The organism is Serratia sp. HNCC26DJ244 (assembly GCF_057180565.1).
On record NZ_JBXUGO010000007.1, the window covers coordinates 115,344 to 164,382 of the forward strand.

The window sequence follows — 49,039 nt, forward strand, 5'->3', positions numbered from 1 at the left end:
TGGGCCACCGGTGGCCAGGATCAGGTTGATGTCAGGGTGGTGCATTAATTGGTTGGACAAGTCAACGGTAGGTTGGTCAATCCAGCCAATAATATCCTTGGGGGCACCAGCAGCAATGGCGGCTTGTAGCACGATATCTGCCGCTTTGTTGGTGGCGTTCTTGGCACGTGGATGTGGCGAGAAGATGATACCGTTACGGGTTTTCAGGCTGATCAGCGCTTTAAAGATGGCCGTTGATGTCGGGTTGGTGGTGGGGACAATACCGCACAGTAGACCAATAGGTTCGGCGATGGTGATGGTACCGAAAGTATCATCTTCTGAAAGGATGCCGCAGGTCTTTTCATCTTTATAAGCGTTATAGATATATTCTGAAGCAAAATGGTTTTTGATCACCTTGTCTTCAATAATACCCATACCGGATTCTTCAACGGCCATTTTAGCCAGAGGAATACGGGCATCAGCAGCGGCGAGGGCCGCAGCGCGGAAAATATTGTCAACTTGCTCTTGTGAGTAGTTGGCATATTCACGCTGGGCTTTTTTGACACGCGCGACTAGCTCGTTTAGTTCAGCAACATTCGTTACAGCCATAATGCTCTCCTGATAAATGTTAAACTCTTTCAGTAAATAAGCCGTTTGAGTGTCGAGTCCCGATTCTGCATCGACCTGCCATCTTCAACGTTGCGGAAAGTGTGGGTTGAAAAACACCTTACCACCACGCATCCTGCTGATTTACTTAAAGAGCTTTACCAAGTACAAGATTTGGTAGCAGGCTACTTTAAGAAGAGAGAGACAACATAGGGTGGTTTATCAGCCCGGTTACTCCCTTATTACTATGGTTAAGAGCTTAACGATTCTTGAGTGGTGATTTTGTGACATACATCATAAAAATAGGATGCTGACACCTTTCAGCTATTGTTTGTTGAGAACCATTTTCAATAACAAGTAGATTGTTGAATTATTTATGACAAGACATAAAGAATAGCATATGTTTTTAACAAGGCATTATCATATGCAACATTCTAGCTCACCGACATTTCGCTAATTAAGCGCTTGTCACTGGCATTGATTTCTAATGGCAGAGGAAAAGTCGCTCGATATAGTGAAAAATGCTACGTGAGTGGATGGATTACCTAACTCAATTCTATTACATTAGCGCTCATTAGAGTGTCTCTCTTTATAGCTAGCAATGCGGAGTTTTTTGTGGGCCAATCTCTGTTCGATTTATCCGTCTACATCAAGTTTTTTGTTGGTCTGTTTGCGCTGGTAAACCCAGTTGGTATCTTGCCGGTATTTATCAGTATGACCAGCTATCAGGCGGAGGCGGGGCGCAATAAGACCAACCTGACCGCTAACCTGTCGGTGGCGATCATCTTGTGGACTTCACTGTTTTTAGGTGAAGCCATCTTACGTGCTTTCGGCATCTCTATTGATTCATTCCGTATTGCTGGTGGGATCCTGGTGGTGACCATTGCCATGTCGATGATCAGCGGTAAGCTGGGGGAAGACAAACAGAATAAACAGGAAAAATCAGAGAGTTCCATCCGCGAAAATGTCGGTGTGGTGCCTTTAGCATTACCTTTGATGGCCGGGCCAGGGGCGATCAGTTCCACAATCGTCTGGAGTTCTCGTTATCACAGTTGGCAGAATCTGTTAGGTTTTTCGCTGGCGGTTGCCTTGTTTGCTTTTTGCTGTTGGCTGTTGTTTCGCGCAGCCCCCCTGTTGGTACGTTTGTTGGGGCAAACCGGGATTAACGTGGTGACACGTATCATGGGGTTATTATTGATGGCTCTGGGTATTGAATTTATTGTGACCGGCATGAGAACTCTGTTCCCAGGGTTACTATAAATCTTAGAAAGTAGATTTATTTTTATTCAGATTGCGCGGATTTCGCCGTGGAGGAGGAGAGGGGATAGAGCGGGTTCTTATTCTATCCTCTTGTGAAGGCCAGTGTTTTTATTTGACTGGTTTCGCTATTTTTCCAATTTATCATTGCTATGCTGTTTGTTTGTTCAATTCTTGTCTGCCGACCTATCTGGTTATTTTCACCACCACAATGTCAACGCTGTTGCTAATTTATCCATACAATTCTGCAGGGGTTGTCTCGGTTTCATTCAGATGTTATTAGTGATTAATTATCTTAGATCAAGTGATCATTTGTTACTTGTTGATTAATTGAAAATATTTTGCAATTTATTTGTTATCTTGGCATGGCCTGACGAAAGGAGATTGATAGTTGACCGTGCTAATCACAATGTTAATTAATCTTTAAAATAAGCATAAGAATTAGACTGCTGATCGAGTCAGCAAGGGCGGCTAATAAAGAGAGCTATTTAACATTTCTGTAAAATATTTTGGCGCTGGCTTTATCTGTCTGTTAGCTTTCGAGCAATTATCCTGACGAAAACCGCGACTCACGTTCATTCGCGTTGAGGGCCAAACGGCGTCGTTTGGGCTATCTACAGCGTTGGCCTTGCTAGCTAAGCTAGATGAATCAATGGCCACTGGGCGGGTAACCGGCGGGAATACCAAGCCAGGCGACATCATTTTATTTTACTACGCCCCGGTTCACGGGTGACCCCAAACTGATGATAGTTTGGCGATAAATAAACAGGAGAGTATGCAATGAGCAATATCACGAAAAAATCACTGCTGGCAGCGGGTATTATTGCCGCGTTAGGTATCAGTACTAGCGGAATGGCATGGGCGGCGAATGTGCCTGCAGGGGTACAACTGGCTGATAAGCAGGAGATCGTGAGGAACAACGGATCTGAAGTGCAATCCCTTGATCCGCATAAGATTGAAGGCGTACCTGAAAAAAATGTCACTAATGACTTGTTGGAAGGGTTGGCCAGCAACAACCCAGATGGTTCAGTAACCCCTGGGGTGGCAGAAAGCTGGGATAACAAAGATTTTAAAGTATGGACTTTCCACCTGCGTAAAGATGCCAAATGGTCTAATGGTCAGCCGGTAACCGCTCAGGATTTCGTCTATAGTTGGCAACGCATCGTTGACCCGAAAACCGCTTCCCCTTATGCCAGTTATCTGCAATATGCCCACGTAGAAAATGTTGATGAGATCATTGCTGGTAAAAAAGACAAGTCAACATTAGGTGTCAAAGCCATTGACGATCATACCTTCCAGGTGACATTGACTGAGCCCGTGCCCTACTTGGCTGAGATGTCAGTGCACTACGCTATGAAACCGGTGAATAAAGAGGCAGTGGAAAAGTTTGGCGATAAGTGGACCCTGCCACAAAACTATGTCAGCAATGGTGCCTATAAACTGAAAGATTGGGTGGTTAACGAACGTATTGTTTTGGAACGCAACCCTGAGTACTGGGATAACGCGAAAACCATCATCAATAAAGTCACTTTCCTGCCGATTGCTTCTGAGGTTACTGATGTCAACCGCTATCGAACCGGCGAGATTGATATGACCTATAACCATTTGCCGATCGAACTGTTCCAAAAGTTGAAGAAAGAGATCCCGCAGGAAGTGCACGTCGATCCTTATCTGTGTACTTATTACTATGAAATCAATAACCAGAAAGCACCGTTTACCGATGCTCGGGTGCGTGAAGCGCTCAAGTTAGCGATGGACCGCGATATTATCGTTAATAAAGTGAAGAATCAGGGCGATCTGCCCGCTTACGGTTTTACACCACCTTATATCGATGGGGCAAAATTAACCCCACCAGAGTGGTTCGGCTGGACGCAGGAAAAACGTAATGAAGAAGCTAAAAAACTGTTAGCTGAAGCAGGCTATGGCCCAGATAAACCCCTGAGTTTCTCTCTGCTGTATAACACCTCCGATCTGCACAAAAAACTGGCCATTGCCGCTGCCTCAATTTGGAAGAAGAACCTAGGGGTGGAGGTGAAATTGGAGAATCAGGAGTGGAAAACCTTCCTGGATACCCGCCATCAGGGAACTTATGATGTTTCGCGGGCTGGTTGGTGTGCTGATTACAACGAGGCAAGTTCCTTCCTGAACATGATGTTGTCTGACAGCAGCAGTAATACCCCGCACTATAAAAGCCCGGCCTTCGATAAGCTGATGGCTGAGGCCATTACCACCAAGAGCAAAGAGCAGCGTGCTGGCATCTATCAACAGGCTGAAGTGCAATTGGACAAAGACTCTGCCATTGTGCCGGTTTTTTACTATGTTAATGCCCGCTTGGTGAAACCCTATGTTGGCGGTTACACCGGTAAAGACCCTCTTGATAATGTCTATCAAAAAGATCTGTACATTATCAAGCATTGATACGCAAATGGCGGGCGGCAGTGGTCGCCCGCACAGTTAATCAAGATAGCCCGCTTATTCATGTTGTGGTCAACACCGCAACAACTTGTCTGGCGGCGGGCTATAGCACAGGGTTAGGGGCATGCTTAAATTTATCTTACGCCGCTTATTAGAGGCGATCCCGACACTATTTATACTTATTACCATCTCTTTTTTTATGATGCGTCTTGCGCCGGGTAGCCCGTTTACCGGTGAACGAGCATTGCCCCCTGAAGTTATGGCGAACATTGAAGCCAAATACCATCTTAATGATCCGATTTGGAAGCAGTACGGACATTATTTGTTGCAATTATCGAAAGGCGATTTTGGTCCTTCGTTTAAGTATAAAGACTATTCAGTCAATGAGTTGGTGGCTGCTTCATTCCCGGTTTCCGCCAAGTTGGGGGCGGCGGCTTTTGTGCTGGCGGTGTTATTGGGGGTTAGTGCCGGTGTGATTGCCGCGTTAAATCAGAATACCAAGTGGGATTATACCGTGATGGGGTTTGCCATGACCGGGGTAGTGATACCCAGTTTTGTGGTTGCCCCCTTGTTGGTGCTGGTTTTCGCTATTGTTTTGAAATGGTTACCTGGCGGTGGCTGGAATGGTGGCGCGCTGAAATTTATGATTCTGCCGATGGTGGCGCTTTCTCTGGCTTATATTGCCAGTATTGCCCGTATTACGCGCGGCTCAATGATCGAGGTGTTGCATTCCAACTTTATCCGCACCGCACGAGCCAAAGGTTTACCAATGCGGCATATTATTTTCCGCCATGCGTTGAAGCCGGCATTGTTACCAGTGCTCTCTTATATGGGGCCGGCCTTTGTCGGGATTATCACCGGCTCAATGGTGATTGAAACCATCTTCGGATTACCGGGGATAGGGCAATTGTTCGTTAACGGGGCGTTGAACCGGGACTACTCATTGGTATTGAGCCTGACTATTCTGGTCGGTGCCCTGACCATTCTCTTTAATGCGATCGTTGACGTGTTGTATGCGGTGATCGATCCAAAAATCCGTTATTAAACTGGAGCACGCAAGATGTGGATGAAAACTAAGCGCAAAGCTCTGGAAAACTTCAGCGAACAGCTTGATGTTGAAGGGCGTAGCCTATGGCAGGATGCGCGCCGTCGTTTTATGCATAACCGTGCCGCGGTGAGTAGCCTATTTATTTTAATGCTGATTACCCTGTTTGTGGTTTGCGCACCTTGGTTGTCACCATTCGCTTATGATGACACTGACTGGGCCATGATGTCTGCGGCACCTAGCTTTGAATCTGGGCACTATTTTGGTACTGACTCTTCGGGTCGTGATTTGTTGGTACGTGTAGCGATTGGTGGACGTATTTCACTGATGGTGGGGGTTGCCGCCGCGTTGGTGGCGGTGGTGGTAGGGACGCTGTACGGTTCGTTATCGGGTTATGTGGGGGGCAAAACGGACTCGGTAATGATGCGTTTATTGGAGATCCTCAACTCTTTCCCATTTATGTTCTTTGTCATCTTGCTGGTGACTTTCTTTGGGCAAAACATCCTATTGATTTTTGTCGCCATCGGGATGGTGTCGTGGCTGGATATGGCGCGTATTGTGCGCGGGCAGACACTGAGCCTCAAGCGTAAAGAATTTATCGAGGCTGCCTTGGTGGGCGGTGTCTCAACCCGCAATATTGTCTTGCGCCATATCGTCCCCAATGTTTTGGGGGTGGTGGTGGTTTATGCCTCTCTCCTGGTGCCGAGCATGATTTTGTTTGAATCGTTCCTTAGTTTTCTCGGGTTGGGGACACAAGAGCCACTGAGTAGTTGGGGCGCACTGTTGAGCGATGGTGCTAACTCGATGGAGGTTTCACCGTGGTTGCTGCTGTTTCCAGCGGGTTTCCTGGTGATTACGCTATTTTGTTTCAACTTTATCGGCGATGGTTTGCGTGATGCCCTCGATCCGAAAGATCGTTAAGGAATGCAACCATGAGCATGACTGAAAATATTCAAACCGAATTGCCACTGTTGCTGGATGTTAACGATCTGCGTGTCGCCTTTGATACGCCAGATGGGGATGTCACCGCGGTTAATGACCTCAATTTTGATCTGCGTGCAGGTGAAACCCTGGGGATTGTTGGGGAGTCCGGTTCAGGTAAATCGCAAACGGCATTTGCGCTGATGGGGCTGCTGGCCAGCAATGGTCACATCAGTGGGTCGGCAAAATTTAATGGCCGTGAAATTCTTAATCTGCCAGAAAATCAGCTAAACAAGCTGCGGGCAGAAGAGATCTCGATGATTTTTCAAGACCCGATGACCTCTTTGAACCCTTATATGCGTGTTGGCGAACAATTGATGGAAGTGCTGATACTGCATAAAAAAATAAGTAAGAGTGAGGCATTTGAAGAGTCGGTACGGATGCTTGATGCGGTAAAAATGCCTGAAGCACGTAAGCGTATGCGCATGTATCCTCACGAATTTTCTGGTGGAATGCGCCAACGCGTGATGATCGCCATGGCATTGTTATGCCAGCCGAAATTGCTGATTGCTGATGAACCCACCACCGCACTGGATGTAACCGTACAGGCGCAAATCATGACACTGTTGAATGAGCTGAAACGTGAATTCAATACGGCAATTATTATGATCACCCATGACTTGGGGGTGGTTGCCGGTATCTGCGACAAAGTGCTGGTGATGTATGCCGGGCGCACCATGGAGTATGGTAGTGCGCGCGATGTATTCTATCGTCCGAGTCACCCTTACTCTATCGGTCTGTTAAATGCGGTGCCACGTCTCGATGCGGAGGGGGAATCATTGATGACTATTCCCGGGAACCCGCCAAACTTGTTACGCTTGCCACCAGGCTGCCCATTCCAACCTCGTTGCCCCTATGCGATGGATGAATGTGCCAATGCACCGTCACTGGCGCCGTTTGGTGAAGGGCGGCTACGTGCTTGCTTCAGGCCTGTGGAGGCATTGGTATGATGGACGCAGAGAAAAAAGTGCTGCTTGAAGTGGCAGATCTAAAAGTGTACTTCGATATTCATAATGACAAGCAATGGTTCTGGCAAGCGCCTAAAACTCTGAAAGCGGTTGATGGCGTCACTTTGCGCCTGTTTGAAGGGGAAACCTTGGGGGTGGTGGGTGAGTCTGGTTGCGGTAAATCTACCTTCGCGCGAGCGCTGATTGGTTTGGTGAAAGCCACCAGTGGACGTGTAGCCTGGTTAGGGCAGAATCTGCTGGGTATGAGCGATGCGCAGTGGCATAAAACGCGCAGTGATATTCAGATGATTTTCCAGGATCCGCTGGCTTCGCTCAATCCACGCATGACGATTGGGGAGATCATTGCTGAACCTCTGCGAACTTACCATCCAAAGATGTCACGCCAAGAGGTGAAGGATAAAGTACAAGCGATGATGCTAAAGGTGGGGTTATTGCCCAACTTAATCAACCGCTATCCGCATGAGTTTTCTGGAGGTCAATGTCAGCGCATTGGTATTGCCAGAGCATTGATTCTGGAACCTAAACTGGTGATTTGTGATGAACCGGTTTCCGCATTGGATGTCTCGATCCAGGCTCAAGTGGTTAATCTGTTACAACAGTTGCAGCGGGAAATGGGGTTATCGCTGATTTTCATCGCCCATGATCTGGCGGTGGTGAAGCATATTTCTGATCGAGTGCTGGTGATGTATCTGGGTCACGCTGTGGAGTTGGGTACCTATAGTGAGGTTTACCATAATCCGCAGCACCCATACACCAAAGCACTGATGTCAGCGGTGCCGCTCCCTGATCCCGACAAGGAGAAGAAGAAGCAGATTCAATTGTTGGAAGGGGAATTACCATCGCCGATTAACCCGCCATCGGGTTGTGTGTTCCGCACCCGTTGCCCAATTGCCGGGCCAGAATGTGCTAAAACGCGGCCATTATTAGAAGGCAGTTTCCGACATGCGGTATCCTGCTTGAAGGTTGACCCGCTCTGATATCTACCTGAGTTGACTTACGTCTTAGGCAACACCTGCCAAATGGCAGGTGTTATTACCCTGTCACGAAATCACTCTTTCCACAAGATATGACACAATTTGTGGTCTTTTTCGCGGCAGATAAGAATACGGGCGAACACATCATTAATCGGGTCACCTTCATTATCTGCCAGGCCGATGACGACCTCGGCAAAAAAGTCTGGGCTAAGATCGTAATCGACATGTTGTTGCCAGTCTTCTGCTGGATCATAGAGCTCCGCACCACCACGTTCCTCAAACTGCAAGTTAAACAGCAGAATATCTGCCGGATCTAAATTATCGCCTGCCAGTTCCAAGAAAATATCATAAGCCTGCTCAAGTGTTTCATCTTCACTAAGGCGATTATCTAAGTCCATAACAATGTCCTGCTCACTAAAAAGTTTAAATTATACTTTAAATTACATGGCGTTATGACCAATGCGTTCCAAATGACGAGACGCATGGCATAACATGAATAAACTGCGGAATAAGCCATACCCGTTATTTTTACAGAAACGGGCTGAAAAAATAAAAAAGTCGCTCGGCAATGCGATACCAGAAAGGGCGATGTAGCCACTGGTCCGCATCCAGTCGTGTTGAGCGGGCAATATAGTCATCCTGCACGCAGGCCAGATCATTACCGAAGCCGTCATCATCAATGGCCAAGGTAATTTCGAAGTTGAGCCATAGGCTACGCATATCAAGATTGACAGTACCGACCAGACTTAATTGACCATCAACCAAGACGCTTTTGGTATGTAGCAACCCACCTTTAAATTGATAAATTTTTACGCCTGCGGCCAATAGTTCTGAAAAGAATGAGCGGCTAGCCCAACGCACCATCATCGAGTCGTTATGAAGGGGGACGACAATGCTAACATCAACACCGCGCAGGGCAGCGGTACAGATGGCATGGAGCAGGTCATCACTGGGTACGAAATAGGGGGTAGTCATCACCAGTTGTTCACGTGCAGAATAGACAGCAGTTAACAGCGCTTGGTGGATCATGTCCTCTGGGAATCCCGGGCCAGACGCGATTACCTGTATCGTGTGACCACTTTCCCGCTCAAAAGGCATAATATGGCTATCTGGCGACGGCGGCGGTAAAATTCGCTTGCCGGTTTCCATTTCCCAGTCAAAGGCATACACAATTCCCATGGTGGTGGCTACTGGGCCTTCCATACGAGCCATGACATCAATCCATTGCCCAACTCCGGCATCTTGTTTAAAGAAACGCGGGTCGACCATATTCATGCTGCCGGTATAGGCGACATAATTGTCGATCAGTATTACTTTGCGGTGTTGTCGCAAGTCCATACGACGTAAGAATACGCGAAATAGACTAACCTTAAGTGCTTCAACCACTTCAACGCCAGCGTTACGCATCATTGCTGGGTAGGGGCTGCGGAAAAATTGCACACTTCCGGCGGAATCAAGCATTAAGCGGCAGTGTACACCCCGGCGTGCCGCAGCCATCAGGGCTTCAGCTACTTGGTCTGCTTGACCCCCGGGTTGCCAGATGTAAAACACCATCTCAATATTATGCCGTGCCAGTGAAATATCACGGATTAAAGTGCTTAATGTATCCTCGGTCGTGGTCAGTAGCTGTAACTGATTACCTTTGACGCCATTGATACCATGGCGATGGTAACAAAGCTGGAACAAGGGTCGTGCTACTTCACTGTATTCGGTGGCAAAAATTTTGCGATTTTCTTTTAGTTTATCCAGCCAGAGTGAGGTAGAGGGCCACATGGATTTGGCCCGTTCGGCGCGTCGTTTGCCTAGGTGTAATTCGCCAAAAGAGAGATAAGCCACAACACCCAATAAGGGCAGAATATAGATCACCAGTAACCATGCCATCGCCGAGGGTACTGCGCGTCGTTTCATCAGTATGCGCAATGTTACCCCGGCGATAAGTAGCCAGTAACCGAAGAGCAGAAACCAACTGAGTAAGGTATAAAAGGTTGTCATAAAGGGGGAAATCCCATTCGCCAAGTGTTGATAACCAGTGTACGCACAGAATAATAAAGGTTAAACCTTTTATCGGTGATCAAGTTACATAAAAATAATTGACAAAACCGATTTTTTCAAAAAATAAGAAGGATGATGCTGCATAGAAGCCGGGTTAATAAGACTTTCAGCATTAATGGAATTAACTTGGGTATATAATACTGATGTTGGGTATTGGATGAGTAACGAAGAATGAGACGTAGTAGAAACGAAGTGGGGCGCTGGCGAATGTTACGCCAAAGCCAGCGCCGTAAGCAACGTTGGCTTGAGCGGCAATCCTGCCGTAATCGGCATATTATGCGTGTATGTCGTCGTTTGGACGACCAACATCGTCGGGCTTTGCTGTTTGTGGTGGCATACGAGTGGTAAATCTCTCAACAGACCGATTTGGGACTGTTGAGTGGTTCGGGCGGTTTATTTTGCAAGATAAGCGTTAAGCATCCAGACCTGTTTTTCCTGCTCTTTAATGTAGTCACTCATCAAAGAGGCAGTACCCTCGTCATCGGCTTTAGCGGCTAATGCCAGCAGTTCACGTTGTTGCTGCAGTAAAATGGCATAACCTGCTAATAAACCGCGCAAAGTCCCTTTATCATCAGTCACGTTGGTGTCTTCTTTGATATCTGCAGTCTTCAGATAATCACTGAAAGCATGCGAGGGTTGTGAACCGAGCGTGAGAATGCGTTCTGCCAATTCATCGACTTTGGTCAGCAGATTATTATAGGTTTCTTCAAATTTTACATGTAGTTCAAAGAAGTATGGGCCGGAAATATTCCAGTGGTAACCCCGGACATTCATATACAACACTTGGTAGTTTGCTAACAGCTTGTTTAATGCGCTAGAGAGCTTGGCTGACTGTTTGCTATCCAGGCCAATATGCGTTTTTACTGCTTTTTTTGCCGTAGTCATAGTCTGTTTCTCCAACTATTCAGTTATAGCTGTCGCCTGGCAAGCTGGCGGAGCGGTGACAAGAGATATCGATGTATAAAGATTAGCGGCTAGTCTGAAAAAGGTAAAAACGATAGAAGGTATTAATTTAATAGGTATAGAGAATCAATTGTCAGTCAAGGCGAGGGAAAGTGCTGCCCACGCCTTATAAATCGCATCTTAGGTGACCGTAGCCACTGCCTGCTCAGGCTGAATTAGAATACCTGCTTGAAGGGTTTTACGGTCACTTCGCGGTATACGCCAGCATCAACATAAGGGTCTTGTGCCGCCCAGGATTTAGCGGCGTCAAGGGAAGAAAACTCGGCAATGACGGTTGAGCCAGTAAAACCAGCATCACCGGGGTCATTACTGTCCACCGCTGGGTTGGGGCCTGCAACCAATAACCGGCCTTCATCACGTAACGCTTGCAGTCGTGCCAGATGGGCGGTACGCGCAGCCAAGCGTTGTTGTAAGGTATCGGGCGCATCTTGTGCATAGATTAGATAAAGCATATTTATCCTTTAAAAATTATCATCATAGCAAGGTAACAACAAACTAGCTCAAAAGGGGGAACAAGGGAATGGCAAATTGTGCAAAATATCCCGTGGCCGTTGACATCACTGTTTGCAGGAATAGCTCTTGTTGCTCATCGCTTTTTTCTGTCATAACTCTTTTGTGATAACTCTTTTTTGTGAAAACTGCGAGCCAGTCGTGAACCGGGTTGTCGTTCCTTTTGGATATGATCGCTATTTGCATTTAGAATAAGCAAATCAAAGGAACCCCAATAATGATGCCGCTAAAGAAAATATTCCTTACTCGCCGTTTTTCTCTACCTGTTACCCTTTCAGTCGGCTTACATACGATCTTGGTAGCAGCCTTGCTCTATGCGTCAGCCAAGGAAGTGATAAGACTACCGCAGCAGCAGGGGGCGCCGGTTAATGTCATGATGGTGAATATGGCTGCGTTACCTCAGCCATCAGCTTCGGTTGAGTCTGAGGCACCGAGCCAAGCAACGTCTGAGCCAGAATTACTGGCAACGCCGGAACCGGTGCAGCCGCAGCCGTCACCTATCGCTCCCCCTAAGCCAGTAGTGGAAAAATCCAAACCCAAGCCAAAGACTGAAAAGCCAATCAAGCCTGAAGTGGAAAAGGCAGAGCCAGAGGCCCCAGCGCTGATTGAGAGCCCCGCAACGGCTCCATTAAGTGCTCCGTCGCTGGTGAAGCCAACTCCAGTGCCAGGCAATGATGTTACTGAGGCAGAACCCAAAGCATTGAGTTTGCCGAAGCCGATTTATCCGCCTCGCGCTTTAGCGCTACAGATTGAAGGTAAGGTGAAAGTGCAATATGACATTGATGGCGATGGGCGGGTGATCAACGTGCGTATTCTGTCAGCTGAACCGCGCAATCAATTTGAGCGTGAAGTGAAGCAATCAATGGCTAAATGGCGTTATGAAGCCAAAGCGGCACAAAACCTGACAAAAACCATTTTATTCAAAATTGATGGTTCGACAGACCTGCAGTAATCAGTGTCGCAATATTTTCTTGGCTACAGATTAAATTAAGGCGGCGGGGGCGCCAGAGCGCTTTCATTATTGAGCGCTCTGGTGCTTTACTCACTTAACTGGCTGGCTCAGTGTCGCTGGTGCCAAGGTTAATCTTGTTATCTGGTAAGGCACAAGGCCGGCCTGCATCATCCACCGCAACGTAGGTAAAGACTGCTTCAGTGGCCCGATAGCGCTGGCCAACAGGGGCGGAAGAAACCTTTTTAATCCAGACCTCAATATTAACGGTAATGGAACTGCGGCCAGTACGGATACATTTAGCGTAGCAACAGACAACATCACCGACGGCAACCGGTTTGAGGAAGGACATACCATCCACTCGAACCGTGACGACACGGCCTTCGGCAACCTCTTTGGCTAGAATGGCCCCCCCAATGTCCATTTGTGACATCAACCAACCGCCGAATATATCACCGTTGGCGTTAGTATCTGCGGGCATTGCCAGCGTTCTCAGTACCAGCTCTCCGCTGGGCAAAAGTTGTTGTTCTGTCATTACCATCTGCTTTATTAAAAGAGTTACTCTGTTGTGGGTATAAACCCGGCATCGTTCAAGCGGTGGTTTGCCTGGCGCTGAGAACAGCTGGTGTTATCCGCGGCCTTTATGGCCATACACGCTGTTCCGTTGCCACCGGGTGTGGTCAACTAAAAGAGTCGATTACTGCTTTTTTTGTTCATCGGGCATATGCCGGAAGATATAGATGCCACTTAGCAACGTGAAGACCAGTGTCAGGGCCGTCAGGCCAAATACTTTGAAATTGACCCATACACTCTGTGGCAACCAAAATGCCACATAGATATTGGCCAGACCGCAGGCAAGGAAGAACAGAGCCCAGGCGACATTGAGTGCACGCCATGCGTGATCTGGCAACGTAAGCTCTTTACCTAACATGCGTTGGATTAATGGTTTTTTCAGTATCAGTTGGCTAACCAGCAGTGCGAGAGCGAACAAGGCATAAATGACGGTGACTTTCCACTTGATAAACAAATCATTATGGAAAACCAGCGTCAAGGTGCCGAAAATGGCGACCATGATGAAGGTGATCAATGTCATCTTCTCTACCTTGCGGTATTTCAGCCAGGTAAAGATTAAAACCAAGGCGGTAGCAGCAATTAACGCGCCGGAAGCGTAATAGATATCATAGAGTTTGTAGACAGTGAAAAAGACAACCAGTGGTAGAAAATCAAGAAATTGCTTCATAAATCAATCCATCATAAATTCGTCGGCTGACTATACCGGATTCATGGGGTTCTTGGTACCTCTAGCGTGCGACTAGGTAGCACGATGACAGGGAGAACAACTTAAAACCGACAGAGAGAACAGCAAAAACCGGGCGGGTAATTTTTTCATTGCTAATAATGCAAAACGCCGCGAGAGCGGCGTTTTGCGTGCGGACTGTTCTGTTACTTTTAACGATTACAGAACGTGAACCGATGAGGTATTGGTGGTGCCACTTGGTACCAGCGCGCCGGAAACCATGACAACAACATCCCCTTTTTGTGCCAGACCGCTTGCCAAGGCGGCTTCTTTACCGATGCGGTAGAAGTCATCTGTAGAGGCAATTTCCTTGACGATCTGGGTAACGATACCTTTACTCAGGATTAACTGACGTGCAGTGATATCATTGGTGGTCAACGCCAGAATAATGGCATTAGGGAAGTACTTGCGCACAGACTTGGCAGATTTACCGCCGCTAGTGGCGACGACAATCAGCGGTGCATCAAGTTTTTCGGCCGTTTCCACGGCACCACGGCAAACCGCTTCAGTGATACGTAACTTGCGGTTATCCTGCAGAGTATCAATACGGCTTGGCATAACGCGATCAGTACGTTCACAGATCGTGGCCATGATGGTCACGGCTTCCAGAGGATATTTACCTTTGGCACTTTCACCCGACAGCATTACCGCATCGGTACCATCCAGGATGGCGTTGGCAACGTCACCGGCTTCGGCACGAGTAGGGCGCGGATTCTTGATCATTGAATCCAGCATCTGGGTGGCGGTAATAACGACCTTACGTGCGCGGTTGCACTTATCAATCATCATTTTCTGTGCAAAAATCACCTCTTCAACCGGGATCTCTACCCCCAGGTCACCACGGGCTACCATGATGCCATCGGAAGCTTCGAGGATTTCGTCGAAGTTATTCAGACCTTCCTGGTTTTCAATCTTGGAAATGATCTGAATATTTTCACCGCCATGGGCTTTCAGATGCTCACGGATTTCCAATACATCAGAACGTTTACGGATGAACGAGGCGGCCACGAAGTCTACACCTTGCTCACAACCGAAAATCAGGTCAAGTTTATCTTTTTCTGCCAATGCTGGCAGTTGGATGGAAACACCTGGCAGGTTAACACCTTTGTTCTCACCCAGATCGCCATTGTTCAGTACTTTACAAACCACTTCTTTGCCATTGATGGCAGTGACTTGCAAGCCGATGAGGCCATCATCAACCAGGATAGTATTGCCGACAGTCAGGTCATCAGCAAAGCCAGGGTAGGTAACGGCGACACGTTCTTTGTTGCCGATAACACTTTGGTCGGTGGTGAAGGTGAAGGTTTGGCCAGCGACCAGCGCCGCGTCGACACCCCCTTCAAGTTTCATGGTACGGATCTCAGGGCCTTTGGTATCCAACAAGATCCCGGCAGTCTTGCCAGTTTTAGCCATTACGGCACGCAAATTCTTGATGCGGTTACCGTGCTCTTCGTAATCACCATGGGAAAAATTAAGGCGCATTACGTTCATGCCAGCATTGAGCAGGCTAGTGAGCATTTCTTCAGATTCGGTTTTTGGGCCGATAGTACAAACAATTTTAGTCTTTTTCATGACGGTTTTTTCTACAAGTTATGATGGATTATAAAATGACTGTGACTAACGGCGAGACCATTAGTCAGGAATTCTAACTTTGCCTGGAAGTGAAAAACGGTATAAACAAAAACAGTGTTAAGAATAGGTGACAACAGTTGAAACGGAGCGAAATAATTTAACCGATGCCCGGATGCGCGAGCGCTACGCATAGAGAGAAGATGAGATTTTTTTGTGATTAAATTTTGACGGATCAAGGGCTGAAACCATTCAACTGAAAGACGGTGTGCATTATAAAGGCTCTGTGGCAGGAAACAAAACAAAAACAGACTAAGTTATTGTGGTAGAGCCGTGTTTAAAGAGCTTAAAAACAGCATTTCATCTCTCAATATGTTGTTTTTATTTATTATTTTTATTTTTCGATAAAAGCAGGCCAGATTTGCAGGTGGTGATTTTTTACACATAACTGACAAAAGTTCTTTGTGGCGATAGCTGAGACGAGTTAGCTGAAACTGAAAGGGGTGAAAATTGCGTAGATAAGAGATAACTCACAGAAATGACTGGCGAATGCTTTGAAAAGAATTGGTGCGTCCGAATGGACTCGAACCATCGACCCCCACCATGTCAAGGTGGTGCTCTAACCAACTGAGCTACGGACGCACAGAAAATCAGCAGGAATTGGTGCGTCCGAATGGACTCGAACCATCGACCCCCACCATGTCAAGGTGGTGCTCTAACCAACTGAGCTACGGACGCATCTTCTCCTGTCTGTCATGGCTGACAGCGGGAACGAATATTAACGAGCTACCCGCCCGCTGGCAAGGGGTAAAATACATTTTTATGTGATATTTCACCTGATTGCTGAGCTTGTGTGCAGTGTGCTGCCTTTTTATCAGAGTTGGGTCATTTTTTAGTGGTCTACCAATGGCAGACCAGGCTAGATTTTTAACGGCGTGAGCGCTGTAAAATTAAAGCAGGAGTCTGCCGCTGCAACCAGCGCATACGTAATACCATCATGATGGCAGCAAAGGTTAACCCGATAATAAAACCAATCCAGAAACCGCGCGGCCCCATTGCTGGAACAATATAATCCGTTAGCGCAAGCAGATAGCCACTGGGTAACCCAAGGATCCAATAGGCAATAAACGTGATGTAGAAAATTGAGCGAGTATCTTTATAACCACGCAGGATACCGCTGCCAATCACTTGTATAGAGTCAGAGATTTGATAAATGGCGGCCAGAAGCATCAGTTGTGATGCCATGGCGACCACCTCAGGGGTATTGTTATAGAGCAGGGCAATAGGAACGCGGAGTAGGGCAGTAAATAATGCCGAGCCACAGGCCATGGCTATGCCTACGGCAATGGCGGCATAGGCGGCAACGCGGGCTGCTTCAACTGAACCTTCCCCCAGCCGATATCCGACACGGATGGTGGCACCAACACCAAGAGATAGCGGTAATACGAACATTAATGCGCTGAAGTTCAATGCAATCTGATGCCCCGCTACTGCGACGATACCCAGAGGTGAAACCAGTAATGCCACCACCGCAAATAGGGTAACCTCAAAAAACAGTGCTAACGCCACGGGTAGCCCAATACCAATTAAACGCTTTAAGGTATGCCAATCTGGCCTGCTGCGCGCTTTTTCTGCCAGTTTGATATCACGCATGGCCGGAGCACGCTTCGTATACCAACGCATCATCAGGAACATAAGCCAATACACACTCGCTGTGGCGACACCACAACCCACGCCCCCCAGTTCTGGCATGCCTAATTTGCCATAAATGAAGATATAGTTGATGGGGATGTTCACCAACAGGCCAATAAAGCCAATGACCATACCGGGTTTGGTTTTTGATAAGCCTTCACATTGGTTACGGAGTACTTGAAAAAACAGGTAGCCTGGAGCCCCCCACATGATGGCGTGCAGGTAACCGACCGCTTTATCAGCTAATTGCGGATCGATATTGTGCATCATATTGATCACAATATTACTGTTAGAAACCACGGCAATAATCAGTACTGAAACGCCTGAAGCCAGCCAGAAACCCTGACGGACTTGATGCGCGATGCGGTCACGCCGGCCAGCACCATTGAGTTGCGCGATCACCGGGGGTAGGGCAAGCAGCAAGCCGTGGCCGAACAGCAGCGCGGGTAACCAGATAGAGGTGCCCACGGCGACAGCAGCCATATCTGTTGCGCTGTAAGCTCCTGCCATAATGGTATCAACTACACCCATTGCGGTTTGAGATATTTGCGCGATGATGACAGGGATAGCGAGGGCTAATAAACTCCGCGCCTCAGTAAAGTACTTCTGCACGTATACACCTTTCTAATTTTTATTCAGTAGGGCTGTTGCGATTGAGGCAACCATCAAAAATTGCGGGATTTTATCGAAAATACGTTACCTGTGGAGCAAGGCCGAACTAATCATGTAACACAATTTGTTATCCAGACTAATTCAAGAGCGGGTAGGGTACAACCTGGAAAGCGTGAATAGTTCCCCGGTAGCGTTACCGGGGGAGAGCTTATAAAGCGAATTCGGCCCAGACCGGGGCATGGTCTGAAGGTTTTTCCATACCTCTAATCTGATAATCAATCCCCGTTGATTTACAACGCGCTGCCAACGGTGTACTGGCCAGTAATAGATCGATGCGTAGGCCTCGGTTTTCATCAAAACCACGGGAACGGTAATCAAACCATGAAAACTCATCATTGCGATCTGGATTAGCCTGCCGATAGGTATCTACCAGCCCCCAATTCATCAAGCGGGTCATCCACTCACGTTCTTCCGGTAAGAAAGAGCATTTACCAGTACGCAGCCAACGTTTGCGGTTTTCCTCACCGATACCGATATCAAGATCACTTGGGCTGATATTCAGATCCCCCATAATCAATACCGGCGCTTCTGCAGAAAGTTGTTGTTGCAGATAATTCTGCAAATCCTGGTAGAAACGGGTTTTGGCGGGGAATTTTATCGGGTGGTCGCGGCTTTCTCCTTGAGGGAAATAGCCATTAATCACGGTCAAGGTACCTTGTGGCGTGGACAAATCAGCCATGATGATGCGCCGTTGGGCATCTTCATCATCAGTGGGAAAACCTCGGCGGACTGCGAGAGGTTCATTTTTAGTCAACAATGCGACACCGTAGTGGCCTTTCTGCCCATGATAGAAGACGTGATAGCCATATTGGCTCACCTCTTCCAGTGGGAACATATCGTCATGAACTTTGGTTTCTTGCAGACCGATAACGTCAGGTTGATGCTGTTCAATAATTGCAGCTAATTGATGTGGGCGAGCCCGCAGACCATTGATATTAAAAGAGACAAACTTCATGAGTGATGCCGTTTCCCCAAGAAAATGTATTCAGATAGTAACAGAGTTTCGTGGTAAATGTAACGCAGACCAGCGGCGTTTTACCGCTGGTAGGGAGAGCACTATTTTGCCCAACGGTCATAATTATTGGGTTGATAGTCATCGAATTGTTGCATCAATACCTGCGGTGAATCGCTGATATGCAAGGTACTAAGGTAATCATGTTTCATGAAACCTTGGTCGGCGACCTGTTGCAGGAACTGGGTTAAAGGATGATAAAAATTGTTTACATTCAGCAGACCCACCGGTTTGCTATGGTAGCCAATTTGTCCCCAGGTCCAGATTTCGAATAACTCCTCTAGCGTGCCAATACCGCCAGGTAGAGCGATAAACCCATCGGCCAATTCGGCCATCCGTGCCTTACGGCTATGCATATCTGGCACAATTTCCAGTTCACTCAAACCCCGGTGGGCGGTTTCCGCTTCCACTAGGCGTTGTGGAATAATGCCAACAACTTCACCACCCGCGTTGAGGACCGCATCGGCCACCACGCCCATTAAACCTTTCTTACCGCCGCCATAAATCAAACGCCGCCCTTGTGTGGCAATGGCATGCCCCAGTTTTTGTGCATACTCGACATAGGTGGGATGATTACCTTCGCTGGCACCGCAAAAGACGCAAATATTGTTACGCATGGATCTTCCTGAACTGCGATTTATTGGAAGTCAGTGGTATAGCGAATTGTCGAGCCGAGTTCAAGTCATGAGGGGAATATGGTATCAAGTTAATGATTGATGCAGAGGGAAGAGTTGGTGGTGGGGGAAGGATGATTCGTCACTGCGTTCCTCACCCTTCGGGCCGTGCTGCGCACGTTGTCTCGCGCTGCTCGACTCGAACCTTGTCGAAGGTTCTCACCTTCCCCAAATCGTGCTTATTTTAGGATAGTTATTCTGGGTAGGTGTTGATGCGGAGGGAGTAGCTGGTGGTGGGGGAAGGATGATTCGTCACTGCGTTCCTCACCCTTCGGGCCGTGCTGCGCACGTTGTCTCGCGCTGCTCGACTCGAACCTTGTCGAAGGTTCTCACCTTCCCCAAATTGTGCTTATTTTAGGATAGCTATTCTAGGTAGGTGTTGATGCGGAGGGAGTAGCTGGTGGTGGGGGAAGGATTCGAACCTTCGAAGTCTGTGACGGCAGATTTACAGTCTGCTCCCTTTGGCCGCTCGGGAACCCCACCAGGGTATTATTTATTGCTATAAATGAAAATTTTTGCTTATGCAGAAGTGAGAATTTCTCCTCTTTCCCCAAATCGTGTTCATTATAGAATCACTACTTGAGGTAAAACCTGACTTAAAATCAGAGTTGGTGGTGGGGGAAGGATTCGAACCTTCGAAGTCTGTGACGGCAGATTTACAGTCTGCTCCCTTTGGCCGCTCGGGAACCCCACCACTGGCCTTACTTCTGTTAAGCGGGGCGCATCATATCAAATGAAGCGCCGGTGTAAAGTATTGAAATGCAAAAAACCAATTGTTTGCCGTTTTTTTATTCTTGGTAGCGCTTTTAGGTCACCAGATTTTTCAAATCACACCGTGGTGTGGTGGTAACTTGTGTTGATGTGGCAAACAAAAGGCACTGTTTTACTCAAAGTGCCCACTGGTTTTACTTTTCATTCAGTGATTGATGTAAAAAAACATTACAGGATCACGGTGCGGTTGCCATAGACAAACACCCGTTGTGCTAATACCTGATAGAGTGCACGGCTAAGGACGTTCTTCTCAACATCACGCCCAGCACGCATCATATCTTCTGCCGAATAGGTGTGATCGACGTGGATAACATCTTGCATAATGATCGGGCCTTCATCCAGGCTATCGTTAACATAATGCGCGGTGGCACCAATGATCTTCACTCCGCGTTCATAAGCCTGATGGTAAGGTCGGGCACCGATAAAGGCTGGTAGAAATGAATGGTGAATGTTAATCACCTGATTAGGGTAATGCTGAACAAAAGCAGGGGTAAGCACACGCATATACTTAGCCAAGACCACATAATCAGGCTGGTATTGGTCGATTTGTGCAATCATTTTCTGATCGTGTTGCTCACGTGTCAGTCCTTCGTGACTAACCAAGTGAAACGGGATGTCAAAACGTTCAACCAAGGGTTGCAGGGTCGTATGGTTACCAATGACGGCGGCAATCTCTACATCTAAGCCACCATAGGCGCTTTTCATCAGGAGGTCGCCCAGGCAGTGAGCCTCTTTGGTGACCAAGACCACAATACGGCGGCGACTGGCACTTTGCAGTTCACGGACAGACCCTTCTGGCAAAGCACCATCCAGATCAGCCAGTAAGGTCGCATTATTGAAGATCCCTTCAAGCTCAGTACGCATAAAGAAGCGACCGGTGAGATGATCAACGAATTCGTTATTTTGCACGATGTTAAGTTCATGCTTGTAACAAATATTGGTGATCTTGGCGATCAACCCCTTTGCGTCAGGGCAGAGGGTACGTAAAATTTTTCTTTGTAGGTTTTGGTGTGGCATAGGTTTGTCGATCCTGTCTGTTACTTGACTTACGGGCTCACTGCCCACAGCACTTTTTATACTTTTTGCCTGAACCGCAGGGGCAAATTGAATTTCTACCAAGCTGAGGCCTGGTTCCGTCGATATAGTACCAACGGTGTTCAAGACGAAGAAAGCGCGAACGCTCATGCATCATCTTGGACGAGTGACCACTTTCAGTAAAACGGGCGATGAATTCAACAAAGCCTTCATCAACGTTGTTGCCGATGGTTTCCTCCACGATGGTCAACCCAAACCACTCGGTGTTGGCAAAACTACTGATAATAGCACTACGCCATGATTCGGCCCGGCAGTCTGGGTGCCAAGTGGCAATGAGATAATCGACATTTTGTAACACATAAGCTGAGTATCTGGAACGCATCAATCTGAGCGGTGATGGTGCGAATTGTTCACCGGTTATCAAGGGTTGACAGCAAGTGTGGTAGGTTAACCCGCTGCAACAAGGGCATAAATCAGTCAAAATAATGTCTCAATTGATTGTTCTGGTGATTATCGAATGGGATAGATTTATTTTATCGGTTATCTCACTCTTCGGGGGCTTGTTGCCATTCACCTCACTCGAAATCTGGGCATGGGTCGCGCAAAATAGAGCCCAAGCTAAAATTAACACATACCCAGTGCCATCCAAGCTGCAGAAAAGTTGGCATAGCTTGGAGGCCAGACATATGTTACCTAACATTATTGGTAAGTGGCAATCTACGTTGGCGTCAGGGCTGGGTGAATTTATTGTGCAAAGGATAAGCTAATAATGCGGAAAGTAAAAATTGGGCTGGCGTTAGGGGCTGGGGCTGCTAAAGGTTGGGCTCATATTGGCGTGATCAATGCGCTTAAAGAACAAGGTATTGAAATAGATATTGTTGCTGGTTGTTCCGTTGGTGCATTGGTTGGGGCGACATTTGCTACTCACCGACTTGATGCGATGGAGACCTGGGTACGCTCATTCAGTTATTGGGATGTTATCAAATTGATGGATTTATCCTGGCAACGCGGGGGTCTGCTACGTGGTGAGCGGGTATTTAGTACGGTTGGCAAGTTGCTGAAGATTGATGATATTGCTGATTGTTCACTCAAATTTGGTGCGGTGACAACCAACCTCAGTACCGGGCGTGAGTTGTGGATGACTAAAGGGAATATTCATCAGGCTATTCGCGCGTCCTGCAGTATGCCCGGGTTATTATCACCGGTGTGGCTTGATGGCTATTGGTTGGTTGATGGTGCGCTGGTGAACCCGCTTCCCATTTCGCTGACCCGGGCGATGGGAGCCGATATCGTTATTGCTGTCGACTTACAGCATGATACACATTTGAGGAAGAATGAGCTGCTTTCAATGCATAGCGATAACCTAGAAACTGATAATATGGCTCATAACGATGAGGCAGGGAACTGGCGCGAACGTTTGCGTGAACGTATCAATAAAGTGACACAGAAAAAAGTCAATGTGACCCCCACTGTCATGGAGATCATGAGCGCGTCCCTTCAGATGCTGGAGAGCCGGGTGAAGAGAACCCGTATGGCAAACGATCCGCCTGATGTGCTGATCCAACCTTATTGTCCACAAATCTCAACGTTGGATTTTCACCGCGCCAGTGAGGCGATAGAGGCGGGCAAGCTGGCGGTAGAAAAGCAGATGGAGATGTTGGCACCATTAATAAAAAATAAATAATTACCGGCCCTTGTGGTGGTAATGGTGCTGTTTCGGATATTTCTGCAAGCACAAGTGACTATTATGAGCCACTATTACAATATGAAAAAGGAAGAGGCTCGGCCGATGGTACAACCACTGATTAACAAGCGCATCTTGATTGTTGAGGACGAGCAGGTGTTTCGTTCCGTGCTGGTTGGTTATCTTGAGTCTTTAGGCGCGCAGACCTATGAAGCGGAAAATGGTTTGCAGGCGTTGGCTGCTGTCGAAAAGGAAAAGCCAGAGCTGATACTCTGCGATCTTGCCATGCCCGAAATGGATGGCATTCAGTTCGTTGAACATTTACGTTTGCAAGGTATACAGACACCGGTGCTGGTCATCTCCGCGACCGATAAAATGGCGGATATTGCCAAGGTATTACGCTTGGGCGTTCAGGATGTCCTGTTGAAGCCCTTGAACGACCTAAATCGTTTGCGGGAAACGGTACTGGTGTGTCTCTATCCCAAGATGTTCACTTCTCAGGCTATTGAAGAAGCAGAATTATTTCACGACTGGGGCGTGCTGAGCCAAAATCCTTCAGAAGCGGCGAGATTGCTCAAACAGTTACAACCACCAGTACAGCAGAACATAGCGGGTTGCCGTATTAACTATCGCCAATTGACCGTCGGTGACAACCCAGGTTTAGTGTTGGATATTGCTGCATTGTCGGAGAAAGATCTGGCTTTTTATTGCCTGGATGTGACCCGTGCCGGTGAAAATGGTGTAATGGCTGCATTGTTATTGCGTGCTTTATTTAATGGTTTGTTGCGCGACCATCTGGCGAATCAGCAGCAGCGCCTGCCGCAAATGTCAGCGTTGTTGCGGCAGGTTAATCAGTTATTACACCAAGGTAAATTAGAAGGTCAATTTCCATTATTGGTTGGTTATTATCATGCAGAAGATAAGAACCTGGTTTTGATTTCTGCGGGTTTGCATGCCAATGTCAATACAGGTGATAACCAGATTCAATTAGCTAACGGTGTGCCCTTAGGAACATTGGAGTCGACTTACATGAATCAGATCAGTCAGCACTGTGAGGCTTGGCAATGCCAGGTTTGGGGGAGTGGCGGGCGGTTACGTCTGATGCTGACCAGTGAATGAGAAGTTAATAGTGTCACTACCCCCTATTAAAGGTGATCGCTCAGGCGGTCACCGAACTCAATGATAGTCGTCACTGTTTTTCCTTCTGGTCGTGTGACTGTTTTTAAATAATCCATACCCTTAGGATTCGCGTTGTCCTCTTATTCAATTCTGTAACAATTTGCTGCGAGAGGAGGATATTTGCACTTAAGCTGATGCTCAATCGATTTAACCTGATATACTTCGCAGGTTTTTTTTGATTGCAGAATAAGCTCATCATTTGAGCTCGTATTGAGAGAGGAAGATATGTCTGCTTTAAATACCAAAGTCAGAAAAGCGGTTATCCCGGTTGCCGGCTTAGGAACAAGGATGTTACCTGCGACCAAAGCGATCCCCAAAGAGATGCTACCTTTGGTTGATAAACCGTTGATTCAGTACATAGTCAATGAGTGTATCGCTGCAGGGATCAATGAAATTATATTGGTCACCCATTCCTCTAAAAATTCTATTGAGAACCATTTTGATACCAGTTTTGAGCTTGAAGCGATCCTGGAAAAACGTGTGAAGCGTCAGTTGTTGGATGAGGTTCAATCTATTTGTCCGAAAGGTGTGACAGTGATGCAGGTACGCCAAGGGGTGGCTAAAGGGCTTGGTCACGCCATTCTCTGCGCTTATCCGCTGGTTGGGGATGAACCGGTTGCTGTCGTGTTACCTGATGTGATCCTTGATGCATACAGTGCGGATCTGGAAAAAGAGAATATGCATGAGATGTTGCAGCGCTTCCAACAGTCAGGGATCAGCCAGATTATGGTTGAACCGGTGCCGCATCATGATGTAGGAAATTACGGAGTCATTGATTGCCAAGGTTATGCGCTCCAGCCGGGTGAGAGTGCACCTATGGTGGGCGTGGTGGAAAAACCGTCGCCAGAACGAGCGCCTTCTAATTTAGCCATTGTTGGTCGTTATGTGCTTTCTGCCGATATCTGGCCCCTACTGGCCAAGACGCCAACTGGGGTAGGCGATGAAATTCAATTGACTGACGCTATTGATATGCTGATGCAGAAAAAGCCTGTTGAAGCCTACCATATTAAGGGTAAGAGCCACGATTGTGGCAATAAATTAGGCTATATGCAGGCTTTTGTTGAGTATGGCATGCGACACGCTACCCTGGGTAAAGATTTTTCTGCATGGCTGCAACAGTTATTGGCACGTAAAGAGAAGTAACTGCATAACCTTTTGTTAAATTTTTAGAGCTAGGATTATCTAATGAAAGTGACAGTTTTCGGTATAGGTTATGTTGGCCTAGTGCAAGCCGCCGTTCTGGCGGAAGTAGGGCATGATGTAATGTGTATAGATATTGATGAAAATAAGGTTGAAAATCTCAAAAAAGGCAATATCCCGATCTTCGAGCCAGGTTTGGTGCCATTGGTCCAGCAAAACTATGAAGCCAGCCGTTTAGGTTTTACCACCGATGCCAAGCTGGGGGTTGCTCATGGCGCTATCCAGTTTATTGCTGTAGGAACACCACCGGATGAAGATGGTTCTGCAGATCTGCAATATGTCACGGCGGTGGCGCGAACCATAGCCGAGTATATGACCGAGCCTAAAGTGGTCATCGATAAGTCCACTGTTCCGGTGGGTACTGCCGATAAAGTGCGTGAAGTGATGAGTGAAACACTGCGCAAGCGTGGCAGTAATATTACGTTTGATGTGGTTTCAAACCCTGAATTTCTTAAAGAAGGGGCTGCTGTTGCTGATTGCATGCGTCCTGAGCGCATTGTTATCGGTACCGATAATAAAGATGTTATTGAGCCATTGCGTGAATTGTACGAACCCTTTAACCGCAATCATGACCGCATGATCCTGATGGATATCCGCAGTGCCGAGCTAACCAAGTATGCCGCGAACTGTATGTTGGCGACAAAAATCAGCTTTATGAACGAAATTGCCAACCTGGCGGAGATGCTGGGGGCAGATATTGAAAAGGTTCGTAAGGGTATAGGTTCTGATTCGCGCATTGGTTACCACTTTATTTATCCTGGTTGTGGTTATGGTGGCTCCTGTTTCCCGAAAGACGTCCAGGCGTTGATTCGAACTGCGGAGCATATCGGTTATCAACCGAAACTGTTGCAGGCGGTAGAGCAGGTTAATGTGCAACAGAAATACAAGCTGACCCAGTTTATCCAACATCATTTTTCTAATGATGTGAAAGGTAAAACCTTTGCCTTGTGGGGATTAGCGTTTAAGCCTAATACTGATGATATGCGCGAGGCTTCTAGCCGGGTGTTGATGGAAACCCTGTGGGAACTTGGGGCTAGTGTCCAGGCTTATGACCCTGAAGCCATGGCGGAAGCACAACGTATCTATGGTCAGCGTGCTGATCTAACATTGATGGGTACCAAGGAAGCCGCATTACAAGGCGCGGATGCTCTGGTGATTTGTACCGAATGGCAAAATTTTCGTGCTCCCGACTTTGATATCATCAAGCAATCACTAAGACATCCGGTGATTTTTGATGGGCGCAATCTGTATGATCCTGAACGCCTGAAAGCTCGTGGTTTTACTTATTACGGTATTGGCCGTGGTGCATCGATTAAGCCGGTTATTTAGAGGTGAGCATGAAATTCCTGGTTACAGGCGCTGCAGGATTTATTGGTTATCACGTAACGGAGCGTTTGTTGTCAGCCGGGCATCAAGTTGTTGGTATAGACAACCTTAATGATTATTATGATGTCAGGCTTAAGCTGGCTCGCCTCGATTTGCTGGCCAATAAGCCAGCATTTAAGTTTATAAAATTGGATTTAGCGGATAGTAATGGCATAGCGCAACTTTTTGTCGAGCACCAATTTGAGCGTGTTATTCATCTGGCCGCTCAAGCCGGGGTGCGTTACTCATTAGATCATCCTTTAGCTTATGCCGACTCGAACCTGATAGGACATTTGAACATTCTTGAAGGGTGTCGGCAGAATAAAGTCGGACACTTGTTATACGCTTCTTCCAGTTCGGTATATGGTCTTAATCGTAAGTTGCCATTTTCGACGGAGGACTCGGTTGATCATCCCATTTCATTGTATGCCGCAACCAAGAAAGCCAATGAGCTGATGTCTCACAGCTATTCACACTTATATGGCCTGCCGACCACCGGTTTGCGCTTTTTCACCGTATATGGCCCTTGGGGCCGTCCTGATATGGCGTTATTCAAGTTTACTAAATCGATGTTAGCGGGTGAACAAATAGATGTATATAACTACGGTGAAATGTATCGTGATTTTACTTACATCGATGATATTGCCGAAGCTGTGGTGTTGTTACAAGCGATAGTGCCTAAACCTAATCCTCATTGGACTGTGGAACAGGGTTCTCCAGCGACAAGTTCTGCGCCATACCGTATTTATAATATCGGTAATAGTACCCCAGTGAAACTAATGTCATATATTCATGCTCTCGAGGCTGCTCTTGGAATCATTGCTCATAAGAATATGTTGCCAATGCAACCTGGTGATGTAATGGATACTAATGCAGATACTGAAGAACTCTATCAAGCTATCGGCTTTAAGCCGGAAACGAGTGTGGAAGAAGGTGTTAAGCGATTTGTTGAATGGTATAAGACATTTTATAATATTCAGTAAGTGAACGATTAAACAGGGGGCATGTTGCCCCTTTTTTGTGGTTGCCGCATGCTGGTCGGATTATTTGAGCATTGTCAGGCGAGCTTTTGCTAGATGTAAAAAAGGCTCCGGTGGGAGCCTTTTGAGTAACCTAATAGCTATTACAGCAGGAAATCGTCAAGAGATTTGCCTTGCTCTTCGATAGCTTTTTTGATTACAGCTGGGGTACGGCCCTGGCCAGTCCAGGTTTTCATTTCACCGTTTTCATCTTTATATTGGTATTTTGCAGGGCGTGCAGCGCGCTTAGCTTTACCAGACACTTTAGTTGCCGCTATAGTTTGTAGCAACTCGTTCGGATCAATACCATCAGCAATTAGCATTTCACGGTATTGTTGCAGTTTGCGCGTACGCTCTTCAATTTCTGCTTGAGCTTGGGTATCTTCTTCACGACGCTCGTTAACAACTACTTCCAGTTTTTCGAGCATCTCTTCCAATGTTTCTAAGCTGCACTCTCTTGCTTGTGCACGCAGAGTACGGATGTTGTTCAAAATCTTTAATGCTTCGCTCATTGTCCTAGTCTCAAATTATATTAGTGGGGGCATTAACGTAATAATAGAGTGCTATTTTCTTTTCTGCAATAGCCAAATGAACATCAGTTACTAAATTTATCTTTAAAAAAGCAATAATGATAACTGAACACCTAATATAGTCTGAGAATCTGACAATCCCTCGACATATTGTTGAGTCAAATTTACAACACTCAAGCGCAGGTGTGTTGTGGTAAAAGTCGTTTTGTTCGTACATCTCAATTCCATATACATATCATGTCGCAAGTAACATATGTGGTGTGACCTCTGCACACCAGGCTACGGGCTTTCCTTTGTACAGAGAAGGTGTTCTATGTGGTTCTAATATTAATCGTTATAGATTTAACTCACTATTTAATGAAATCACTATCCTGTTAGTCACCGGGGATTTGTTGTTCTCCTATTATACTTACAAATAATGGGTGTGACCGGAAGGACACCGGCGGGTCATCCATTAGTGAGGGTTGGTAACAGAGTGCAGAACTGGCGGGGTGCAGCAAACAGGTAGGTCACTTGAAGTATGATAAGAATATACTCACGATGCCTAAGTTGCAGCCGTATCGACGCAATGTCCTCAAGTCAGCACATTGTTGTCTATGAGATTGAGCATTCATTAGATTCTTGCCTACTTGTGCCTCGAATTATTTAGAATACGCATAACTATTAATGAGTTTGATTAATCAATAGGAATTATTAGTTGTGACACGAGGACCAGATCATCCTGAAAATAGTCGGGGAATGAGCTTGGATGATAAGGACTCCTTCTGAAAATCTGACGAGTGACTAATGTGAAGATAATGAATGGGTCATAAGCTGAGTATATCAGTTAGATATGATAGACTATCGGCCTGTATCTTTGACCAATATCTCATATTTCTACTGCCGGGTTTCGATTTTATGGCTCAACTTTATTTTTACTACTCCGCAATGAATGCAGGAAAGTCTACAGCACTATTACAATCTTCATATAATTATCAAGAACGTGGTATGCGCACACTGGTGTTTACTGCCGAGTTCGACCATCGTTTTGGTGCTGGGAAAGTGAGCTCCAGAATTGGGCTCTCGACACCCGCCTTACTGTATAATAAGAGCACTCAGTTGTTTACGATGATCAAGCAAGAGCATCTGCACCAACCCGTGCACTGTGTTTTGGTTGATGAGAGTCAATTTCTGACCAAAGAGCAGATTGCCGCATTGTGTAAAGTCGTTGACCAGTTAGATATTCCGGTATTGTGTTATGGGCTACGTACCGATTTTCGCGGTGAATTATTTGTTGGCAGCCAATACTTGCTGGCTTGGGCTGACAAGTTGGTTGAATTAAAAACTATTTGTCACTGTGGTCGCAAAGCCACCATGGTTTTGCGGTTGGGGGCGGATGGCAAAGTGGTGCATACAGGGGAACAAGTGGTTATTGGTAGTAATGAAAGTTATCTATCGGTCTGTCGCAAGCATTATCAGGAAGCGATAACCGGCCAAGAGTAATGCCGCTATTGCTGCGCAGGCGAATCTGAGTATTGCTCAAAATCACAGGATATCTCTTTTGACAGACATTAACCCACCCACATGTGGCTTTCATTTATATGACCTACACAGCCATACCACTGCTTCGGATGGTTATTTGACACCCACGCAATTGGTTCGGCGGGCTGTTGAAATGAACGTCAGTGTCTTGGCGATTACCGATCACGACACTACCGATGGGTTGGCAGAAGCAAGCGTTGCGATTGTCGAACTCTCGCTGCCGTTGCAGTTAATCTCGGGGGTCGAAATTTCCACAGTATGGGAAAATCACGAAATCCATATTGTTGGGTTAGGGGTTGAAGTTGGACATGCTGCACTAGTACAACTTCTTGCCGAACAAACAGCACGACGTCATCGACGTGCACATGAAATTGGCCAGCGATTAGCCAAGGCAAATATTAAGGATGCTTACGCAGGGGCACAAAAACTGGCGGGAACAGGGGCGGTTACTCGTGGCCACTTTGCTCGCTATCTGGTGCAAATTGGCGTAGCGGATAACTTGGCTCAGGTCTTCAAGCGGTATCTGGCAAAAGGGAAAACCGGCTATGTTCCACCACAGTGGTGTACAATAGAACAGGCGATTAATGTTATTCATCAATCAGGGGGGCAAGCGGTATTGGCTCACCCTGGACGTTATGATTTAACTGCTAAATGGCTTAAGCGCTTGTTGGCCTATTTTACTGAGAGTGGTGGTGATGCCATGGAGATAGCTCAGTGCCAACAAGCGCCTAATGAACGTATATTGTTGGCAAAATATGCACAGGACTACCAACTGCTGGCCTCTCAGGGGTCTGACTTTCATCAACCCTGTTCTTGGATTGAACTTGGGCGTAAGCTATGGTTACCCGGTGGTGTAGAGCCGGTGTGGCGTGACTGGTCACCACCTCAACAGGGCAGATTCAACAGGGCAGAGTAGTATTTTGATTTCATGCGGACTGGTTATGCGTGAGAGTATTATTTTCAGGAGCAACAGATGGGCCAGTTATTTTATATTCACCCGGATAACCCGCAGCCGCGTTTGATTAATCAGGCGGTGGATGTACTGCGCAAGGGGGGGGTGATTGTCTATCCAACCGATTCTGGTTATGCATTGGGTTGCAAATTGGAAGAAAAGACAGCAATGGAACGTATCTGTCGTATTCGGCAATTGGATGGCAACCATAATTTTACCTTAATGTGTCGCGATTTGTCTGAGCTGTCGACTTATGCTTATGTGGATAACACGTCATTTCGATTGATCAAAAATAATACGCCTGGCAGTTATACCTTTATTTTAAAAGCGACCAAAGAGGTGCCGCGTCGCTTGATGAACGATAAGCGTAAAACTATTGGGTTGCGTGTGCCTTCTAATCCGATTGCCCTGGCCTTATTGGATACGCTGAATGAGCCAATGATGTCGACCACATTGATGTTGCCTGGCAATGATTTTGCTGAATCTGACCCAGAAGAGATCAACGACTATCTTGGTAAACAGGTAGATCTGGTGATCCATGGTGGTTTTCTTGGTCAACAGCCGACGACGGTGATTGACCTGACCGAATCTTCACCGCAAGTGCTGCGCGAAGGTGCCGGTGATGCCTCACCGTTTCGCTAAACGGCCAGATGAAGCCAGTACCAACGGTGAATAAAATCTGTATACTGGTCACAGTTTGTGGGCCCGAATAGCATAGTTTATTTTGAGCAAAAGATAATCTTTGTCGCCATTTTTCCGATAACTGTGGTGACAAAGCCCCCCGACGCCTGTGAAGGCGACATTAGAGGTTGTTTAATGAGCGAGAAGCTACAAAAAGTATTAGCGCGGGCCGGACATGGTTCGCGCCGTGAAATCGAAACCATTATTGAGGCTGGGCGTGTCAGTGTTGACGGAAAAATCGCCAAGCTGGGTGATCGCGTTGAATTGAGTTCTTCGTTGAAAATTCGCCTGGATGGCCATCTTGTCTCGCTCAAGGAATCTGAAGCGGCGGTTTGCCGAGTGCTGGCTTATTATAAGCCAGAAGGCGAACTCTGTACGCGTAGCGATCCAGAAGGGCGCCCAACGGTATTTGAGCGTTTGCCAAAGTTACGTGGTTCACGTTGGGTTGCGGTAGGGCGACTGGATGTTAATACGTCAGGTTTATTACTCTTTACTACAGACGGTGAGCTGGCTAACCGCTTGATGCACCCTAGCCGTGAAGTTGAGCGTGAATACGCTGTGCGCGTATTTGGCCAGATTGATGACGATAAAATCAAACAATTGAGCCGGGGTGTGCAACTGGAAGATGGCCCAGCTGCATTCCGAACCATCAGTTTTCAAGGTGGTGAAGGGCTCAATCAATGGTACAACGTCACGCTGACTGAAGGGCGGAATCGTGAAGTCCGTCGTCTATGGGAAGCAGTAGGCGTGCAGGTTAGTCGCTTGATTCGTGTACGTTACGGTGATATTGACCTGCCAAAAGGGTTACCTCGTGGTGGTTGGGCCGAACTGGATTTAAAAGCAATCAACTATTTGCGTGAACTGGTAGAGTTGAAACCAGAAACCGTCAGCAAGTTGCCGGTAGAGCGTGAACGCCGTCGAGTAAAAGCTAACCAGATCCGCCGCGCAGTAAAACGCCATAGCCAAGTGGCGAGTGGTAACCGCCGTGGTGGTTCCAGCAGCAAATCAGCTCGCCCGAGCAAACGAAGCTAATGTTATTAACCGTGGCCTGATCCCAGGTCACGGTTTTCACTCTACCAGTCAATACCTTGCTGAGCTTTTATCCCAGCATCAAATGCATGTTTCACAGGTCGCATCTCGGTTACGGTATCTGCCAATTCCAGCAAATCTCGATGGCAACCGCGCCCGGTAATGATCACTGTCTGATGGGCAGGACGTTGATGTAAAGCCTGTACCACCTCCTCCAAGGCTAGATACCCATAGCTGACCATATAGGTCAGTTCGTCCAGCAGCACGATATCAAGGTGACTATCTGCCAGCATACGTTTACCCTGTTGCCAAGTGGCCAGACAGGCGGCGGTATCACTCTCTTTATTCTGTGTTTCCCAAGTAAAACCCGTGGACATAATCTGGAATTCTACGCCATGTTGCTGTAACAGGTTTTTTTCGCCATTAGGCCATTGGCCTTTGATAAATTGGATCACACCCGCTTTCATACCGTGGCCCACTGCGCGGGTGAGGGTGCCGAAAGCAGCGGTGGTTTTACCTTTGCCATTACCGGTGAACACCAGCAATAAACCGCGAACTTCCTGGGCGGCGGCAATACGGGCATCCACCTGTTCTTTAAGGCGTTGTTGACGTTGTTGGTGGCGATCTTCAGCCATGATAGTGGGTTCCTTATTCGGCAGCACCGGGTTTGCGATTGGGTTGGGCATCAAAACTTATGCCATTCTGACTTTGGCTATCTTCGCCCATAAGATACAGATAGAGTGGCATGATATCGGCAGGAGTCTTTAGTTTGTCTTTATTTTCATTGGGGAAAGCAGAAGCGCGCATTTTCGTGCGTGTTCCTCCGGGATTAATGCTGTTTACCCGCAAATTCGTGTCTTTGTACTCGTCAGCCAATACCTGCATCATGCCCTCGGTGGCAAACTTGGATACGGCATAGGCTCCCCAGTGAGCTCGCCCCAAACGACCCACACTGGAACTGGTAAAAACCAAAGAACCTGCAGGAGATTTCAGCAACAACGGCAATAGCGCCTGGGTCAGCATAAAGGTGGCATTGACATTAACCTGCATGACTTCTTGCCATTGGGTTATTGACTGCTCTGCCATGGGGGCGATGTCTCCTAATAAACCGGCATTGTGCAGCACACCATCAAGGCGAGGCACTTTGTGTGCTAATTCGTGAGCCATCTCCTGACACTGTTGTGAGGTGGTATGCAGCAGGTCGAGCGTAATAATGTGTGCGGGGGCACCGCCGTTGGCGATAATGTCTGCTCGCACTGCCTGTAATTTACCCTCAGTACGCCCCAACAACACCAACTGTGCGCCAAAGCGAGCATAAGATAATGCTGCCTCTCGACCAATGCCGTCACCTGCGCCAGTTACCAGGATAATATGTTGCTTCAGTAAGTCCGGTTTAGGTTGGTAATCCACTATAGTTCCTCACACAATGTTATTTGGTTTTTGGGACGAGCAGTGAATATACCCAAGTTCTTTTCAGTTGCAATCAACCTTACGTTACCTCGGTGGTTATACGAAGAAAGCAATGAATGTTCATTTGACCGCGACAGCGATGGTATCGATTGGCTAAAATAGGCAGGATCATATTAACAAACTGTAAATATAGGCGGGATCTGTGGAGTTTATATCTGTTTATGGCCTGTTTCTGGCCAAAGTTGCCACGGTAGTGATAGCGATTGTTGCGCTGGCGCTGCTCGCAGTGACCCTAAGGCAGAGCAAAGGCCAGCAAAAAGGGGAATTACAGCTTACCGATCTGGGTGAGCAATATCGTGAAGTACAGCGTGAAATGCGCCTGGCACGAATGGGAACTGCGGAGCAAAAAGTATGGAGTAAACAGTTTAAAAAACAGAACAAGAGTGACGAAAAGCTCAAAAAGCAGCGGGCTAAGTCGGGGGCGGTAGAAGCCAGTAAGTCTTATCTGTATGTGCTTGATTTCAAGGGCAGTATAGATGCACATGAAGTTGCCTCATTACGTGAAGAGATATCCGCTGTTCTTGCGGTGGCCACGTCCAAGGATGAAGTCTTGTTACGCCTGGAAAGTCCCGGTGGGATGGTACATGGTTATGGTCTGGCGGCTTCACAACTGGAACGGCTGCGTAAGGGGGGCATCCGCCTGACGGTGGCGGTGGATAAAGTGGCAGCCAGTGGGGGTTACATGATGGCTTGTGTCGCGGATCGCATTGTGGCGGCTCCCTTCGCCATTATTGGTTCGATCGGTGTGGTTGCGCAGATCCCTAACTTTCATCGTTTATTGAAAAAGAATGACATTGATGTTGAACTACACACAGCAGGGCAGTTCAAGCGCACATTAACACTGTTTGGCGAAAATACGCCGCAGGGCCGTGAGAAATTCTGCGAAGATTTGAATGAAACTCATGAGCTATTCAAACAATTTGTGCACCAGCAACGGCCTTCTCTGGATATTGATAGTGTGGCAACTGGCGAACACTGGTTTGGCATTCAGGCAAAGGATAAGGGCTTGATTGATGCCGTGGGTACCAGTGATGACCTGTTGATTGCCGAGATGGAAAATCATGAAGTCGTCGGGGTGTGCTATACCCGTCGTAAGCGTCTTATCGATCGTATCACCGGTAGTGCGGCAGAGAGTCTTGATCGCCTGTTGTTACGTTGGTGGCAGCGCGGTGAGAAACCGTTGCTCTAATCATCATATCAATCATGACACGGGGCACTGGCCCCGTGTCATTGAGCATGTATTGGTCAGTGACAATCCAAATGAGACTAAGTACAGTATTTAATCCGCCAGGTGGTATTTTTCAGAAAACAGATGCGCCAAATGCTTAAACATATTAAACACTGCTGTGGTCTTTGCGGTCGGTAATCCATCCGGATCTAAAAAAAACTCACCGCGGAAAACCAGCACATTACCTTTTTGTGCTACATCGGTTGCTACCATTCCCTGCAAATAGTCTTCATGTTGGCGGATGACGTTATTGGCTTCAACAAGTAGCGTTTGGCGTTCGATGGGTTGGGTATTTGTTTGCATCTGTCCTCTCCTGACAAAAAATATTAACAATATTCTATCGCGGGTTCGCTTTTATCTGCAAACCAGCCAAAACTTAGATCGCACTTTAACGGATGATTGACGTTTTTTAGACTGTAACAGGGGTGGGGTACCGAGCTTATCAATCCGTCTGTTCCTGCTGTGATAACGGTATTGGTCAGGGGGTTGTCATAGTGTTTTCCGTGCTAATTGGTTTTTTATCAGGTAGAGTGTGGCGTTTTGTGGTCCTGAGTAAAAGGGATTTTTATATCATACCGGGGCGAAAGGGGCCTGGTTTGACGGATCTGAAAATTTTTTAAAGCCAGTAAGTAGAGATATGTATTGGTTGTCAGAGCGCTAACCTCAAGTATTTTGGAGTGATATGGCTCTCATCATTGAGAGTATGGGTTGGCCTGTCAGGTCGGTCATGGGAAAAAACGGGTTGATCTCCTGCCAAAGTGTCGCAATATAAAAAAGAGAGACGAATTGCTGCGGTACGGCAAGACGAATGGCTTCTTTTTAAAGAAATAGATTAGGTAAAGGTAAATATGGGCAAAGCTCTCGTAATAGTTGAGTCCCCGGCAAAAGCCAAAACGATTAATAAATATTTAGGTAGCAGCTACGTGGTGAAGTCCAGCGTCGGCCATATACGTGATTTGCCGACCAGTGGTTCAGCCAACAAGAAAAGTGCTGACGCAGCCGAAGACAAAGCTAAAAAGAAAGTCAAGAAAGATGAAAAAGTGGCCTTGGTCAACAGGATGGGGGTCGATCCTTACCACGGCTGGCAGGCGAATTATGAAATTCTGCCGGGTAAAGAAAAAGTTGTCGCAGAGTTAAAATCCTTAGCTCAAAACGCGGACCACATTTACCTTGCAACGGACCTTGACCGCGAAGGGGAAGCCATTGCCTGGCACCTGCGGGAAGTGATTGGTGGGGATGAGAAGCGCTTTAGTCGTGTGGTGTTTAACGAAATCACCCAAAACGCCATTCAACAGGCGTTTCAAGCACCGGGTGAACTGAATATCGCTCGGGTCAATGCACAACAGGCACGTCGCTTTATGGACCGCGTTGTGGGTTACATGGTATCACCGCTGCTGTGGAAAAAGATCGCTCGCGGCTTATCTGCCGGTAGAGTGCAGTCCGTTGCCGTGCGGCTGGTGGTAGAACGTGAGCGTGATATCAAGGCTTTTGTGCCAGAAGAGTATTGGCAATTGCATGCTGACTTACAGGCAACTGACGATACGATGCTGCAGATGGAAGTCACCCATGCTCACGATAAACCATTCAAACCGGTTAATCGTGAGCAGACCTACGCGGCGGTTACCGCGTTGGAAAACGCGCGTTATCGGGTGCAGGATCGGGAAGACAAACCCACCAGCAGCAAGCCAGGTGCTCCGTTTATAACATCCACACTCCAGCAGGCTGCCAGTACCCGCCTGAGTTTTGGCGTGAAGAAAACCATGATGATGGCGCAACGTCTGTATGAAGCGGGTCACATCACCTATATGCGTACTGACTCTACCAATTTGAGTCAAGATGCACTCAATATGGTGCGCGATTATATTGGCGATAATTTTGGCGATAAATATCTGCCGAAAGCAGCTAATCAGTATAGTAGCAAAGAGAACTCTCAAGAAGCCCACGAGGCCATTCGTCCTTCTGATGTCAATGTATTGGCAGATCAGTTGAAAGACATGGAAGCGGATGCACAAAAGCTGTATCAACTTATCTGGCGCCAGTTCGTTGCTTGTCAGATGACACCTGCGCAGTATGATTCGACGACGCTAACGGTAAAAGCGGGTGATTTCCAATTACGCGCCAAAGGGCGCACATTGCGTTTTGATGGTTGGACCAAAGTGATGCCTGCATTGCGCAAAGGTGATGAGGACCGCACATTACCGTTTGTCGAAGTGGGTTCTGATTTAGCGTTGCAGAAGTTGCTACCAAGTCAGCATTTTACCAAGCCAGCAGCACGTTACAGTGAAGCATCGCTGGTTAAAGAGCTGGAAAAACGTGGTATTGGGCGTCCATCAACCTATGCCTCGATCATCTCAACGATTCAGGACCGTGGTTATGTCCGGGTTGAGAACCGCCGTTTCTATGCGGAAAAGATGGGGGAAATTGTTACCGATCGTCTGGAAGAAAACTTCCGTGAGCTGATGAATTACGACTTTACTGCGCGCATGGAAGATGAATTGGATCAGGTTGCCAATAACCATGCGGAATGGAAGGCGGTGCTGGACGAATTCTTTGTAGATTTTAGTGCACAGCTGGAAACTGCGGAAAAAGATCCGCAAGAGGGCGGTATGCGCCCCAACCAGATGGTAATGACCAGTATCGATTGCCCGACCTGCGCCCGAAAAATGGGCATTCGCACCGCCAGTACCGGGGTGTTTCTGGGCTGTTCGGGTTATGCATTGCCGCCTAAAGAGCGCTGTAAAACGACGATCAACCTGGTACCAGAAGCCGAAATTCTCAATATCCTCGAAGGTGATGAGGCGGAGGCAAATGCATTACGTGCTCGCTGTCGTTGCCAGAAATGTGGCACAGCGATGGATAGTTATCTCATTGATAACCAGCGTAAACTGCATGTCTGTGGTAACAATCCGGCCTGTGACGGTTACACCATTGAAGAGGGTGAGTTCCGCATAAAAGGCTATGATGGACCGATAGTTGAGTGTGAAAAATGCGGCTCTGAAATGCATCTTAAGATGGGGCGTTTCGGGAAATATATGGGTTGTACCAACGAAAATTGCAAAAATACCCGCAAAATTCTACGCAATGGTGATGTTGCTCCTCCTAAAGAGGATCCAGTACCATTACCTGAACTGCTATGCGAAAAATCAGATGCTTACTTCGTATTGCGTGATGGTGCCGCAGGGGTATTTTTAGCGGCCAATACTTTCCCGCGCTCACGTGAAACTCGTGCGCCATTAGTGGAAGAATTGGTGCGCTTTAAAGATCGTTTGCCTGAAAAACTGTGCTATCTAGCTGAGGCACCAGTTGCTGACCCTGAGGGTAACAAGACACTGGTCCGCTTTAGTCGTAAAACCAAGCAACAATATATCTCTTCAGAAAAAGAGGGGAAGGCCACCGGTTGGTCAGCTTTTTACGTTGACGGCAAATGGGTGGAAAGTAAGAAGTAAAATTGTGCTTATGTAGGCGATCTTTTCATCATGATGTATTGAATCAATACCTAAAAACCAGCCAACAGGCTGGTTTTTTGTCGGTTCCATGGCGTGTAAACAGGATATTTTCCCTGTTGTCCGGTTTTGCAGCACAGTGGTTGATAATAAAGGGCTGTCCGGTGAGGCAACGTTTTAGTTAATGCTGCTTCATTATAGAATGGTTATATAAAATTTTTTTTTATCTCAAAAATTCATTAGTGATGGCGATTATTTCAGCTTTCCATGATAAGGTTGGCGGTATTCAAACTCAGTATTACCCTGCAGTTTGAATAACGATGGCTATAGCATATCAGGTGGACGCAGAGATACCTGGCTGCGGATAAACCGCAGGTTTAACCTTGGATGGTATAAGATATGAAATTGCAACAACTTCGTTACATTGTCGAGGTGGTTAATCATAATCTCAATGTCTCTTCTACAGCAGAAGGTCTCTATACCTCGCAGCCGGGTATCAGTAAGCAAGTCAGAATGCTGGAAGATGAGTTGGGCATTCAGATTTTCGCCCGCAGTGGTAAGCATCTTACTCAGGTAACACCTGCAGGCCAGGAAGTTATCCGCATTGCCCGCGAAGTTTTGTCCAAAATTGATGCCATTAAAGCTGTGGCTGGTGAACACACTTACCCAGATAAAGGGTCATTGTATGTTGCTACTACCCATACACAGGCTCGCTATGCGTTACCCAATGTGATTAAAGGTTTTATTGAGCGTTACCCGCGTGTATCTCTGCATATGCATCAAGGCTCACCTACGCAAATAGCAGAAGCGGTTGCCAAAGGGGGCGCTGATTTTGCCATAGCGACAGAGGCTCTGCATCTGTACAGCGATTTAGTGATGTTACCCTGTTACCATTGGAATCGGGCGGTGGTTGTGAAACCCGATCATCCATTAGCGGGCAAGAACCATATCACCATTGAAGAGTTGGCTGCTTACCCCATCGTCACTTATACCTTCGGTTTTACCGGCCGTTCAGAGTTGGATGTGGCCTTTAACCATGCGGGGTTGACGCCGCGTATCGTATTTACTGCCACCGATGCGGATGTGATCAAAACCTATGTGCGTTTGGGGCTTGGCGTGGGGGTTATCGCCAGCATGGCCGTGGACCCGGTGCTGGACCCTGACTTGGTTACCGTGGATGCGCGGGATATTTTCACCTACAGTACAACCAAGATCGGTTTTCGTCGCAGTACCTTCCTACGTAGTTATATGTACGATTTTATTCAACGGTTTGCACCCCATCTGACACGAGATGTGGTTGATAGTGCGGTGGCATTGCGGACTAACGATGAGATAGAGGCGATGTTTAAAGATATCAAACTGTTGGTCAGGTAGTTTTACTTATTACAGCCCGTTAATTTCAACAGGAGGTGTTCCCTCCTGTTTGGTCTCAAGTCATACCGGCGATGTTATTGGCGGTTAAGCAAGTGCCCCATCTTACTGGCCTTGGTTTGGAGATAGTGTTCGTTTTTCGGGTTACGGCCAACAATCAACGGGACACGCTCAGTGATATTAATCCCTGCTTCGCTGAGGATTTTGACCTTTTCCGGATTATTAGTCAGCAAACGAACTGCACTCACACCTAATAGTTTGAACATATCCGCACACAGGGTGAAGTCGCGTTCATCTGCGGCAAAACCGAGTTGATGATTGGCTTCCACGGTATCCGCCCCTTTATCTTGTAAAGCATAAGCGCGGATTTTGTTGAGTAGACCGATATTACGGCCTTCTTGTCGGTGATAAAGCAAAATACCTCGACCTTCCTCAGCAATTTGTGCCATTGCTGCTTTCAATTGGAAACCACAGTCACAACGTAGGCTGAAAAGGGCATCACCGGTTAAACATTCAGAATGGACTCGTGACAGGACCGGCGTTTCATCGGAAATATCACCGAATACGAGTGCCAAATGATCGTGTCCGGTTGCCAGTTCTTCGAATCCCACCATCAGAAACTCTCCCCATGGTGTTGGCAGTTTGGCCTCGGCTACACGTTTTAGCTGCATATTACTCTCCACAAACCTATTCGGTAAAATCACTACGAGCATCCTACGTCTGGAACAGGAAACTGACCAGAACTATCCTCATATTACTGGAAACTGCCGTGTCGTTGGCCGCATATGTTTACTTTCAATATTGATCGGCAACTTGAATGGACCTGGATACAAAATGGCAATGAGTAGATGTGGTTCATTCATGTTGAGTATTTTGCCACAACTTTCAGCCAAGGGATGCTCAGCAAAGCAGCACCTAGCCATTTATCTCGCTATTTTTGCTTTAGATTTCTTGAGAGTATCGTGATGCAGGATGATAATAAGTGACGGCGTAACAAGATGGGCGGATAATTGCTTGTGCTATCTACTTAATTTAATGAGTGTTGTTGCGTTCATAAGATTGTTACACTGCCGGATAAAGCGAGTGGAAGGATAATTAAATGTTAGCGATTATTAAACGTACTCTTGGCGGCGGTGTTTTACTGCTGTTGTTGCCACTGGCAGTTTGGTTTTCAAGCTGGCAGTGGCAACCTGGCGGTAATGAAAAAGTTCTGAAAGTGCTGTACTGGGTGACAGAAACGGTCTCGATACCTTGGGGAATATTGACCAGCCTGCTTCTTGGCGGTTGGTTTATTTGGTGTTTGCGTTTTCCCCCCAAAGCGTCAATCGGCATTTTTATGCTGCTGATGATGGCGATGCTCAGTGGGCAGGGCATTAAGTCAGTGATGAAAGAGTGGAAACAGGAGCCCAGGCCATTTGTGGTGTGGTTAGAGGCTAACTACCACATTGATGAAAAAAGCTTTTATTCACTACCAAGAAAAGCGCGCAGTATGTTGGTAAAAGAGCAGTTGCAGGATCAACAGGATGTGCCCGTATGGCTAATGAACCATTGGCAATCTGAAACTGGCTTTGCTTTTCCCTCAGGGCATACGTTATTTGCATCAACTTGGGCTTTGTTGGGTGTCGTGATGCTTTGGCCACGTAGACGTTATAAAACGGTGGTGCTACTGATGCTTTGGGCAGGTGGTGTGATGGCCAGTCGTTTGTTACTGGGCATGCACTGGCCAAAAGATTTGATGATGTCGGTCGTTATCAGCGGGCTACTTGTGGCAATCGTCGGCTTTTTGGCCTTACGTTGGTTTGGTCCATTCAGCGAACATGAGAAGTAACGGTATCTATGTGTGCAACCATGCTTGATGATGGCAGTAGTTGATAATCAAGGGTGATTTTTCTGCCAGATCGTATACAGATATCGGGTATTATGGTGTAGCAGGCTTTCCTTGCCATGATGGGAAATGCTACCTTAAAGCTTATAAAGGGAAATGCCTGATATTGCTGACTGCCAACGGGATAGTCAGCAAATATTGAGGTTAAAGTTCATCCGATTGACTCGGCACAGCGGGGAATAGTGTGAAATATTTACTGATTTTTATATTGGTTCTGGTGATCTTTGTAATCTCAATTACATTGGGGGCGCATAATGATCAAATCGTGAACTTCAACTATTTAGTGGCACAAGGCGAATATCGCCTCTCCACGTTGTTAGCTATCCTGTTTGCCAGTGGTTTTATGCTGGGATGGCTTATTTGCGGGTTATTTTACCTGCGGATACGTATTGCACTGGGGCGGGCTGAAAGGAAAATTAAGAGGTTGGAATTACAACTTGAGACACCTGCCGAGCCAGTGTCTTTACCTGCTACCAGCAAGGAATAATCTTTTATGTTAGAACTGCTGTTTCTGTTGCTACCTGTAGCTGCCGCTTACGGTTGGTACATGGGGCGCAGAAGTGCTCAGCAGGATAAAGAGCAGGAAGCTAATCGTTTGTCACGAGAATATGTGGCGGGTGTTAACTTTCTGCTTTCCAACCAGCAGGATAAAGCGGTCGATCTCTTCCTAGATATGTTGAAAGAGGATAGTAATACCGTTGAAGCCCATCTGACACTGGGTAATCTGTTCCGCTCGCGTGGTGAAGTTGACCGTGCCATCCGTATTCATCAGGCACTGATGGAAAGTGCTTCACTCTCCTTTGAACAACGTCTTTTGGCTGTTCAGCAACTAGGCCGTGACTATATGGTCGCCGGGTTGTATGACCGCGCCGAAGATATGTTCAGTCAGTTAATTGATGAGGAAGACTTCCGTGTTTCAGCTTTGCAACAATTGTTGGTGATCTATCAGGCGACCAGTGAGTGGCAGAAAGCCATCGAGATGGCGGAAAAACTGGCAAAACTTGGTAATGATAAGCAGCGTATAGAAATTGCTCACTTTTATTGTGAATTGGCACTGCAAGCGTTAGGCGGAGACGATTTAGACAAGGCGATGACTCTGTTAAAGCGTGCTGCTGCGGCCGATAAACAATGTGCTCGTGTGTCGATCATGTTTGGCCGCATCTATATGGCGCAAGAGGAGTATTCCCAAGCGCTAGATGCTTTGACGCCTGTTCTGGTTCAAGATAAAGAGTTGGTCAGTGAGGCATTGCCTATGCTGCATGAGTGCTACTCGCATTTACCTCAGCAGCAGCAAGAGTGGGTGGATTATCTTAAACGTTGTGTTGAGGAAAATAGCGGTGCCACAGCAGAATTGATGCTGGCTGAGGTGATCGAACAACGTGATGGGCGTGATGTGGTGCAGGCCTATATCAATCGCCAATTACAGCGCCACCCGACAATGCGGCTGTTCTATCGCTTGATGGATTATCACCTGGCGGATGCAGAAGATGGCCGTGCCAAGGAAAGTCTGCTGTTGTTGCGTGACATGGTAGGGGAGCAGATCAGCACCAAGCCACGTTACCGTTGCCATAAATGCGGCTTTACTGCGCACTCACTGTATTGGCATTGCCCTTCATGTCGAGCTTGGGCTTCTGTTAAACCGATACGTGGGCTTGATGGACAATAAAAAACGGGATAGCTAATTATCCCGTTCTATCTGGACCGTTCTACTTCTTTTTATTGCTTTTGATGCCCATTTTCAGTAATTGGCGTAACTTTTTTAGTTCTTTTTGACTGAGTGGTTGCTCAATTTTTTCTACTGTGTCCTGATTATCAATATCCTCATGCTGTGGCAGTGATTTTACTGACACAGTAAGGCTATCTTCCAATCGTTGACAAACCTCTGCACTGAGGGAAAGTTGGTTCTCCAGAGCGATGGCTTTAATTTTATCTTTCAGGTCGAGAGGGATCTTGATTGTCAGTGTTGATATTTCGTTCATGTCATTGCCTTTTTCGCCAGTGTTTCTTTTAAATTAAGGCAGTCAGGCAACAGTGTCCAGTGTGTCATAAAAAATTTATAAAAAGTGTGGTGTTGTCCGAAATAATAATGAGAGAGAAGGAGAAAGAGCCCGAAATTACGGGCTCTTGGCGTCATGCTTATTTATAGATCTCGGCACTGCCGTATAATAAATCGTTGCCACCTGCGGCGATAATACGGTAGCTAGTGGCGCCTTGTGCTGCGGCTTTTGCTGCCAGTTGCTGTTCTAGAGTGTCCAGGGTGCTAGCCTGACCAGCAGAAACCACGCCGGCTTTGGTGAGGTTCATTGATTGTTGTTGGTTGACTGATTCAGCAGCAAAACTGGTGAATGTGACCATAGACAGTACAGCGGATAAAGCAAGATATTTGATGTTATTCATGTGGTTCTCCAATTTCATTTTAGATTCGAAAGCGTGTTTCTTTCGATTGATTTAATAATAGCGTGTTCTGGCTATTTAGAAACCGGACAACCCTGACCTAGATAGTCAAAATATTTGATTAACAATTTACCTATCTTTACTACAGCTGACTTATTATGGACTAAGAGAACGAAAATAATCTGACATTGCATGACAAATAGGCGTGAAATCCGCTGTAAATTCCTTGCTAGTTAGAGATCGTGGTAGTCAACATTGCTGCTACTTGCATGACGACGGATATATCATCAGGTTAATAATCAAAACAATAACCACGGTTTAATCAGAATAAGCCAGTTGTTGTTGAAGCCAGCCCAATAGTGTTTCAACCGATGGCGTTAATCCTGTTATTTTCCGCCATATCAGGTAAATATCATTATCATCAAGTTTTGTTGCTGCCGCTAAAGAGACCAGTCGTCCCTCAGAAATAGCATCTCTAGCGAGTACAGATTTAACTAACGCAATGCCAAATCCTTGTTCTGCAGCTCGCACTAGCAATCCGGCATCATTAAATAATGCCAATTGACGACCGTAGCGTGTTTGGTGATGGGCTTGAAACCATTGCGACCAAGGTGTGGCCTCGTGCTCTAGTAGTGGCGTCTCATCGTTTCCAGCCGCAAAGGCGAGTTGCCATTTCTTGCTTATTTCTGGTGAGGCGACAGGCATGACCTCTCCAGAGGCAATAAGCTGCTTTTGTACCCCCGGCCATTGCCCATTGCCAATACGGATAGCCGCATCGAGTCCTTCGCGCTCTAAATCACGCACCACCAGCGAAGCCTCAATATCTAACACTATTTCTGGATAAGTTCGCTGAAACTCTGCCAATCTGGGTAAGAGCCAGTAGTGGGCAAATGAGGGGACCACGCTAATACGCAGGGTTCTACATGTGGCGATACGTCTACTTTGACTAATTGCTTGTTGTAAACTGACTAAAGCGGGCTCAGTGATGGCAAATAATTCACGACCTGCAGCGTTGAGTTGTATTCCGCGGCCATTACGTTCGAACAGCGGATAACCGATGGCCTGTTCAAGCTGCTTAATTTGTTGACTGATAGCACCATGAGTCAGATTAACCTGTTTAGCGGTTGCACGTAGATTCTCTAGCCGAGCAGCAATGACAAAGGTGGGTAAAAGATGGAGAGGGATACGATTATTTATCATTGGTTAAAATATCTATCCAATAAGGTTACTTTTTATCGATAGTATCACTGAAATCAATAAATTATAGTGCCATGTAACATTTAACGGATAGAAAGGAAATAACCTATGCATTGGCGCCTACAACAGGATCTTGATAATTATCCCGAAATACTCAATTGTGCAACTCAGTTAGCTCAAAATTTTCTTTCCGGATTGGACCGACGTTCGGTCTGTCCGCCATTGACGGAACAACAGATCAAACCAGATGATCAACAATTGTCACCAGAAGGAAAGGGGGCTGTGGCTGCATTAGAGTACTTTTGGCACCATTATGCCGCTGGATTATCCGCCAGTGCCGGACCACGCTATTTTGGCTTTGTCACCGGAGGCGTCACACCAGCAGCCTTGGCGGCTGACTGGTTGGTTAGCACGGTTGACCAAAATAGCCAATTGAGCCATGACACAGTCGCGGCAGCTATTGAATTGGCGACTATTGAACAACTAAAAATATTGTTGGGTTTACCCGCGCAGTTCAGCGGCAGTTTTGTTAGCGGCGCAACAATGGCCAATTTTGTGGGTATTGCGATTGGCCGCCAGTGGTTAGGGCAACAACAAGGGGTTGATATCGCGCAGCAGGGGGTGACTGCTTTAGGGCCTATTCAGGTGCTGTCTGCTAATGCTCATTCCAGTAGTGTAAAAGCGCTCAGCATGTTGGGGCTAGGACGCGATTCATTAAAAATCATCGCCAGACAAAAAGATTCAGAGGTCATTGACACCGTCGCGTTGGAACAGCACCTTGCGGCGACGCAAGGCATACCGACAATCGTGCTGGCAAGCGCTGGAACAGTCAATACTGCGGTTTTCGATGATTTACCCCGTTTATTGGCGCTACGTGAGCGCTATCCATTCTGGTTGCATGTCGATGGCGCTTTCGGCGGGGTTGCTGCCTGTTCCCCTCTTCATGCTCATCTATTAGCAGGGTGGGAACAAGCTGATTCAATTACCGTTGATGCTCATAAATGGCTGAATGTGCCTTATGATTGCGCCATTCAATTTACGCGTCACCTGGCATTACAACTGCAGGTATTTCAAAATCATTCAGCTTATTTAGAAGCGCCGACATTGCGTCCTGATAACTATTTGCATTTGACGCCAGAAAACTCACGACGCTTTCGCGCTTTGCCGCTATGGATGGCACTGAAGGCCTATGGTCGTCATGGTGTGCAGGAGATCGTCGAGCGTAACGTGACATTAGCGAGGCTGTTAGGTCATCAATTGGCGGCAAGTGAAGGGTTTTGTCTATTAGCGCCGGTGAACCTGAACGTAGTCTGTTTTGCCCTTAAAAATATTTCGGGTGATGCGGCGATGACTCGTGATCGTTTTCTTTCATATTTGGACCAACAGGGCATAGTCCGCTGTACACCCACTCAGTATAATGGGCAGCCCGCCATTCGTGCGGCATTAGTGAACTGGATGACACAAGAGCATGACATCCAGTTGGCGCTGGAATCGTTGCTGGCTTGTCGGGCGCAGATTGATTAACCCGCTATTGTTCCTGCCTCTGGGATTTGTGTGGGTTGGCAGGTAGAATGCGGCGGTCAGTTTTTCTGGCAGAGCATTTATGTCTATCCACATTACAGAAGGCAGAAGCGATGCACTCTAAAAATAATATGAATAACAATAAATTAAAATCCTCTCCAATTATTGTTGCCTTGGATTACGCTGATAGAAATGCTGCCTTGGCTTTTGTTGATCGTATTGATCCACAAGATTGTCGACTCAAAGTGGGTAAAGAGATGTTTACCTTGTTCGGGCCAGAGATGGTGCGCGACCTTCATCAGCGTGGGTTTGATGTTTTCCTCGATTTGAAATTTCACGATATTCCTAATACCACGGCTCATGCGGTAGCGGCAGCAGCAGAACTGGGGGTATGGATGGTGAATGTTCATGCCAGTGGCGGTGCTCGTATGATGACCGCAGCAAAAGAGGCCTTGCAACCTTATGGTGCCGAAGCGCCTTTACTGATTGCGGTGACGGTACTGACCAGCATGGAGGCAGATGATCTGCGTGCTATTGGTATTGATCTAACCCCGGCAGAGCAGGCAGAAAGATTGGCGCGTTTGACGCGAGATTGTGGCTTGGATGGGGTCGTGTGTTCTGCGCAAGAAGCGACGCGTTTGAAAGCCGCCTGTGGCCATCAATTTCAATTGGTCACACCGGGTATCCGCCCTGAGGGCAGTGCAACAGGTGATCAGCGCCGTGTAATGACACCGGTACAGGCGGTTGCAGCTGGCGTAGATTACTTGGTAATTGGCCGCCCGATTACCCAATCAGCTGATCCTGCCGCCACACTGAGTGCTATTCGTGCTTCGCTGAAGATAGGAGGGTAGCATGAAGGAGAGTAATAGCCGCTTGGTCTATTCCACCGACACCGGGCGCATCAAGCAGGAAGAAATCAAACCACAGCGAGCGATTGGCGATGGCATTGTTCGTATTCAGCGCCAGACCAGCGGGCGTAAGGGCAAAGGGGTTTGTTTGATCATCGGAATCACTCTTGATGATGCCGAATTGGATAAACTGGCTGCTGAGTTGAAGAAGAAATGCGGCTGTGGCGGCGCGGTAAAAGAGGGCGTGATTGAGATTCAAGGTGATAAACGTGAACTACTTAAACAGTTGCTTGAAGCCAAGGGAATGAAAGTTAAACTGGCGGGTGGTTGAAAAACAGCCATGCCGCAGTGGTTTGCTGCGGCATGATCAAGAGAGCGTAAAAAGTACCCTCAGTTCAACAGTGAATAAATTCAGGTTTATTTGCTCACTTGATGACCAATAATACCGCCGACAGCGGCACCACCAAGAGTTCCTAACGTGCTACCATTGGTTAGCACTGCACCACCAACTGCGCCAGCACCGGCCCCTATGGCAGTATTACGTTGCTGTTTTGACATATCTGCACAGGCGCTTAAGGAGAGGGCAAGCGTGATGCTAAGTGCGACAGTCGCTAAACGTTTATTCGTCACCATAATATTTCTCCTGATAGGTTACACCAGACAGTTACCCAAAGTGGAATATGAATTGCTGTGGCCTATTATAAATAAGTATTGTCCACTAACTTTTTTCTGTATAGCTGAGAAGTGAAAAATGTTGCAGGCGGTTTGTTCGCCTGCAACGGGAATATCGAAGAGAGGGTATTCAATAGGCCATAGACTAAAATAGCCAGTTGAATGATTATTACTTAATTTTGCTGCCTAGATCCTGCACCTCACGCCTCAGTTCGTCTATCTGACCGAGTTTATTGTCCAACTGATCGATTTGACGTTTCAGATCGTTGATCTCACCAAGCTTGTTATCTAACTGATCGATTTGACGCTTCAGGTCGTTTATTTCACCCGATTGGTTGCTTGGTTGGTCGACTTTACGTCTCAGCTCACTGATCTCACCAAGCTTATTATCAAACTGATCGACTCGACGCTTCAGGTCGTTAATCTCGC

Annotated in this window: 49 protein-coding genes, 4 tRNA genes and 2 other RNA genes (1 of these 55 running past the window's edge); 26 read left to right on the plus strand and 29 right to left on the minus strand. The window is 47.0% G+C overall.

The features are described 5' to 3' along the window. Window positions 1–588, minus strand: partial view of a bifunctional acetaldehyde-CoA/alcohol dehydrogenase gene (adhE, locus tag AC2A06_RS08210; protein WP_484379964.1) — the 5' portion only. The gene continues 2,085 nt to the left of window position 1, outside the view; only the first 588 of its 2,673 coding nucleotides appear in the window; the start codon lies at window positions 586–588; its stop codon lies off the left edge, out of view. 612 nt (window positions 589–1,200) lie between these two features. On the opposite strand from adhE, the gene AC2A06_RS08215 reads away from it, so the two are divergent. The 6 genes from AC2A06_RS08215 to oppF all read left to right on the plus strand — a co-directional run bounded on the left by AC2A06_RS08215 (window position 1,201) and on the right by oppF (window position 8,228). Continuing rightward, entirely contained in the window at window positions 1,201–1,845 is a 645-nt protein-coding gene (locus tag AC2A06_RS08215; protein ID WP_473197670.1) for a YchE family NAAT transporter, read from the plus strand. A 777-nt stretch (window positions 1,846–2,622) separates the two neighbouring features. Further along, window positions 2,623–4,260 (plus strand): oligopeptide ABC transporter substrate-binding protein OppA, encoded by a 1,638-nt coding sequence (gene oppA / locus AC2A06_RS08220; protein WP_484379965.1) that lies wholly within the window; start codon window positions 2,623–2,625, stop codon window positions 4,258–4,260. Window positions 4,261–4,381: 121 nt separating this feature from the next. Continuing rightward, window positions 4,382–5,302 carry an oligopeptide ABC transporter permease OppB gene (oppB, locus tag AC2A06_RS08225; RefSeq protein ID WP_484379966.1) on the plus strand — a complete coding sequence of 307 codons (921 nt, stop codon included), beginning with the start codon at window positions 4,382–4,384 and terminating at the stop codon, window positions 5,300–5,302. 15 nt (window positions 5,303–5,317) lie between these two features. Beyond that, a complete protein-coding gene (oppC, locus tag AC2A06_RS08230) occupies window positions 5,318–6,223 on the plus strand; it encodes an oligopeptide ABC transporter permease OppC (protein WP_023491620.1) in 906 nt (301 codons plus the stop codon). Window positions 6,224–6,234: 11 nt separating this feature from the next. Further along, window positions 6,235–7,233: an oligopeptide ABC transporter ATP-binding protein OppD gene (gene oppD / locus AC2A06_RS08235; protein ID WP_484379967.1), complete on the plus strand. Its 999-nt coding sequence runs from the start codon at window positions 6,235–6,237 to the stop codon at window positions 7,231–7,233. Next, entirely contained in the window at window positions 7,230–8,228 is a 999-nt protein-coding gene (gene oppF / locus AC2A06_RS08240; protein WP_484379968.1) for a murein tripeptide/oligopeptide ABC transporter ATP binding protein OppF, read from the plus strand. The genes oppD and oppF overlap by 4 nt, the downstream gene beginning before the upstream one ends. Before the next feature lie 71 nt (window positions 8,229–8,299). On the opposite strand, the gene AC2A06_RS08245 is transcribed toward oppF, so the two are convergent. Both AC2A06_RS08245 and cls read right to left on the minus strand, forming a co-directional pair. After that, window positions 8,300–8,629, minus strand: coding sequence for an HI1450 family dsDNA-mimic protein (locus AC2A06_RS08245; RefSeq protein WP_473198005.1), 330 nt, complete (start codon window positions 8,627–8,629; stop codon window positions 8,300–8,302). A gap of 124 nt (window positions 8,630–8,753) precedes the next feature. Next, window positions 8,754–10,217 (minus strand): cardiolipin synthase, encoded by a 1,464-nt coding sequence (gene cls / locus AC2A06_RS08250; RefSeq protein ID WP_484379969.1) that lies wholly within the window; start codon window positions 10,215–10,217, stop codon window positions 8,754–8,756. 231 nt (window positions 10,218–10,448) lie between these two features. Here cls and AC2A06_RS08255 point away from each other — a divergent pair, with 231 nt between their 5' ends. Further along, the gene (locus AC2A06_RS08255) at window positions 10,449–10,625 is read left to right on the plus strand and encodes a YciY family protein (protein WP_023491625.1); all 177 of its coding nucleotides are present in this window, start codon (window positions 10,449–10,451) and stop codon (window positions 10,623–10,625) included. Window positions 10,626–10,670: 45 nt separating this feature from the next. Here the strand turns inward: AC2A06_RS08255 and AC2A06_RS08260 are convergent, their stop codons facing one another. Beyond that, window positions 10,671–11,162, minus strand: a complete 492-nt coding sequence (locus tag AC2A06_RS08260; RefSeq protein WP_473197675.1) for a Dps family protein — start codon at window positions 11,160–11,162, stop codon at window positions 10,671–10,673. 233 nt (window positions 11,163–11,395) lie between these two features. Continuing rightward, a complete protein-coding gene (locus AC2A06_RS08265; RefSeq protein ID WP_473197676.1) occupies window positions 11,396–11,692 on the minus strand; it encodes a YciI family protein in 297 nt (98 codons plus the stop codon). 278 nt (window positions 11,693–11,970) lie between these two features. On the opposite strand from AC2A06_RS08265, the gene AC2A06_RS08270 reads away from it, so the two are divergent. Further along, on the plus strand, window positions 11,971–12,702 hold the full coding sequence (locus tag AC2A06_RS08270; protein ID WP_484379998.1) for an energy transducer TonB: 732 nt from the start codon (window positions 11,971–11,973) through the stop codon (window positions 12,700–12,702). A 94-nt stretch (window positions 12,703–12,796) separates the two neighbouring features. Here AC2A06_RS08270 and yciA read toward each other — a convergent pair whose 3' ends face one another. From yciA to AC2A06_RS08340, 14 genes are all read right to left on the minus strand, one after another. After that, complete coding sequence (gene yciA, locus AC2A06_RS08275; RefSeq protein WP_473197677.1) at window positions 12,797–13,234, minus strand: acyl-CoA thioester hydrolase YciA; 438 nt, start codon at window positions 13,232–13,234, stop codon at window positions 12,797–12,799. A gap of 162 nt (window positions 13,235–13,396) precedes the next feature. Then, a complete protein-coding gene (locus AC2A06_RS08280) occupies window positions 13,397–13,939 on the minus strand; it encodes a septation protein A (protein ID WP_023491630.1) in 543 nt (180 codons plus the stop codon). A gap of 216 nt (window positions 13,940–14,155) precedes the next feature. After that, window positions 14,156–15,568, minus strand: a complete 1,413-nt coding sequence (gene pykF / locus AC2A06_RS08285; protein WP_023491631.1) for a pyruvate kinase PykF — start codon at window positions 15,566–15,568, stop codon at window positions 14,156–14,158. A 562-nt stretch (window positions 15,569–16,130) separates the two neighbouring features. Then, window positions 16,131–16,207, minus strand: a tRNA-Val gene (locus tag AC2A06_RS08290). A gap of 19 nt (window positions 16,208–16,226) precedes the next feature. Beyond that, window positions 16,227–16,303 (minus strand) — tRNA-Val (locus tag AC2A06_RS08295). Window positions 16,304–16,492: 189 nt separating this feature from the next. After that, the gene (locus AC2A06_RS08300) at window positions 16,493–17,869 is read right to left on the minus strand and encodes an MATE family efflux transporter (protein WP_484379970.1); all 1,377 of its coding nucleotides are present in this window, start codon (window positions 17,867–17,869) and stop codon (window positions 16,493–16,495) included. Window positions 17,870–18,077: 208 nt separating this feature from the next. Next, window positions 18,078–18,884, minus strand: a complete 807-nt coding sequence (gene xthA, locus AC2A06_RS08305) for an exodeoxyribonuclease III (protein ID WP_484379971.1) — start codon at window positions 18,882–18,884, stop codon at window positions 18,078–18,080. A 101-nt stretch (window positions 18,885–18,985) separates the two neighbouring features. Further along, window positions 18,986–19,558 carry a TIGR00730 family Rossman fold protein gene (locus tag AC2A06_RS08310; RefSeq protein ID WP_023491634.1) on the minus strand — a complete coding sequence of 191 codons (573 nt, stop codon included), beginning with the start codon at window positions 19,556–19,558 and terminating at the stop codon, window positions 18,986–18,988. A 115-nt stretch (window positions 19,559–19,673) separates the two neighbouring features. Beyond that, a non-coding RNA gene (locus tag AC2A06_RS08315) (RtT sRNA) lies at window positions 19,674–19,798 on the minus strand. Window positions 19,799–19,843: 45 nt separating this feature from the next. After that, a non-coding RNA gene (locus tag AC2A06_RS08320) (RtT sRNA) lies at window positions 19,844–19,968 on the minus strand. Between the two features lie 45 nt (window positions 19,969–20,013). Next, window positions 20,014–20,098, minus strand: a tRNA-Tyr gene (locus AC2A06_RS08325). Between the two features lie 126 nt (window positions 20,099–20,224). Beyond that, window positions 20,225–20,309 (minus strand) — tRNA-Tyr (locus AC2A06_RS08330). Between the two features lie 245 nt (window positions 20,310–20,554). Continuing rightward, window positions 20,555–21,403: a formyltetrahydrofolate deformylase gene (purU, locus tag AC2A06_RS08335; RefSeq protein ID WP_023491636.1), complete on the minus strand. Its 849-nt coding sequence runs from the start codon at window positions 21,401–21,403 to the stop codon at window positions 20,555–20,557. Window positions 21,404–21,440: 37 nt separating this feature from the next. After that, on the minus strand, window positions 21,441–21,902 hold the full coding sequence (locus tag AC2A06_RS08340; RefSeq protein ID WP_484379972.1) for a YchJ family protein: 462 nt from the start codon (window positions 21,900–21,902) through the stop codon (window positions 21,441–21,443). Window positions 21,903–22,190: 288 nt separating this feature from the next. On the opposite strand from AC2A06_RS08340, the gene rssA reads away from it, so the two are divergent. The 5 genes from rssA to AC2A06_RS08365 all read left to right on the plus strand — a co-directional run bounded on the left by rssA (window position 22,191) and on the right by AC2A06_RS08365 (window position 27,832). Next, on the plus strand, window positions 22,191–23,105 hold the full coding sequence (rssA, locus tag AC2A06_RS08345; RefSeq protein ID WP_484379973.1) for a patatin-like phospholipase RssA: 915 nt from the start codon (window positions 22,191–22,193) through the stop codon (window positions 23,103–23,105). 105 nt (window positions 23,106–23,210) lie between these two features. After that, window positions 23,211–24,224 (plus strand): two-component system response regulator RssB, encoded by a 1,014-nt coding sequence (gene rssB / locus AC2A06_RS08350; RefSeq protein ID WP_484379999.1) that lies wholly within the window; start codon window positions 23,211–23,213, stop codon window positions 24,222–24,224. A gap of 285 nt (window positions 24,225–24,509) precedes the next feature. Further along, a complete protein-coding gene (gene galU, locus AC2A06_RS08355) occupies window positions 24,510–25,427 on the plus strand; it encodes a UTP--glucose-1-phosphate uridylyltransferase GalU (RefSeq protein ID WP_023491641.1) in 918 nt (305 codons plus the stop codon). A 42-nt stretch (window positions 25,428–25,469) separates the two neighbouring features. Further along, window positions 25,470–26,813, plus strand: coding sequence for a UDP-glucose dehydrogenase family protein (locus tag AC2A06_RS08360; protein ID WP_484379974.1), 1,344 nt, complete (start codon window positions 25,470–25,472; stop codon window positions 26,811–26,813). Between the two features lie 8 nt (window positions 26,814–26,821). Beyond that, entirely contained in the window at window positions 26,822–27,832 is a 1,011-nt protein-coding gene (locus tag AC2A06_RS08365; protein ID WP_484379975.1) for an NAD-dependent epimerase, read from the plus strand. Between the two features lie 140 nt (window positions 27,833–27,972). Here the strand turns inward: AC2A06_RS08365 and hns are convergent, their stop codons facing one another. Continuing rightward, on the minus strand, window positions 27,973–28,380 hold the full coding sequence (gene hns / locus AC2A06_RS08370) for a histone-like nucleoid-structuring protein H-NS (protein ID WP_023491646.1): 408 nt from the start codon (window positions 28,378–28,380) through the stop codon (window positions 27,973–27,975). A gap of 915 nt (window positions 28,381–29,295) precedes the next feature. Here hns and AC2A06_RS08375 point away from each other — a divergent pair. From AC2A06_RS08375 to rluB, 4 genes are all read left to right on the plus strand, one after another. Beyond that, window positions 29,296–29,880 carry a thymidine kinase gene (locus AC2A06_RS08375; RefSeq protein ID WP_473197683.1) on the plus strand — a complete coding sequence of 195 codons (585 nt, stop codon included), beginning with the start codon at window positions 29,296–29,298 and terminating at the stop codon, window positions 29,878–29,880. A 58-nt stretch (window positions 29,881–29,938) separates the two neighbouring features. Continuing rightward, a complete protein-coding gene (gene rnm / locus AC2A06_RS08380) occupies window positions 29,939–30,835 on the plus strand; it encodes an RNase RNM (protein ID WP_484379976.1) in 897 nt (298 codons plus the stop codon). 57 nt (window positions 30,836–30,892) lie between these two features. Next, a complete protein-coding gene (locus AC2A06_RS08385) occupies window positions 30,893–31,513 on the plus strand; it encodes an L-threonylcarbamoyladenylate synthase (RefSeq protein WP_473197685.1) in 621 nt (206 codons plus the stop codon). Between the two features lie 174 nt (window positions 31,514–31,687). Continuing rightward, complete coding sequence (gene rluB, locus AC2A06_RS08390) at window positions 31,688–32,584, plus strand: 23S rRNA pseudouridine(2605) synthase RluB (RefSeq protein WP_023491650.1); 897 nt, start codon at window positions 31,688–31,690, stop codon at window positions 32,582–32,584. Window positions 32,585–32,625: 41 nt separating this feature from the next. Here the strand turns inward: rluB and cobO are convergent, their stop codons facing one another. Together cobO and AC2A06_RS08400 are read right to left on the minus strand one after the other, a co-directional pair. Continuing rightward, window positions 32,626–33,216 (minus strand): cob(I)yrinic acid a,c-diamide adenosyltransferase, encoded by a 591-nt coding sequence (gene cobO, locus AC2A06_RS08395; protein ID WP_023491651.1) that lies wholly within the window; start codon window positions 33,214–33,216, stop codon window positions 32,626–32,628. Window positions 33,217–33,229: 13 nt separating this feature from the next. Beyond that, entirely contained in the window at window positions 33,230–33,991 is a 762-nt protein-coding gene (locus tag AC2A06_RS08400) for a YciK family oxidoreductase (RefSeq protein WP_484379977.1), read from the minus strand. 202 nt (window positions 33,992–34,193) lie between these two features. Here AC2A06_RS08400 and sohB point away from each other — a divergent pair, with 202 nt between their 5' ends. Further along, entirely contained in the window at window positions 34,194–35,240 is a 1,047-nt protein-coding gene (gene sohB, locus AC2A06_RS08405) for a protease SohB (RefSeq protein WP_484379978.1), read from the plus strand. Between the two features lie 90 nt (window positions 35,241–35,330). On the opposite strand, the gene AC2A06_RS08410 is transcribed toward sohB, so the two are convergent. Then, window positions 35,331–35,582 carry a YciN family protein gene (locus AC2A06_RS08410; protein ID WP_484379979.1) on the minus strand — a complete coding sequence of 84 codons (252 nt, stop codon included), beginning with the start codon at window positions 35,580–35,582 and terminating at the stop codon, window positions 35,331–35,333. A 545-nt stretch (window positions 35,583–36,127) separates the two neighbouring features. Here AC2A06_RS08410 and topA point away from each other — a divergent pair. Then, window positions 36,128–38,725 carry a type I DNA topoisomerase gene (gene topA / locus AC2A06_RS08415; protein WP_484379980.1) on the plus strand — a complete coding sequence of 866 codons (2,598 nt, stop codon included), beginning with the start codon at window positions 36,128–36,130 and terminating at the stop codon, window positions 38,723–38,725. A gap of 396 nt (window positions 38,726–39,121) precedes the next feature. Beyond that, window positions 39,122–40,096: an HTH-type transcriptional regulator CysB gene (gene cysB / locus AC2A06_RS08420; protein ID WP_484379981.1), complete on the plus strand. Its 975-nt coding sequence runs from the start codon at window positions 39,122–39,124 to the stop codon at window positions 40,094–40,096. A gap of 74 nt (window positions 40,097–40,170) precedes the next feature. Here cysB and ribA read toward each other — a convergent pair whose 3' ends face one another. Continuing rightward, a complete protein-coding gene (gene ribA / locus AC2A06_RS08425; RefSeq protein ID WP_484379982.1) occupies window positions 40,171–40,764 on the minus strand; it encodes a GTP cyclohydrolase II in 594 nt (197 codons plus the stop codon). A gap of 428 nt (window positions 40,765–41,192) precedes the next feature. Between ribA and pgpB the strand changes: the two genes are divergently transcribed. The 3 genes from pgpB to lapB all read left to right on the plus strand — a co-directional run bounded on the left by pgpB (window position 41,193) and on the right by lapB (window position 43,644). Beyond that, a complete protein-coding gene (gene pgpB / locus AC2A06_RS08430; protein WP_484379983.1) occupies window positions 41,193–41,921 on the plus strand; it encodes a phosphatidylglycerophosphatase B in 729 nt (242 codons plus the stop codon). 241 nt (window positions 41,922–42,162) lie between these two features. Further along, on the plus strand, window positions 42,163–42,465 hold the full coding sequence (locus AC2A06_RS08435; RefSeq protein ID WP_484379984.1) for a LapA family protein: 303 nt from the start codon (window positions 42,163–42,165) through the stop codon (window positions 42,463–42,465). 6 nt (window positions 42,466–42,471) lie between these two features. Further along, the gene (gene lapB / locus AC2A06_RS08440; protein WP_484379985.1) at window positions 42,472–43,644 is read left to right on the plus strand and encodes a lipopolysaccharide assembly protein LapB; all 1,173 of its coding nucleotides are present in this window, start codon (window positions 42,472–42,474) and stop codon (window positions 43,642–43,644) included. A 40-nt stretch (window positions 43,645–43,684) separates the two neighbouring features. Here lapB and AC2A06_RS08445 read toward each other — a convergent pair whose 3' ends face one another. From AC2A06_RS08445 to AC2A06_RS08455, 3 genes are all read right to left on the minus strand, one after another. Continuing rightward, window positions 43,685–43,957 (minus strand): Arc family DNA-binding protein, encoded by a 273-nt coding sequence (locus AC2A06_RS08445; protein ID WP_484379986.1) that lies wholly within the window; start codon window positions 43,955–43,957, stop codon window positions 43,685–43,687. A gap of 157 nt (window positions 43,958–44,114) precedes the next feature. Beyond that, window positions 44,115–44,375, minus strand: coding sequence for a multiple stress resistance protein BhsA (gene bhsA, locus AC2A06_RS08450; protein WP_484379987.1), 261 nt, complete (start codon window positions 44,373–44,375; stop codon window positions 44,115–44,117). 315 nt (window positions 44,376–44,690) lie between these two features. Beyond that, window positions 44,691–45,572 (minus strand): LysR substrate-binding domain-containing protein, encoded by an 882-nt coding sequence (locus AC2A06_RS08455; protein WP_484379988.1) that lies wholly within the window; start codon window positions 45,570–45,572, stop codon window positions 44,691–44,693. Between the two features lie 105 nt (window positions 45,573–45,677). On the opposite strand from AC2A06_RS08455, the gene AC2A06_RS08460 reads away from it, so the two are divergent. The 3 genes from AC2A06_RS08460 (at window position 45,678) to yciH (ending at window position 48,269) form a co-directional block, all read left to right on the plus strand. Continuing rightward, the gene (locus tag AC2A06_RS08460) at window positions 45,678–47,093 is read left to right on the plus strand and encodes a pyridoxal phosphate-dependent decarboxylase family protein (RefSeq protein ID WP_484379989.1); all 1,416 of its coding nucleotides are present in this window, start codon (window positions 45,678–45,680) and stop codon (window positions 47,091–47,093) included. Between the two features lie 110 nt (window positions 47,094–47,203). After that, the gene (pyrF, locus tag AC2A06_RS08465; protein ID WP_484379990.1) at window positions 47,204–47,941 is read left to right on the plus strand and encodes an orotidine-5'-phosphate decarboxylase; all 738 of its coding nucleotides are present in this window, start codon (window positions 47,204–47,206) and stop codon (window positions 47,939–47,941) included. Between the two features lies 1 nt (window position 47,942). Further along, window positions 47,943–48,269, plus strand: a complete 327-nt coding sequence (gene yciH / locus AC2A06_RS08470; protein ID WP_484379991.1) for a stress response translation initiation inhibitor YciH — start codon at window positions 47,943–47,945, stop codon at window positions 48,267–48,269. A gap of 86 nt (window positions 48,270–48,355) precedes the next feature. Here the strand turns inward: yciH and osmB are convergent, their stop codons facing one another. Both osmB and AC2A06_RS08480 read right to left on the minus strand, forming a co-directional pair. Further along, a complete protein-coding gene (gene osmB, locus AC2A06_RS08475) occupies window positions 48,356–48,574 on the minus strand; it encodes an osmotically-inducible lipoprotein OsmB (protein ID WP_484380000.1) in 219 nt (72 codons plus the stop codon). Window positions 48,575–48,779: 205 nt separating this feature from the next. Then, on the minus strand, window positions 48,780–49,039 hold a 260-nt coding region (locus tag AC2A06_RS08480; RefSeq protein ID WP_484379992.1), incomplete at its 5' end, for a hypothetical protein.

What these genes read in the sequence shown, in the direction of transcription:
- galU (WP_023491641.1), top strand. Translation starts at nt 24,510, where the DNA reads ATGTCTGCTTTAAATACCAAAGTCAGAAAAGCGGTTATCCCGGTTGCC.
- lapB (WP_484379985.1), top strand. Translation starts at nt 42,472, where the DNA reads ATGTTAGAACTGCTGTTTCTGTTGCTACCTGTAGCTGCCGCTTACGGT.
- bhsA (WP_484379987.1), bottom strand. Translation starts at nt 44,375, where the DNA reads ATGAATAACATCAAATATCTTGCTTTATCCGCTGTACTGTCTATGGTC.
- AC2A06_RS08410 (WP_484379979.1), bottom strand. Translation starts at nt 35,582, where the DNA reads ATGCAAACAAATACCCAACCCATCGAACGCCAAACGCTACTTGTTGAA.
- rluB (WP_023491650.1), top strand. Translation starts at nt 31,688, where the DNA reads ATGAGCGAGAAGCTACAAAAAGTATTAGCGCGGGCCGGACATGGTTCG.
- pyrF (WP_484379990.1), top strand. Translation starts at nt 47,204, where the DNA reads ATGCACTCTAAAAATAATATGAATAACAATAAATTAAAATCCTCTCCA.
- AC2A06_RS08265 (WP_473197676.1), bottom strand. Translation starts at nt 11,692, where the DNA reads ATGCTTTATCTAATCTATGCACAAGATGCGCCCGATACCTTACAACAA.
- xthA (WP_484379971.1), bottom strand. Translation starts at nt 18,884, where the DNA reads ATGAAGTTTGTCTCTTTTAATATCAATGGTCTGCGGGCTCGCCCACAT.
- cls (WP_484379969.1), bottom strand. Translation starts at nt 10,217, where the DNA reads ATGACAACCTTTTATACCTTACTCAGTTGGTTTCTGCTCTTCGGTTAC.
- AC2A06_RS08375 (WP_473197683.1), top strand. Translation starts at nt 29,296, where the DNA reads ATGGCTCAACTTTATTTTTACTACTCCGCAATGAATGCAGGAAAGTCT.
- AC2A06_RS08270 (WP_484379998.1), top strand. Translation starts at nt 11,971, where the DNA reads ATGCCGCTAAAGAAAATATTCCTTACTCGCCGTTTTTCTCTACCTGTT.
- pgpB (WP_484379983.1), top strand. Translation starts at nt 41,193, where the DNA reads ATGTTAGCGATTATTAAACGTACTCTTGGCGGCGGTGTTTTACTGCTG.
- oppC (WP_023491620.1), top strand. Translation starts at nt 5,318, where the DNA reads ATGTGGATGAAAACTAAGCGCAAAGCTCTGGAAAACTTCAGCGAACAG.
- oppF (WP_484379968.1), top strand. Translation starts at nt 7,230, where the DNA reads ATGATGGACGCAGAGAAAAAAGTGCTGCTTGAAGTGGCAGATCTAAAA.
- ribA (WP_484379982.1), bottom strand. Translation starts at nt 40,764, where the DNA reads ATGCAGCTAAAACGTGTAGCCGAGGCCAAACTGCCAACACCATGGGGA.
- AC2A06_RS08280 (WP_023491630.1), bottom strand. Translation starts at nt 13,939, where the DNA reads ATGAAGCAATTTCTTGATTTTCTACCACTGGTTGTCTTTTTCACTGTC.
- pykF (WP_023491631.1), bottom strand. Translation starts at nt 15,568, where the DNA reads ATGAAAAAGACTAAAATTGTTTGTACTATCGGCCCAAAAACCGAATCT.
- purU (WP_023491636.1), bottom strand. Translation starts at nt 21,403, where the DNA reads ATGCCACACCAAAACCTACAAAGAAAAATTTTACGTACCCTCTGCCCT.
- oppB (WP_484379966.1), top strand. Translation starts at nt 4,382, where the DNA reads ATGCTTAAATTTATCTTACGCCGCTTATTAGAGGCGATCCCGACACTA.
- rssA (WP_484379973.1), top strand. Translation starts at nt 22,191, where the DNA reads ATGCGGAAAGTAAAAATTGGGCTGGCGTTAGGGGCTGGGGCTGCTAAA.
- cysB (WP_484379981.1), top strand. Translation starts at nt 39,122, where the DNA reads ATGAAATTGCAACAACTTCGTTACATTGTCGAGGTGGTTAATCATAAT.
- AC2A06_RS08445 (WP_484379986.1), bottom strand. Translation starts at nt 43,957, where the DNA reads ATGAACGAAATATCAACACTGACAATCAAGATCCCTCTCGACCTGAAA.
- rssB (WP_484379999.1), top strand. Translation starts at nt 23,211, where the DNA reads ATGGTACAACCACTGATTAACAAGCGCATCTTGATTGTTGAGGACGAG.
- topA (WP_484379980.1), top strand. Translation starts at nt 36,128, where the DNA reads ATGGGCAAAGCTCTCGTAATAGTTGAGTCCCCGGCAAAAGCCAAAACG.
- oppA (WP_484379965.1), top strand. Translation starts at nt 2,623, where the DNA reads ATGAGCAATATCACGAAAAAATCACTGCTGGCAGCGGGTATTATTGCC.
- AC2A06_RS08455 (WP_484379988.1), bottom strand. Translation starts at nt 45,572, where the DNA reads ATGATAAATAATCGTATCCCTCTCCATCTTTTACCCACCTTTGTCATT.
- yciH (WP_484379991.1), top strand. Translation starts at nt 47,943, where the DNA reads ATGAAGGAGAGTAATAGCCGCTTGGTCTATTCCACCGACACCGGGCGC.
- AC2A06_RS08385 (WP_473197685.1), top strand. Translation starts at nt 30,893, where the DNA reads ATGGGCCAGTTATTTTATATTCACCCGGATAACCCGCAGCCGCGTTTG.
- AC2A06_RS08360 (WP_484379974.1), top strand. Translation starts at nt 25,470, where the DNA reads ATGAAAGTGACAGTTTTCGGTATAGGTTATGTTGGCCTAGTGCAAGCC.
- AC2A06_RS08260 (WP_473197675.1), bottom strand. Translation starts at nt 11,162, where the DNA reads ATGACTACGGCAAAAAAAGCAGTAAAAACGCATATTGGCCTGGATAGC.
- AC2A06_RS08310 (WP_023491634.1), bottom strand. Translation starts at nt 19,558, where the DNA reads ATGCGTAACAATATTTGCGTCTTTTGCGGTGCCAGCGAAGGTAATCAT.
- AC2A06_RS08460 (WP_484379989.1), top strand. Translation starts at nt 45,678, where the DNA reads ATGCATTGGCGCCTACAACAGGATCTTGATAATTATCCCGAAATACTC.
- cobO (WP_023491651.1), bottom strand. Translation starts at nt 33,216, where the DNA reads ATGGCTGAAGATCGCCACCAACAACGTCAACAACGCCTTAAAGAACAG.
- oppD (WP_484379967.1), top strand. Translation starts at nt 6,235, where the DNA reads ATGAGCATGACTGAAAATATTCAAACCGAATTGCCACTGTTGCTGGAT.
- yciA (WP_473197677.1), bottom strand. Translation starts at nt 13,234, where the DNA reads ATGACAGAACAACAACTTTTGCCCAGCGGAGAGCTGGTACTGAGAACG.
- hns (WP_023491646.1), bottom strand. Translation starts at nt 28,380, where the DNA reads ATGAGCGAAGCATTAAAGATTTTGAACAACATCCGTACTCTGCGTGCA.
- AC2A06_RS08365 (WP_484379975.1), top strand. Translation starts at nt 26,822, where the DNA reads ATGAAATTCCTGGTTACAGGCGCTGCAGGATTTATTGGTTATCACGTA.
- AC2A06_RS08255 (WP_023491625.1), top strand. Translation starts at nt 10,449, where the DNA reads ATGAGACGTAGTAGAAACGAAGTGGGGCGCTGGCGAATGTTACGCCAA.